The sequence below is a fragment of the Micromonospora sp. NPDC050187 genome (assembly GCF_044459745.1).
GTDB lineage: Bacteria > Actinomycetota > Actinomycetes > Mycobacteriales > Micromonosporaceae > Micromonospora.
In genome coordinates this window covers 335946-392266 of record NZ_JBITJH010000005.1, presented here as the reverse complement: position 1 = coordinate 392266, position 56321 = coordinate 335946, and the positions used below count along the sequence as shown (strand labels likewise).

The 56321-nt window shown below is 73.2% G+C and carries 56 protein-coding genes (2 of these 56 cut by a window edge); 22 read left to right on the top strand and 34 right to left on the bottom strand.

All coding sequences use genetic code 11. From position 1 onward, the window contains the following. Nucleotides 1-210 carry the 5' end (the start) of a carbonic anhydrase gene (locus ACIBJE_RS11570; RefSeq protein ID WP_396746590.1) on the bottom strand. 471 nt of this gene lie to the left of the window's left edge, so the window shows 210 of its 681 coding nt (coding positions 1-210); it begins with the start codon at nt 208-210; its stop codon lies beyond the left edge, outside the window. A gap of 166 nt (nt 211-376) precedes the next feature. Here ACIBJE_RS11570 and ACIBJE_RS11565 point away from each other — a divergent pair, with 166 nt between their 5' ends. The 6 genes from ACIBJE_RS11565 to ACIBJE_RS11540 all read left to right on the top strand — a co-directional run bounded on the left by ACIBJE_RS11565 (nt 377) and on the right by ACIBJE_RS11540 (nt 4458). After that, nucleotides 377-730 carry a helix-turn-helix transcriptional regulator gene (locus tag ACIBJE_RS11565; protein ID WP_396746587.1) on the top strand — a complete coding sequence of 118 codons (354 nt, stop codon included), beginning with the start codon at nt 377-379 and terminating at the stop codon, nt 728-730. Nucleotides 731-938: 208 nt separating this feature from the next. Beyond that, a complete protein-coding gene (locus ACIBJE_RS11560) occupies nt 939-1316 on the top strand; it encodes a hypothetical protein (RefSeq protein WP_396746584.1) in 378 nt (125 codons plus the stop codon). Nucleotides 1317-1472: 156 nt separating this feature from the next. Next, nucleotides 1473-2261 (top strand): hypothetical protein, encoded by a 789-nt coding sequence (locus ACIBJE_RS11555; protein WP_396746732.1) that lies wholly within the window; start codon nt 1473-1475, stop codon nt 2259-2261. 73 nt (nt 2262-2334) lie between these two features. Then, nucleotides 2335-2754 (top strand): pyridoxamine 5'-phosphate oxidase family protein, encoded by a 420-nt coding sequence (locus ACIBJE_RS11550; RefSeq protein WP_396746581.1) that lies wholly within the window; start codon nt 2335-2337, stop codon nt 2752-2754. 179 nt (nt 2755-2933) lie between these two features. Beyond that, nucleotides 2934-3677 carry a C39 family peptidase gene (locus ACIBJE_RS11545; RefSeq protein ID WP_396746578.1) on the top strand — a complete coding sequence of 248 codons (744 nt, stop codon included), beginning with the start codon at nt 2934-2936 and terminating at the stop codon, nt 3675-3677. Between the two features lie 175 nt (nt 3678-3852). Beyond that, nucleotides 3853-4458, top strand: a complete 606-nt coding sequence (locus ACIBJE_RS11540) for a hemerythrin domain-containing protein (RefSeq protein ID WP_396746575.1) — start codon at nt 3853-3855, stop codon at nt 4456-4458. A gap of 117 nt (nt 4459-4575) precedes the next feature. On the opposite strand, the gene ACIBJE_RS11535 is transcribed toward ACIBJE_RS11540, so the two are convergent. The 3 genes from ACIBJE_RS11535 to ACIBJE_RS11525 form a co-directional block, all read right to left on the bottom strand. Further along, complete coding sequence (locus ACIBJE_RS11535) at nt 4576-4803, bottom strand: ferredoxin (RefSeq protein ID WP_396746572.1); 228 nt, start codon at nt 4801-4803, stop codon at nt 4576-4578. A 16-nt stretch (nt 4804-4819) separates the two neighbouring features. Next, nucleotides 4820-6016: a cytochrome P450 gene (locus tag ACIBJE_RS11530; RefSeq protein WP_396746569.1), complete on the bottom strand. Its 1197-nt coding sequence runs from the start codon at nt 6014-6016 to the stop codon at nt 4820-4822. A gap of 144 nt (nt 6017-6160) precedes the next feature. Then, a complete protein-coding gene (locus tag ACIBJE_RS11525) occupies nt 6161-6343 on the bottom strand; it encodes an antitoxin (protein WP_396746566.1) in 183 nt (60 codons plus the stop codon). Nucleotides 6344-6498: 155 nt separating this feature from the next. On the opposite strand from ACIBJE_RS11525, the gene ACIBJE_RS11520 reads away from it, so the two are divergent. Next, a complete protein-coding gene (locus tag ACIBJE_RS11520) occupies nt 6499-7653 on the top strand; it encodes an AI-2E family transporter (RefSeq protein WP_396746563.1) in 1155 nt (384 codons plus the stop codon). Nucleotides 7654-7728: 75 nt separating this feature from the next. On the opposite strand, the gene ACIBJE_RS11515 is transcribed toward ACIBJE_RS11520, so the two are convergent. After that, entirely contained in the window at nt 7729-8412 is a 684-nt protein-coding gene (locus ACIBJE_RS11515) for a dienelactone hydrolase family protein (RefSeq protein ID WP_396746560.1), read from the bottom strand. 256 nt (nt 8413-8668) lie between these two features. Here ACIBJE_RS11515 and ACIBJE_RS11510 point away from each other — a divergent pair, with 256 nt between their 5' ends. Beyond that, nucleotides 8669-8845, top strand: coding sequence for a hypothetical protein (locus tag ACIBJE_RS11510; RefSeq protein WP_396746557.1), 177 nt, complete (start codon nt 8669-8671; stop codon nt 8843-8845). A 156-nt stretch (nt 8846-9001) separates the two neighbouring features. Here the strand turns inward: ACIBJE_RS11510 and ACIBJE_RS11505 are convergent, their stop codons facing one another. The 9 genes from ACIBJE_RS11505 to ACIBJE_RS11465 form a co-directional block, all read right to left on the bottom strand. Beyond that, entirely contained in the window at nt 9002-11374 is a 2373-nt protein-coding gene (locus ACIBJE_RS11505; protein WP_396746554.1) for a glycoside hydrolase family 65 protein, read from the bottom strand. After that, a complete protein-coding gene (locus ACIBJE_RS11500) occupies nt 11371-12123 on the bottom strand; it encodes an HAD family hydrolase (protein ID WP_396746551.1) in 753 nt (250 codons plus the stop codon). Before ACIBJE_RS11500 ends, ACIBJE_RS11505 begins: the two co-directional genes overlap by 4 nt. 64 nt (nt 12124-12187) lie before the next feature. After that, nucleotides 12188-12652, bottom strand: a complete 465-nt coding sequence (locus ACIBJE_RS11495) for a DUF4442 domain-containing protein (protein ID WP_396746548.1) — start codon at nt 12650-12652, stop codon at nt 12188-12190. A 69-nt stretch (nt 12653-12721) separates the two neighbouring features. Further along, nucleotides 12722-14035 (bottom strand): ABC transporter ATP-binding protein, encoded by a 1314-nt coding sequence (locus tag ACIBJE_RS11490; RefSeq protein ID WP_396746546.1) that lies wholly within the window; start codon nt 14033-14035, stop codon nt 12722-12724. A 142-nt stretch (nt 14036-14177) separates the two neighbouring features. Continuing rightward, a complete protein-coding gene (locus ACIBJE_RS11485) occupies nt 14178-16406 on the bottom strand; it encodes a CDP-glycerol glycerophosphotransferase family protein (RefSeq protein ID WP_396746543.1) in 2229 nt (742 codons plus the stop codon). A gap of 37 nt (nt 16407-16443) precedes the next feature. Continuing rightward, a complete protein-coding gene (locus ACIBJE_RS11480; protein ID WP_396746541.1) occupies nt 16444-18408 on the bottom strand; it encodes a DUF5941 domain-containing protein in 1965 nt (654 codons plus the stop codon). Then, nucleotides 18405-19139 (bottom strand): ABC transporter ATP-binding protein, encoded by a 735-nt coding sequence (locus tag ACIBJE_RS11475; RefSeq protein WP_396746729.1) that lies wholly within the window; start codon nt 19137-19139, stop codon nt 18405-18407. Before ACIBJE_RS11475 ends, ACIBJE_RS11480 begins: the two co-directional genes overlap by 4 nt. Nucleotides 19140-19174: 35 nt before the next feature. Next, nucleotides 19175-20002 carry an ABC transporter permease gene (locus ACIBJE_RS11470; protein WP_396746538.1) on the bottom strand — a complete coding sequence of 276 codons (828 nt, stop codon included), beginning with the start codon at nt 20000-20002 and terminating at the stop codon, nt 19175-19177. Nucleotides 20003-20080: 78 nt separating this feature from the next. Then, the gene (locus ACIBJE_RS11465; protein ID WP_396746535.1) at nt 20081-21451 is read right to left on the bottom strand and encodes an L-serine ammonia-lyase; all 1371 of its coding nucleotides are present in this window, start codon (nt 21449-21451) and stop codon (nt 20081-20083) included. A gap of 265 nt (nt 21452-21716) precedes the next feature. On the opposite strand from ACIBJE_RS11465, the gene ACIBJE_RS11460 reads away from it, so the two are divergent. Then, nucleotides 21717-21920: a PspC domain-containing protein gene (locus ACIBJE_RS11460; protein WP_396746532.1), complete on the top strand. Its 204-nt coding sequence runs from the start codon at nt 21717-21719 to the stop codon at nt 21918-21920. A gap of 95 nt (nt 21921-22015) precedes the next feature. Here ACIBJE_RS11460 and ACIBJE_RS11455 read toward each other — a convergent pair whose 3' ends face one another. Beyond that, nucleotides 22016-22789, bottom strand: a complete 774-nt coding sequence (locus ACIBJE_RS11455) for a DUF4230 domain-containing protein (protein ID WP_396746529.1) — start codon at nt 22787-22789, stop codon at nt 22016-22018. Nucleotides 22790-22936: 147 nt separating this feature from the next. On the opposite strand from ACIBJE_RS11455, the gene ACIBJE_RS11450 reads away from it, so the two are divergent. Then, the gene (locus tag ACIBJE_RS11450; RefSeq protein ID WP_396746526.1) at nt 22937-23269 is read left to right on the top strand and encodes an ArsR/SmtB family transcription factor; all 333 of its coding nucleotides are present in this window, start codon (nt 22937-22939) and stop codon (nt 23267-23269) included. Between the two features lie 16 nt (nt 23270-23285). Then, the gene (locus ACIBJE_RS11445) at nt 23286-23789 is read left to right on the top strand and encodes an SRPBCC domain-containing protein (RefSeq protein WP_396746523.1); all 504 of its coding nucleotides are present in this window, start codon (nt 23286-23288) and stop codon (nt 23787-23789) included. A gap of 35 nt (nt 23790-23824) precedes the next feature. On the opposite strand, the gene ACIBJE_RS11440 is transcribed toward ACIBJE_RS11445, so the two are convergent. The 6 genes from ACIBJE_RS11440 to pdxH all read right to left on the bottom strand — a co-directional run bounded on the left by ACIBJE_RS11440 (nt 23825) and on the right by pdxH (nt 29247). Beyond that, entirely contained in the window at nt 23825-24991 is a 1167-nt protein-coding gene (locus ACIBJE_RS11440) for an acyl-CoA dehydrogenase family protein (RefSeq protein WP_396746520.1), read from the bottom strand. 46 nt (nt 24992-25037) lie between these two features. Further along, entirely contained in the window at nt 25038-25343 is a 306-nt protein-coding gene (locus ACIBJE_RS11435; protein ID WP_088980977.1) for a type II toxin-antitoxin system VapB family antitoxin, read from the bottom strand. A gap of 148 nt (nt 25344-25491) precedes the next feature. Further along, complete coding sequence (locus ACIBJE_RS11430; RefSeq protein ID WP_396746517.1) at nt 25492-26133, bottom strand: nitroreductase family protein; 642 nt, start codon at nt 26131-26133, stop codon at nt 25492-25494. A gap of 82 nt (nt 26134-26215) precedes the next feature. Further along, a complete protein-coding gene (locus tag ACIBJE_RS11425) occupies nt 26216-27145 on the bottom strand; it encodes an aldose 1-epimerase family protein (protein ID WP_396746514.1) in 930 nt (309 codons plus the stop codon). Between the two features lie 96 nt (nt 27146-27241). Beyond that, the gene (locus tag ACIBJE_RS11420) at nt 27242-28564 is read right to left on the bottom strand and encodes an MFS transporter (protein WP_396746726.1); all 1323 of its coding nucleotides are present in this window, start codon (nt 28562-28564) and stop codon (nt 27242-27244) included. A gap of 23 nt (nt 28565-28587) precedes the next feature. Next, the gene (gene pdxH, locus ACIBJE_RS11415; protein WP_396746511.1) at nt 28588-29247 is read right to left on the bottom strand and encodes a pyridoxamine 5'-phosphate oxidase; all 660 of its coding nucleotides are present in this window, start codon (nt 29245-29247) and stop codon (nt 28588-28590) included. A 248-nt stretch (nt 29248-29495) separates the two neighbouring features. Between pdxH and ACIBJE_RS11410 the strand changes: the two genes are divergently transcribed. The 4 genes from ACIBJE_RS11410 (at nt 29496) to ACIBJE_RS11395 (ending at nt 34367) form a co-directional block, all read left to right on the top strand. After that, on the top strand, nt 29496-30602 hold the full coding sequence (locus ACIBJE_RS11410; RefSeq protein WP_396746508.1) for a citrate synthase 2: 1107 nt from the start codon (nt 29496-29498) through the stop codon (nt 30600-30602). Between the two features lie 287 nt (nt 30603-30889). Then, entirely contained in the window at nt 30890-32017 is a 1128-nt protein-coding gene (gene serC, locus ACIBJE_RS11405) for a phosphoserine transaminase (protein WP_396746505.1), read from the top strand. 184 nt (nt 32018-32201) lie between these two features. Further along, a complete protein-coding gene (gene sepH, locus ACIBJE_RS11400) occupies nt 32202-33275 on the top strand; it encodes a septation protein SepH (protein ID WP_396746502.1) in 1074 nt (357 codons plus the stop codon). A 105-nt stretch (nt 33276-33380) separates the two neighbouring features. Then, entirely contained in the window at nt 33381-34367 is a 987-nt protein-coding gene (locus ACIBJE_RS11395) for an aldo/keto reductase (RefSeq protein WP_396746499.1), read from the top strand. A gap of 123 nt (nt 34368-34490) precedes the next feature. Here the strand turns inward: ACIBJE_RS11395 and thpR are convergent, their stop codons facing one another. The 5 genes from thpR to ACIBJE_RS11370 all read right to left on the bottom strand — a co-directional run bounded on the left by thpR (nt 34491) and on the right by ACIBJE_RS11370 (nt 39131). Beyond that, the gene (gene thpR / locus ACIBJE_RS11390) at nt 34491-35054 is read right to left on the bottom strand and encodes an RNA 2',3'-cyclic phosphodiesterase (protein WP_396746496.1); all 564 of its coding nucleotides are present in this window, start codon (nt 35052-35054) and stop codon (nt 34491-34493) included. 16 nt (nt 35055-35070) lie between these two features. Then, complete coding sequence (locus ACIBJE_RS11385) at nt 35071-35580, bottom strand: hypothetical protein (protein ID WP_396746493.1); 510 nt, start codon at nt 35578-35580, stop codon at nt 35071-35073. Nucleotides 35581-35645: 65 nt separating this feature from the next. Continuing rightward, nucleotides 35646-36989, bottom strand: a complete 1344-nt coding sequence (locus ACIBJE_RS11380) for an MFS transporter (RefSeq protein WP_396746490.1) — start codon at nt 36987-36989, stop codon at nt 35646-35648. A gap of 60 nt (nt 36990-37049) precedes the next feature. Then, a complete protein-coding gene (locus ACIBJE_RS11375) occupies nt 37050-37499 on the bottom strand; it encodes a MarR family winged helix-turn-helix transcriptional regulator (RefSeq protein WP_396746488.1) in 450 nt (149 codons plus the stop codon). 114 nt (nt 37500-37613) lie between these two features. Continuing rightward, on the bottom strand, nt 37614-39131 hold the full coding sequence (locus ACIBJE_RS11370; RefSeq protein ID WP_396746485.1) for an NCS2 family permease: 1518 nt from the start codon (nt 39129-39131) through the stop codon (nt 37614-37616). Nucleotides 39132-39182: 51 nt separating this feature from the next. On the opposite strand from ACIBJE_RS11370, the gene ACIBJE_RS11365 reads away from it, so the two are divergent. Then, nucleotides 39183-39431, top strand: a complete 249-nt coding sequence (locus tag ACIBJE_RS11365) for a DUF2530 domain-containing protein (protein ID WP_396746482.1) — start codon at nt 39183-39185, stop codon at nt 39429-39431. A 52-nt stretch (nt 39432-39483) separates the two neighbouring features. Here the strand turns inward: ACIBJE_RS11365 and ACIBJE_RS11360 are convergent, their stop codons facing one another. Beyond that, nucleotides 39484-40410: a DUF3027 domain-containing protein gene (locus tag ACIBJE_RS11360; RefSeq protein WP_396746479.1), complete on the bottom strand. Its 927-nt coding sequence runs from the start codon at nt 40408-40410 to the stop codon at nt 39484-39486. On the opposite strand from ACIBJE_RS11360, the gene ACIBJE_RS11355 reads away from it, so the two are divergent. Both ACIBJE_RS11355 and ACIBJE_RS11350 read left to right on the top strand, forming a co-directional pair. Then, on the top strand, nt 40409-42223 hold the full coding sequence (locus ACIBJE_RS11355) for an MFS transporter (protein ID WP_396746476.1): 1815 nt from the start codon (nt 40409-40411) through the stop codon (nt 42221-42223). The genes ACIBJE_RS11360 and ACIBJE_RS11355 overlap by 2 nt on opposite strands. Further along, entirely contained in the window at nt 42220-42891 is a 672-nt protein-coding gene (locus tag ACIBJE_RS11350; protein ID WP_396746473.1) for a futalosine hydrolase, read from the top strand. Before ACIBJE_RS11355 ends, ACIBJE_RS11350 begins: the two co-directional genes overlap by 4 nt. Here ACIBJE_RS11350 and ACIBJE_RS11345 read toward each other — a convergent pair. Beyond that, nucleotides 42833-43807, bottom strand: coding sequence for a helix-turn-helix domain-containing protein (locus ACIBJE_RS11345; RefSeq protein WP_396746471.1), 975 nt, complete (start codon nt 43805-43807; stop codon nt 42833-42835). The two genes, ACIBJE_RS11350 and ACIBJE_RS11345, sit on opposite strands and share 59 nt — an antisense overlap. A 547-nt stretch (nt 43808-44354) precedes the next feature. On the opposite strand from ACIBJE_RS11345, the gene ACIBJE_RS11340 reads away from it, so the two are divergent. Beyond that, nucleotides 44355-45224 carry a 1,4-dihydroxy-6-naphthoate synthase gene (locus ACIBJE_RS11340; protein WP_396746468.1) on the top strand — a complete coding sequence of 290 codons (870 nt, stop codon included), beginning with the start codon at nt 44355-44357 and terminating at the stop codon, nt 45222-45224. Here the strand turns inward: ACIBJE_RS11340 and ACIBJE_RS11335 are convergent. After that, nucleotides 45185-45571 (bottom strand): cold-shock protein, encoded by a 387-nt coding sequence (locus tag ACIBJE_RS11335; protein ID WP_088980993.1) that lies wholly within the window; start codon nt 45569-45571, stop codon nt 45185-45187. The two genes, ACIBJE_RS11340 and ACIBJE_RS11335, sit on opposite strands and share 40 nt — an antisense overlap. A 37-nt stretch (nt 45572-45608) precedes the next feature. Next, entirely contained in the window at nt 45609-46223 is a 615-nt protein-coding gene (locus ACIBJE_RS11330) for an HAD family hydrolase (protein WP_396746464.1), read from the bottom strand. An 83-nt stretch (nt 46224-46306) separates the two neighbouring features. Here ACIBJE_RS11330 and ACIBJE_RS11325 point away from each other — a divergent pair, with 83 nt between their 5' ends. Next, a complete protein-coding gene (locus tag ACIBJE_RS11325; RefSeq protein WP_396746461.1) occupies nt 46307-48784 on the top strand; it encodes a helicase-associated domain-containing protein in 2478 nt (825 codons plus the stop codon). Nucleotides 48785-48788: 4 nt separating this feature from the next. On the opposite strand, the gene ACIBJE_RS11320 is transcribed toward ACIBJE_RS11325, so the two are convergent. After that, nucleotides 48789-49091 (bottom strand): hypothetical protein, encoded by a 303-nt coding sequence (locus tag ACIBJE_RS11320; RefSeq protein WP_396746458.1) that lies wholly within the window; start codon nt 49089-49091, stop codon nt 48789-48791. 84 nt (nt 49092-49175) lie between these two features. Beyond that, nucleotides 49176-50027 carry a L,D-transpeptidase gene (locus ACIBJE_RS11315; protein ID WP_396746455.1) on the bottom strand — a complete coding sequence of 284 codons (852 nt, stop codon included), beginning with the start codon at nt 50025-50027 and terminating at the stop codon, nt 49176-49178. A gap of 168 nt (nt 50028-50195) precedes the next feature. On the opposite strand from ACIBJE_RS11315, the gene ACIBJE_RS11310 reads away from it, so the two are divergent. Both ACIBJE_RS11310 and ACIBJE_RS11305 read left to right on the top strand, forming a co-directional pair. Beyond that, entirely contained in the window at nt 50196-51875 is a 1680-nt protein-coding gene (locus ACIBJE_RS11310) for a DNA repair helicase XPB (protein WP_396746452.1), read from the top strand. Nucleotides 51876-52277: 402 nt separating this feature from the next. Beyond that, nucleotides 52278-53288: a 3-oxoacyl-ACP synthase III family protein gene (locus tag ACIBJE_RS11305; RefSeq protein ID WP_396746449.1), complete on the top strand. Its 1011-nt coding sequence runs from the start codon at nt 52278-52280 to the stop codon at nt 53286-53288. Between the two features lie 208 nt (nt 53289-53496). Here ACIBJE_RS11305 and ACIBJE_RS11300 read toward each other — a convergent pair whose 3' ends face one another. Then, entirely contained in the window at nt 53497-55479 is a 1983-nt protein-coding gene (locus ACIBJE_RS11300; RefSeq protein WP_396746446.1) for a family 43 glycosylhydrolase, read from the bottom strand. Between the two features lie 77 nt (nt 55480-55556). Further along, nucleotides 55557-56321 carry the 3' portion of a non-homologous end-joining DNA ligase gene (gene ligD, locus ACIBJE_RS11295; protein ID WP_396746443.1) on the bottom strand. It continues 150 nt past the right edge of the window, so 765 of the gene's 915 nt are visible here — the last part of the coding sequence; the start codon falls outside the window, past its right edge; it ends in the stop codon at nt 55557-55559.

Sequence of the window (56321 nt, the reverse complement as noted above, 5' to 3'; positions counted from 1 at the left end):
GTCGAAGATGATCTCGGCGGCCAGCCGGGAGTCGGAGCAGCCGAGCACGACCGCGAAGGGGTGCTGCCCGTCGGCCACCGCGGCCCGGTGCCCGGCGTCCTGGTTGGGGTGCAGCGGGTTGCCGGTGACGAAGCGCCGGTTGCCCGACTGCAGCTCGACCAGCGCCTGCGCGGGACTTGTCGGAGACTGCTGTGCACCAGGAACGGCCATGGCTCCTCCACCCCTCCTACGGACCGGGGCCGCCCGCCCGACGGGGGGAGACACGGCCAGCCATCACGGTCACACGGAGCGCAAACTACGTCAAGGGATACGTGATATGCATTTCAGGTGTTGACAGCGGAGGGCGCAATGCCGAATGCGAAGGGAGGGCCATAACATGACGGTCATGGCGACGACGCAGCGTGTGAACGGGAGCCAACGGAACTGGACCTTCCTCACGAACCACGCACACGTACTGCTCGCCATCGCCCGTAACCCCACCGCCCGGCTGCGGGACGTCGCCGACGAGGTGGGCGTCACCGAGCGGGCCGCGCAGGCGATCGTGGCCGACCTGGAGGCCGGTGGCTACCTCCAACGCACCCGGGTCGGTCGACGCAACGAGTACACGGTGAACCCGGCCGGGCGCTTCCGGCACCCCGCCGAGGCGTACCAGCACGTGGGTGCCCTGCTCGCGCTCTTCACCGAACAGGGCGACGCCGACCCGGTCGCCGCCCCCTCGCCCGCCTCCTGACGTCGGCCCGCCCACCCTCGACGCTCCACAGTGCATGTGCCGCGACGCGGGACCGGCTTCGGTGTTACGGCGGTCGACGGGCGGCCCGTCCGGCGATGACGTTGGTGGCGGTCGTGACCAGCGGCGATGCGACCGGGACGAACGGTGGATCCGGTCACACCACGGTCGCCGACGGGCAACCGGGCGGATCGGCCGTTAGGTTGGAACCGTGCAGCCACCCGCCTTCGTCCGCCCGATCGGGCCGACGATGCTGCGCGCGCTGCGCGTGCTCACCCGCCTGGCGCTGACCGCCCTGGTCCTGACGGTGACCTTCGGCGGGGCCGCCGCCGCCCCGGCCGAGGCGTCGTCACCGGCCTTGCCCCAGCTCCGGCCGGCCCCGGTCGCCAGCGTCCCGCACCCGGCCGCCCGGCCGGTCGTGGCACCGGTGCCGCCCCGCCCCGTCGACGAGCACGTCGACGCCGGAGGGCCGCCGGTCCGCCCCGCCGACGACCCGGACACCCCCACCACGGTCACCGCGCCGCTTCCGCCGCCGGCCGCCGACCCCGGACAGGGGTGCGTCGGCCGACGCGGCCCGCCCCGGGCCTGACCGACCGTCCACGGCCGACCGGCCGGACGATCCCGTGACCGACCGGTCGACGTCCGCCGTGGGCGGGGAGTCCCGCCGCGCTCGCGCGCCCCGTGCCCGCCCGGACCGGGCACCCCGTTGAGTCCTGTCCCGTCCTCCCCTCACGAGGTGCTGGTGATGCAGACCGTCCTCTCCTCCGTCCTGCTCGACGTACCCCGGGCCGCCGTCATCTGGCTGGCCCTCCTCGGCGTCATCGTGGCCGCCGTCGCCACCCTGCTCGCCCGCCCGGACCGGTTCCGCGCGGGCCACCGCATCCGCCAGGCCGTACTCCCCACCGAGTTGGAGGTGGCCCGGGAACGACAGGACCTCGACCGGTACGCCGACGAGGTGGCGGTCGCCGCCGAGCGCGCCGCAGTGACCGCCGAGCGCCGGCGGGCCGAGTGGCTCGCCGCCCAGGAGGCGGTCGAAGCCGCCTGGCAGGCGTACGAGGACGCCGAGGCGGCCCTGCGCCGCCTGGACGCCGCCGCGGCCCTGCCCCTGCCGCACACTCCACAGACCCCGGCCGAATACGCCGACCGGGAGCGTTACCTGCACCGGGCCGCGCTGGCCGCGTACTGGCGTCGGGAGCTGTCGGAGGAACAGCTCAGTGACGTCTTCGCGCACCGTAACGGGTGGGACCCCCGGCTGCACCCGGTCGAGCAGGAACTGGTGCTGCGGCGGGCCGTCCGGGACCACCTGCTCGCCCGACACGGGGCCGCCGCCGAACGGGAGCGCACAGCGTGGCACGACGCGGAGTTGGCCGCCGCGTCCGCCCGCAGCCTGCGCGACGAGGCGTTCGCGGCCGTCGGGCGGGAGCCCGAGACCTCGGACGACGTGCTCCCCCTGCCCGGCACCGAGCAGCCGACGGTCGCCGAAAACCGCCCGGGTCGACCGGAGTTCCGGCAGGGACGCGCCGCCGTCGCCTGACACCGGACCGGACATCCGCCCCGCGCCGGGACGACCGTGCCATGATCGCGGTGACCGGAAGACGGGGGACGACATGCGCCAGCGGACCGGGGGCGGACACCAGCTCGACCCGCACGACGAACGGGTCGCCGCGTTCTGCCGGGAACGGCACGTCGCGACGCTGACCACGCTGCGCCCGGACGGCACTCCGCACGTCGTACCGGTGGGGGTGACCTTCGATCCAGCGGCCGGTCTGGCCCGGGTGATCACCTCGGGGACGTCCCACAAGGCCCATCACGTCGCCGCCGCCGGTCCGGAGGGGGCACCGGTGGCGGTGTGCCAGGTCGACGGCCGGCGCTGGCTCACCATCGAAGGCCGGGCCGTGGTCCGTGCCGACGCCCCGGCGGTGGCTGAGGCCGAACGTCGCTACGCCGAGCGGTACCGCCCGCCCCGGGCCAATCCCGCCCGGGTGGTCATCGAGATCACCGTCACCCGTCTCCTCGGGACCCTCTGACCCCGGTGCCGCGAACTCCCGGTCGGGCGGGGGCGGAATGGCTGGCGGGGACGGGTCGTTGACACCCCCGGTACGCCCCGGCAGGGGCGATCTCCTGGACAGCCGAAACCCTGACTCGGTGCAGGTGTCCGCGCGCCGACCCCGTGGCGCGGACGTCGACCCCCCGAAGGAGCTTCGACATGAACTGGATGCTGCGCAAGAGCATGCTGTCGGTCGCCGGGCTGCTGCTCACCGGTGGCGCGGTCGCCGGACCGGCCGTGGCCGCCCACGCCACGCCCCCGAAGGCCGACAGGTTCCCGTCCTCGTCACCCCGCGCCGACCAGGGTGACCGGGACCACCGGGGCCGGAGTGACGGCCGGGACGACCGGGACCGCCGGGACGACCGCGACCGCCGGGACGACCGCGACCGCCGCGACGACCGTCGCCGTGAGCGTGCGGTCGGCATCGAATACCAGGCCCAGCCCAACTTCTACTACTGCGGGCCGGCCGCGACCCGGATCGCCCTGAGCGCCGCCGGCAAGCACCTCAGCCAGGACGACCTCGCCAGGAAGCTCGGCACCACCGAGGCCGGCACCAACTCGGCCGAGGACGTCACCCGGGTGCTCAACGAGCTGACCGGCGGCTACCGGACCACCGAGATCCGGGAGTCGGCGGCCAGCCGCGAGCAGGTCGAGCGGCTGCGCGCGGACGTGGTCGACGCGCTGGAGGCCGGGGACCCGGTCGTGGCGAACATCAAGGGCAGCGCGGTCGACGTCGACGGTCGCACGCACTCGTACCCCGGTGGGCACTACCTGACCGTGGTGGCCTACCGCGACGGCGGCGACGTCGTCCGGATCGCCGACCCGGCCGACCCGGTGGGCGAGTACTGGATGACCACCGAGCGCCTCGCCCACTGGATCGCCGAGCGCGGTTACAGCTCCTGACCGGCCACCGCTCCTGACCGCCGGAACGCCGGGGCCGGTCTCCCTGCCGGGGAGGCCGGCCCCGCGTCGTGTCCGGCGCGGCACCGGATTAACGGAACGTCGCGGATTGGTCGACGGAACGCGGGGTACGGAAGGGAGCATCCGCAACGATCCACTCCCGGTAGGGGGCAGCGACATGACCAACCCACAGGCCACTGCGGGCCGGGACGTCATCGACGTCCTGACCACTGACCACCGCGAGGTCGAGGCGATCTTCGTCGAGCTGGAGAGCCGGCAGGGCACCCCGGAGCACCGTCGACAGCTCGTCGACGTGGTGATCGCCGAACTGGTCCGGCACAGCGTCGCCGAGGAGGCGTACGTCTATCCGGCCGCCCGGAAGGCGCTCCCGGACGGTGACCAGGTCGCCGATCACGAGATCTCCGAGCACGCCGACGCCGAACGGACGATGAAGGACCTGGAGTCGGTGGACCCGTCCGACCCGCGCTTCGACCAGCTCCTCGCCCACCTGACCAGCACGATCCGGCACCACGTGCAGGAGGAGGAGACCGACCTGTTCCCCCGGCTGCGGGCCGCGTGCGCGCACGAGGAGCTGGTGGAACTCGCCGAGAAGGTCACGGCGACGAAGCGGATCGCGCCGACCCGGCCGCACCCGGCCGCGCCGGACCACCCGCCCGCGAACAAGCTGCTCGCCCCCGGCACAGGTCTGGTCGACCGGATGCGGGACGCGCTCAGCGGCCGTCCCACGACGATGGCGGAGCTGCGGGAGAAGCAGCACCGCTGACCGGACACCGGCCGGAGGGCGGCAGCTGACCGACGCCGCCGGTCCTGCGTCGCGGCACCTCCACGGGCGGCACGGCCCACGGAGGTGCCGCACCACGTCGACCGGGTGCGGCCGGGTTCACAGCTCCGGGGCGATCCGGCGGTCGCTGGCCGCGTCGGAGACGCGGATGGCCTCCATCGGGCAGGACTCGGCCGCGTCGATCACCGGGTCCGCCGGCTCGATCAGCTCCTTCCGGGGGCAGGACAGGCCGTCGACGAGGACGAAGTGGTCCGGCGCCGCGCCCGTGCAGATGCCGGATCCGATGCACCGGGTGGGGTCGACGCTCACCCGCCACGACGAGGTCACCAGGCTCTCCTTTCGCTCACCAGCTCACCGGCAGACTGGTCAGGCCGCGTACCAGCAGGCCGGTCTTCCAGGTCAGTTCCGGTTCGGGCACGGCGAGCCGCAGACCGGGCGTCCGTTCGACCAGGGTCTCCAGGACGACCTGGAGTTCCATCCGGGCCAACTGCGCGCCGACGCAGTGGTGCACCCCGTGTCCGAAGGCGACGTGCGGGTTGACCGGGCGGGCCAGGTCGATCCGGTCCGCGTCGGTGAAGACCCGCTCGTCCCGGTTGGCCGAGTGGATCGAGACGACCACCGGCTCGCCGGCCCGGACCAGCACCCCGCCGACCTCGACGTCCTCGGTGGCGTAGCGGGGGAAGGCGGCGGTCGCCCCCAGCGGGACGAACCGCATCAGCTCCTCGACGGCGCTCGGCACCAGGCCGGGCTCGGCGCACAGTCGCGCCCACTGCTCCGGGTTGGTCAGCAGCACGTAGACCAGGTTGGGGATCTGGTTCACCGTGGTCTCGTGCCCGGCCGCGAGCAGGCCGGCGGCGAGGCGGACCAACTCGTCCTCGCTGAGCCGGTCACCGTCGGAGTCGCGGGTGCGCACCATCGCGCCGATCAGGTCGTCGGTGGGGGTAGTCCGGCGCTGCTCGACCAGCCCCGCCATGTACTCGAGCAGGTTGTCGACGTACTCGCGGGCCCGTTCCGGGCTGAGCGCGGTGGTCGAGACGATCGCCTCGGACCAGGTGTGGAACCGGTCCTGGTCGGTGACCGGCACGCCGAGCAGGTCGCAGATGACCCGGATCGGCAGCGGCGTCGCCAGGTGGGCGACCAGGTCGGCGGGGGCACCGGCGGCGACCATGCCGTCGACCAGTTCCTCGGCGGCCCGGCGGGTGCCCGGCCGGAGCTGCTCGACGCGGCGGGCGGTGAACGCTTTCGCCACCACCCGCCGCAGTCGCGTGTGCTCCGGCGGATCCATCCCCAGGATGCCGGACTCCCGCTGCTCCGGCACGTTGCGCGGCTCGTCCCGCCCGGCCGAGGCGGCCCGGCTGAACCGGGGGTCGCCGAGGACCATGCGGACGTCGGCGTGCCGGGTCGCCAGCCAGGCCGGCTCGCCGTACGGCAACTGGACGCGGACGAGTGGCTCGTCGCGGCGGAGTTCGGCGTACCGGGGATCGAGGTTGAGCCGGTCAGGTGGGTTGAACGGGTACGGGTGCGCGATCGTGTCGGTCACCGGATGACGTCCTCTCGTCGGCGTCCGCGCGAGCGCGGCTGCACGTCCGCGACACACGACTCGACGTCGAGTCATGGCCTGACTGCGGATAGTAGCGAGAGTGGTCGATCCTGACCAGAGCCCCCCGGCGCGGCCCGGGAGCCGTCAGCGTGCCTGGTCGCCCTCGCCGGTACGCGACTGCGCCTGGTCCACGCCCCGGTCGATCTGCTCGTCGTACCGGCCGCCGGTGCGCTGGTCGACCATGTCGCCGCCCTTCTCCAGCCCCTGGTCGACCTGCTTGTCGTGCTTGTCGGCGAAGTCCTTGGCCTTGTCCATGAAGTCACTCACGGTTCTCCCCTTTCGCTGTCGGTCCTTCTCAGCCTTCCCCCGGCCCTGAGGGGCAAACGGAGCACACCGGTCCGGCCGCCGGCCACGTCCCACCGCGCCGGGGTGTCGCAGGTGGGATGGACGGGTACCTCCGGTCGGGATCGAGGAGGGCCGACGTGGTCGACGACGAGGGGCACACCCCGGACCGGCCGGGGCCGGGCGGCCTGCGGGGGACCTGGGACCGGTTGCCCTGGCTGGTGCGGTCGGTGGTCGTGTGGAGCGCCTGCCTGGTGGTGATGGTCGCCGCCCTCTACCTGCTCGGCCGGATCGCGGTGCTGCTCGCCCCGCTGGCCATCGCGCTCGCCGTGACCCTCTTCCTCACCGCACTGCTCGACCCGGTGACCCGGCTGCTGCGCCGGCTGCGGCTGCCCGGGACCCTCGCCGCACTGCTCACCGTGCTGCTGCTGCTCGGCGTGCTGTTCGGCACCGTCGCGCTGGTCTGGAGCCTGACCGCCGGCCAGTTCAAGGACCTGGCCGGCGAACTCGACCAGGGCGTGCAACGGACCCGGGACTTCGTCACCTCGACGCTGCCGGTCAGCGAGACCCAGCTCGAGCGGCTGACCGAGCAGGCCCGCAGCGGCATGGACCGCAGCTCACCGGATCCGGTGTCCGGGGCCCGCACCGCCGCCGAGGTGGCCGGGTCGGTGCTGCTCTCCCTCGTCCTGCTCTTCTTCCTGCTCAAGGACGGCCGGGCGATGTGGCACTGGGTGGTGCGGCGGGTCTCCGAGCGGAACCGGGCGGTGGCCGCCGCCGCCGGACGGGCCGGCTGGCGCACCCTCGGGGCGTACAGCCGGGGGACGATGATGATCGCCCTGATCGACGCGCTCGGCATCGGGCTGGCCCTGGTGCTGTTGGGCGTGCCGATGGCCTTCCCGCTGGCGCTGATCACCTTCATCGGCGCGTTCGTCCCGATCATCGGGGCGACCGTGGCCGGCGCGGTCGCCGTCCTGGTGGCGCTCGCCGCGAACGGTCCCGGCACGGCGCTGCTGGTGCTCGCCGCCGTGATCGCCGTCCAGCAGGCCGAGGGCAATCTGCTGGAACCCCTGATCATGAAACGCCAGGTACGGCTGCACCCGGCGGTGATCCTGGTGGCGGTGACCGCCGGCACACTGGTCGCCGGTATCGCCGGGGCCTTCGTGTCGGTGCCGATCACCGCCGTCACCTACCGCGTGGTCGACACCATCCAGCGGCACCGCCAGCAAGCCGCCCGCCAACAGGCTCTCCACCTGCCCGACACCGCCGAACCCGGACCCGAACCCGGGCCCGCCTGACCGGACCCCGATCCCGGTCACCGCCTGCACCCTCGGGCCGGGTCGGCCGGGTCACCGGATCGGCCGGTGGGAGGCTCAGCGCAGGTGGGTGGTGAACCAGGCGCCGGCGTGGTCGGCGACCTCCTCCAGGGTGCCCGGCTCCTCGAACAGGTGCGTCGCACCGGGCACCACCCGCAGCTCGCCCACCCCGTCGAGCGTGGACAGGGCCGACTCGTTCAGCGCCAGCACCTGTTCGTCCCGGCCACCGACCAGGAGCAGGCTCGGCGCGCGTACCCGGGACAGGGCGGCACCGGCCAGGTCGGGGCGACCGCCCCGGGAGACCACCGCTCGGACGAGGTCCGGCCGGTCCGCCGCCGCGACCAGCGCCCCGGCCGCCCCCGTGCTCGCCCCGAACAGGCCGATCGGCAGCCGCCCCAGCGCGGGCTCGGCGGCCAGCCAGTCGACGATCCCCGCCAGCCGGCCGGCGAGCAGTTCGATGTCGAAGCGGAGTTCGGCGGTCCGCTCGTCCACCCGCGCCTCCTCCGGGGTCAGCAGGTCCACCAGGACGGTGGCGAGCGCCCGGTCGTTGAGCGTGTGCGCCACCGCCACGTTGCGCGGACTGCGCCGGGAGGAACCGCTGCCGTGCGCGAACAGCACCACCCCGACCGGTTCGGCGGGCACGAGCAGGTCCGCGGTGAGCGCGGCCCCCGAGGGTACGCCGGTGCCCCGGGCGGGTGCGTTCGCGACGGGAATCGTCGTCTCGGTGGCGCGTACGTCCATGGTCCGACCTCCGCAACCGCCGGCCACTGCGCCGGCTCCGCGTGCGTTACCCGGCTCGGCCGCCGGCACTCCCACCGTCGCCGGCACTCCCACCGTCGCCGGGACCCGCAACGAGACGGAGGGCCCGCGGTGGGCGGCGGCCGGGTCGGTGGCGCGGGTTTGCCGGTGCCGGGCCCGGGTAGCCGTGGGCGACCGGCGGGCGACGTCCGCCACGAGACGGCCGGCACACGGCCGCCATCAGACGGGGAGGACCGGCATGGGCCAGCGGCAGGAGTCCCGCAAGCAGCAGGCCGACGAGCAGCGGCGGCGTACCGACGAGGAGCGCGGCCGGGACTGGGCGGACGAGGCGGCCCAGGCGCGTACCGCCGACGACCCGAGGGCGATGGCCCCGCACGACGCGGCGGGCCGCCCCACCACCGGCGGACACCTCTGACCGACCCTCCACCCGGACTCGCTCCGTCGATCATGGAGTTGTGGCGTGGCGCCTGACTAGTGGTGTTTGTGCGGCTTGTCCGGTGCCCGAACTCCATGATCGACGGGGCGGTGGGGGCCGGCGGGTGGGGGCCGTGTGGGGTGGGATGCGCGGGGGTTACTCGCGGAGTTTGTCGGCCTGGCGGAGCGGCGCTCGGCCGGGGGGCTGGATCGGGGGTGGGCCGGACGGGCGGGGTGGGGGCACCGGCATGGTGACCGGCTGGTCGCAGGTGACCCGGATCGGCTCGCCGTGGTGCCGCAGCTCCAGCACCGAGTCCGGTCCGCCGTGCCGCAACGAGTACGTCGTCTGGTGCGCCCGGATGTCCACCCGCAGCCGGAGCTGCCGCCACTGGAGTGAGAACTCCAGGCGGCTGAGCCGGCTGGAGAGCCGGGGGCAGAACGACAGCTCCTCGTCGTGGTCGCGGAGCCCCCCGAACCCGGCGACCAGGGCGATCCACGCCCCGGCCAGGGATGCCATGTGCACGCCGTCGCGGGTGTTCTCGTTGAGGTCGTGCAGGTCCATCAGCGCGGCCTCGCGCAGGTAGCTGTGCGCCAGCTCGGGATGGCCCACCTCGGCGGCCAGCACGGCTTGCGTGCAGGCCGACAGGGAGGAGTCCCGGACGGTGCGCCGCTCGTAGTAGAGGAAGTTGCGCAGCTTCTCCTCCGGGCTGAACGCGTCCCCGCGCCAGTGCATCGCCAGCACCAGGTCCGCCTGCTTGACCACCTGCTTGCGGTACAGGTCGAAGTACGGGTAGTGCAGCAGCAGGGGGTACTTGTCCGACGGCGTGTGCTCGAACTCCCACTCCTCCAGCCGGGTGAAGCCCTCGACCTGCTCGTGCACCCCGATCTCGTCGTCGTACGGGATGTGCATCGCGTTGGCCGCGTCCCGCCAGGCCGCCGCCTCCTCCTCGGTGACCCCGTGCCGGAACGCCTGGTCGCGGTAGCGCATCGCCACGTCGGCGGCGGCGAGCAGGTTCCGTTGGGCCATCAGGTTGGTGTAGACGTTGTCGTTCTTGACCGCGGTGTACTCGTCCGGGCCGGTGACGCCGTCGATGTGGAACTGGCCGTCCCGGTCGTGGTGCCCGAGCGAGCGCCACAACCGGGCCGTCTCGACCAGCAGTTCCAGCCCGACCGACTGTTCCACCTCGGTGTCCCCGGTGACCAGGACGTAGCGGCGCAGCGCGTCGGCGACACCGGCGGCGATGTGGAAGGCGGCCGTCCCCGCCGGCCAGTACGCCGACGACTCTGGCCCCTCGATGGTGCGCCAGGGGAAGGCCGCCCCGTCCAGGTTCAGGGTCCGGGCCCGTTCCCGGGCCTGTCGGAGGGTGGAGTGCCGCCAGTGCAGGGCGTCCCGGACGGCCGTCGGCTGGGTGTAGGTGAGCACCGGGAGCACGAACATCTCGGTGTCCCAGAACGCGTGCCCGTCGTACCCGGGGCCGGTCAGCCCCTTGGCCGAGATCGGTCGCCGTTCGGCGCGGGCCCCGGACTGCAACACGTGGAACAGCCCGAACCGGACCGCCTGCTGCACCTCGGGGTCGCCCTCGACCCGCACGTCGGCGGCGTCCCAGAACTCGTCCAGGTACTCCCGCTGCTCCCGGCGCAGCCCGTCCCAGCCGTCCAGCCTGGCCGCCGCGAGCGCCGCACCGACCTGGTCACGCAGCGCCGGCAGGGACCGCTGGCTGGACCAGCTGTACGTGAGCAGCTTCTCCACGTTCAGCTTCTCCCCCGGCTCCAGCACACAGCCGACGGTGGTGCGCACCCAGTCGTCGTACCCCTCGGTGTCGATCGTCACGTCGGCCGGGGCGCGTACCTCGTGGTCCATCGCGGCGGCCACCCGCAGGCCGCTCACCTTGGTCCGGTGGATCAGCAGTCCGCCGTTGTGGCGGGTGAGCTGCTCCTCGGCAAGCAGCGGCGACTCCAGCACCGCCGCCACCCGGGGGTCCCTGCTCTGCGCGGGCAGCGCCTCGTTGGCCACCAGTTCGGACTGGACGATCAACCGCAGCGGCCCGTCGACCGCCTCGACCTCGTAGTTGATCGCGGCGGCCGAACGCTGGCGGAACGAGACCAGCCGGGTGCTGCGCACCTTGACCTCCCGCCCGGCCGGGGAGCGCCAGTGCACGTACCGGTGCAGGGTGCCGGCGCGCAGGTCGAGGATCCGCTCGTGGTCGAGGAGTTCGCCGTACCGGACGTCGAACGGCTCGTCGTCGACGAGCAGCCGGATCAGCTTGCCGTTGGTGACGTTGACGATGGTCTGCCCGGATTCCGGGAAGCCGAACCCGGCCTCGGCGTACGGCAGCGGGCGCAGCTCGTAGAAGGAGTTCAGGTAGGTGCCGGGGAGGCCGTGCGGTTCGCCCTCGTCAAGGTTGCCGCGCAGCCCGATGTGCCCGTTGGAGAGGGCGAAGATCGACTCGGACTGGGCCAGCACGTCCAGGTCGAGCAGCACCTCCCGTACGTGCCACGGCTCGACCGGATAGGCCCGTTCCCGGATCACCCGCGGATCCCCGCGTCGAGCAGGTCACCGAGGTCGCGTACGACGATGTCGGCGCCCTGGGCCCGCAGCTCGTCGGCCTGCCCGACCCGGTCGACGCCGATCACGTAGCCGAACCCGCCCGCGCGGCCGGCGGACACCCCCGCCAGCGCGTCCTCGAAGACCACCGCCTGGGCCGGTACGACGCCGAGCTGCCGCGCCGCAGCCAGGAAGGTGTCCGGGTGCGGCTTGCCACGCAGCCCCTCGGCGCGGGCGACCAGCCCGTCCACCCGGGCCTCCAGCAGGTGTTCCAGGCCGGCGGCGGCGACCACCTCACGGCAGTTGGCACTGGCCGAGACGACCGCCCGGCGCAGCCCGGTGGCGGCCACCGCCTCCAGGTACGCCACCGAGCCGGGATAGACGTCGACGCCGCCGGTGCGCAGCCGCTCCAGCAGGACGACGTTCTTGCGGTTGCCGAGCCCGTGCACGGTCTCCGCCCCGGGCGGGTCGTCCGGGGCCCCCTCGGGCAGGGCGATCCCCCGGGAGGAGAGGAAGGTGCGGACCCCGTCGGCCCGGGGTCGGCCGTCGACGTAGCGGTTGTAGTCGTCCCCCGGGTCGAAGGGGCGGTACGGCTCGCCGGTGGCGGTGGCCCGCGCGCGCAGGAACGCGTCGAAGGCCTCGGTCCATGCGGCGTTGTGCACCCGGGCGGTCTGGGTCAGCACGCCGTCCAGATCGAAGAGACAGGCGGTCACGTGATCGGGTAGGCCCAGCACCCTCTGAATCTAACCAGTGGAAAGTGCCCACAAACCTCATTCCGCTCCCACCCGCCGACAGCGCTCAGTTGGGACGCAGGGTCCAGATCACGGTCATCGTGGTGGTGGGGGTGCCGTCGGCGGTGGTGATCTCGATCGGCACCGGGAACTCCGGCCGGCGGCCGGCCTCCAGTTCGGCGACCACCTCGGCGGCCGGTCGGCCGAGGCGGGCGGTCGCGGTGACCGGCCCCATCGCCAGTCGGCGGTAGCCGATCTCGGCCCGGACGGCCAGCGGCGTCGCCCGGTCGAGCAGGTGGCCGAAGGCAGCCAGCACCACCGCGCCGGAGGCGCTCTCGCCGAGGGTGAACATCGCCCCGGCGTGCGGACCGCCGACGTGGTTGTGGGTCGCCGTGGTGTCGGGCAGTCGCAGCACGGCCCGGACACCGCCGTCGGCCTCGGACGCGACCTCGACGACCTCCAGGTCGAGGGTACGGACGAACGGCACCGCTGCCAGCAGACCGGCAGCCACCTGACGCGAGTCAATCGACATACCCAGAGAGGCTACTGACCGGTAACTTGCTGGGCAAGGGGCAGCCGCCCGGCCGTCACCGGCGTCCGCTCACCGCCAGCCCACGTCGATCCGGTCGCCCCGGTCGTCGAAAAAGTGCACGGCGTCCATCCGGACCGAGACCGCCAGCTGCTGACCGGCGGTCACCGCCGGGTACGGGGCCAGCCGGACGGACAGCTCCGCCGGGCGACGGTGGTGCCGGCCCGGTTCGCCGAGCACGCTCGCTCGGTTGTCGGGGACGACCGGCCGCTCCGGCACCGGCTCCGCCGACCGGCCGGTGAGCCGCTGCACCATCTGCCCGAGCCCCCGGCGCAGGCCGCGCGAGCCGGAGCCGGTGTCGTCCACGTCGACCCGACGGCCCATCTCGTCCACCACCACCGCCGTCGCACCGACGTCGAGGAAGGCCAGCGACTCGTGCCCGTGGTGCTCCAGGAAGCGGATCCGCCCCTGGAGGACGTCGCCCGGGGCGTCCGGCGCGACCGGGGTCAACGCCTCGGCGCGCATCCCGACCACGATCCGCTCACCGTGGTAGTGCGCCACCGCCCGGCTGCGGATGTCGTCCCAGGGCAGGTAGAGCGACTGCTCGCCGAGGTTCAGCGCCACGTACCGGTCGAGGTGGACGTAGACCGACGCCTCCAGCAGGTTCATCCGGGGGCTGCCGAGGAAGGCGGCGACGTAGAGGGTGGCCGGGCGGCCGTACACCTGGGTGGGGGTGCCGACGTCCTGAAGCACGCCCCGGCGCATGATGGCGACCCGGTCGGCCATGGTCAGCGCCTCGGCCTGGTCGTGGGTGACGTAGATGGTGGTGACGCCGAGCTCCCGGGTCAGCCCGGAGATCTCCGCCCGCAGTTCGGCACGCAGGCCGCTGTCGAGGTTGGACAGCGGCTCGTCCATCAGGAAGAGGCGGGGCCGACGGACGATCGCGCGGCCCATCGCGACCCGCTGCCGCTGCCCGCCGGAGAGCTGGCTCGGCCGGCGACCCAGCACGTCCCCGATACCCAGCGCGCTGGCCACGCTCGCAACGCGCTCCTCCCGGGGGGTCAACTCCATCCCGGTCAGCTTGAGCGGGAAGGCGATGTTGTCCTCCACGGTCATGTGCGGGTAGAGCGCGAAGTCCTGGAAGACCATGGCGACCCCCCGGTCACGCGGGGTCAGGTCGTTGGCGTACTCGCCGTCGATCATCACCGCGCCGCTGGTCGGGTCCTCCAGACCGGCGATCATGCGCAACACCGTCGACTTCCCGCAGCCCGACGGCCCGAGCAGCACCATGAACTCGCCGTCGTTCACATCGAGACTGACGTTGTCCACCGCGCGCGTCCCGTTCGGGAACACCTTGGCGACATCCTTCAACGCGACGGTGGCCACCCGTCACCTCCCGCTGGTCGTCGCGGACACCGCATTGACTGTGACCAGCATCAAGGAATCGGGACATCGGGTAAACGTGTGATGTTCGCCTCGTGACAGGCCTATTAAGCCGACCGTCCCTCCCTCCGCCCCGATTTCCGCGTCATCCCACGTCACCCGGCTCGTCGCCGCCGGGCTCGCCGAGGAAGACCCGGCGGACCACCCGTTCGGCGGCCCGCCCGTCGTCCCAGACACAGAACCGGGCCCGGAACCGCTGCCGTTCCCCGGTGGCGGCGGCCGAGTCGACCGCCCCGGAGCGGAACACGTCGACCAGGTCGGCGAAGGTGGTCGCCACCGCGCCCGGCGGTTCCTCGGTCACGTCGAAGTAGACCCCCCGCGCCAGCCGGTACGCCGCCAGGTCCGGCGCGTACACCACGATCGGCCGGTCCAGCACCGCGAAGTCGAACATCGCCGAGGAGTAGTCGGTGACCAGCACGTCGGCGGCCAGGTAGAGGTCCTCCACCGGGTCGTACCCGCTGACATCGGTCACCCGGGGGTCGCCGGACGGCCAGGCGGGCGCGCCGTCCGGCTCGCGGTCGTGGAAGTAGTGGCTGCGCACCAGCAGTCGCCCGGCGGGGCCGAGCGCGTCGAGCAGCCGGTGGGGGTCGAACGGGGGACGGTAGCCGGGCAGGTGCTCCCGGTGGGTGGGCGCGTAGAGCACCACCCGCTCCCCGGGCCCGACACCGAGCCCCACCCGGACGTCGGCGATCTCGTCGGCGGTGGCGTTCACCAGCCGGTCGTTGCGCGGATAGCCCACCTCCAGCGTGGTGTACGACGCCGGGTACGCCCGCTCCCACATCTGGGTGGAGAAGCTGTTCGAGGAGATGCTGTGGTCCCACCGGTCGATCCGGCGCAGCAGCGCGGCGAAGTCCATCCCGGGCGCGCCGAGCGGGTACCGCCGCTGGTCCAGCCCCATCACCTTGACCGGGGTGCCGTGGTGCGTCTGCACGTGCACCGTGCCGGGGCGCTTGCGCACGTGGTCGGGGAAGTTGACGTTGTTGACCAGCCACCGGGACCGGGCCAGCGCCCGGAAGTAGGCGGCGGTGCCGGCCACCACGTACTCCAGGCCGGGGGGCAACGAGTCGACCCGGTCCCGCCGGACGATCCACACACTGCGGACGTGCGGGGCCAGCCGGTGGGCGGCGGCGTCGATCGCGGCCGGGTTGCAGGCGTACCCCCGGTACCAGTACGCGGCGTAGACGGCGAGCGTCGGGTCGACCGGCCGGCGCAGTTCCGCCCGGTAGCCGGCGAGCAGCGCGGCGTCCCGGGTCAGTCGCGCCGCGCCGCGCAGCACCGGGGCAGCCCGCCGTCGGGCCGCCCGCGCGGTCCGCCGGGCCGTCACCCCCGCCTGGTGGACGCCGCGCAGCCCGCTGAAGGTACGCCACCGTCCGGCCGCCACCAGCCGGTGCTTGAGCCCCTCGACCCCGTCCGGCATGCGGTAGCCGTTCGGGGGCCGCCACCGGGCGTGGTCGGCGACGATCCGCTCGAAGAACGCCGCCCGCAGCTCCGGGGCGATCCGTTCCCCGTTGCCGAGCACCGTCAGGTAGTGCCAGACCATCCGCTCGAACAGCACCGGGTGCAGCTCCTGCGCCCCGGCGGCAGCCGGGTGGTCGGCCAGGAACCGGAACACCCGCTCCCACTGGGCGAAGACGTCGAAGTGCCGGTCCCCCGGGGTACGGGTGATCGCCCCGGCCCGCCGCTGCCGGTAGTTGACGCAGACCCGGTCGAGCAGGCCGATCCGCCCGGCGGCCAGCAGCACGGGGTAGCTGAACGAGACGTCCTCGTACCAGCCGGGCGCGAACCGCAGCCCGAGGGAGACCAGGAACTCCCGCCGGACCAGCTTGTTCCAGGCGGTGTGCAGCAGCCCGACCACCTCGGGGCGGTCCCGCAGCCGGAACGTCTCCGGCCCGACCGGCTCCGGGTGGACGTCCCGCAACGCGCTACGGGTGACGCTGTCGTTCCAGTGCACCCGGACGTGGTCGACCAGGAGCACGTCCGGCCGGTTGGCGCGGAGCCGTTCGGCGACCACCGGCAGGCACCCGGGGGCGAGCCAGTCATCGCCGTCGACGAACCAGACGTACTCGCCGGTGGCCCGGTCCAGCCCCACGTTGCGGGCCGGACCGAGCCCGACGTTGCCGGCCAGCCGGACCAGCCGGACCCGGGGGTCCCGGCCGGCGTAGCCGGTGAGGATCTCCGGGCTGGCGTCCGGCGAGCAGTCGTCGACGGCGATCACCTCGACGTCGTCGAACGCCTGCCCGAGCAGGGAGTCCAGGCACTCGCGCAGGTAGCCCTGGACCCGGTGGACCGGTACGACGAAGCTGATCAGCGCCATCCCGGGCCCCCCGGTCAGCCCACCGCGCGGCGTCCCCTCACCGCGCCGGGGCGGTACGCGCCGCGCGGGCCGGGACGGTCACCCAGGCGGCGACCACACTCATCACGAAAACCACGAAAAGGTACGTACCGAGTGTAGCCATCCCCACCCACGCGAATCCGGCGATCAGCGCGAGGACCAGCAGGACCGAGCGCCCCTCCCAGCCCAGCGTGAGGTCGTGCAGCGGCGGGGCGGGCTGCCGCTTCTCCAACCGGGCCACCAGGTCGTAGTGGAGCAGGGTGAGCACAAAGACGTACCCGAAGACCAGCGGCAGCGGCACGTCGCCGGCCACCCCGACGGCGATCGCGAAGACGTACTCGGCGGCCCGCAGCGCGGCCGGCACCAGCCAGTCCAGCGCACCCTCGGCCCGGCCCCGGGCAGCCAGTCCGGCGGCGAGCAGCACCAGCAACCCCACCGGGGCGACCCAGCGGGCGGTGTCGCCGTCGGCCAGCGCCACCCCGAGCAGGCCCGCCGCGGCGAGCACGGCGAGCACGGCGAGCGGGAGCTGCGCCGGGATCCGGCCGCCGAACCGGCGCAGCAGCGGACCGTCGTCGCGGTGCAGACCGGCGTCGACCGTGCCGAGCGCCGGCACCCGCATGAACCGGGCCCGCAGGGTACGCAGCGCACCGGTGTACGCGAACGCCAGGACACCCCAGACCAGCACGGCGATCAGGGCGACCCGGGTGTCGAAGAGCGCGGCGGTGAGCGCGATCAGCGCCCAGCGTTCCCCGATCGGGAAGACCACGGTCCGTTTCAGCCAGTACGACACCGAGCCGGTGTCGGCCTGCACCCGGTTCGACGCGGCGTTCAGCTTGTCGCCGATGCCGCCGCCCGTGCTGACGGCCTTCGGCCGGCGGGCCGCCGCGTCGTGCAGCACCCCGTACCAGGCGTCCGTGTGGTGCCGGACGGTCTGGAGGGTCATCGCGGCGAGCGCCAGGACCCAACCGTCGCCCAGCCCGGCGTGCGTCATCCCGAAGCCGAGACCGGCGTAGACGATGTACTCCTTGGCCCGGTCGGCCATGGTGTCCAGCCAGCCACCCCACGGGCTGAAGTCGCGGGTGTACCGGGCGAGCTGCCCGTCCACGCAGTCGAGCATGAACCCGAGGTAGAGCAGCACGCCGCCGGCCACCAACGCGGGCCGCCCGCCGACGCCGAACAGCACCGCCGCGATCACGGCGAAGAGCACCGAGATCATGGTGACCCCGGTCGGCGTCAGCCCGAGCCGGGCGCAGACCTTCGTCACGTACGGCGACCAGCTGCTGACGAAGTACGTGGTGAAGAAGTCGTCCCGCTCCTTCACCGACAGCCGCAGCTCGGCCGCGTCCTCGTCTACCCCGGCCAGCTCGGCACGGGCGGCGGCCAGCCCGGCCGGGTCCACGACCCGGTGCGCGACGAGCAGACGTACCCGGTGGGCGAAGGTCAGCGCCCCGGTGGCGGTGAACGCGGCGAAGAGCCGGTCCACATCGGTGCCGACCGGCGTGGCGTCGGACGGGAAACCGGTCGGGTCGGCGGGCATGCCGGCGGGGGCGGGCGTGGCGGCGGCCGTACGGGCGGCGGCGACCAGCGCGGGCAGGTCGGCCGGGACGACGCGCAACGCCCCGCCGAAGCTGCCGGTGGCGTCAGGCAGCCTCCCGGCCGGGGCGGCGGCGATGACCTGGCCGCGTTCCTCGCGGACCGTCGCGCGGCCGGCGGCCGGCGGGTCGGCGAGCACCAGCGCGGCCGTACCGGCGACCGGGCTGGTGGCCAGGTGCTTCAGCACGGTGGTGTGGGCCACCAGGTCCGCTCCGGAGACCAGCACCGGCCCGGTCGCGCGCTCGGCCAGCGCGGCCAGCTCGCGCAGGTCGGCGGCGACGCGCACGTCGTCCGCCCCGGCGGTCCGCCACTGCGCGGCGAGGTGGGGAACGGTGTCGTCGGGAAGCGTCGCCGCCGGTCCCCCGGCGGCGAGCACGATCGCCAGCGTCACCGCGTGACCGACCGGCGGTACGCGGCGAGCGCCTCGTCCAGCGACCCGTCGACGGTCAACCGGCCACCGTCGAGGTAGAGACCCCGACGGCAGAACCGGGTCAGGTCCTTCTCGTTGTGTGACACCAGCACCAAGGTGCGCCCCTCCGCGAGCAGTCGGTCGATCGTGGCGTAGCACTTCGCGCGGAACTCCGCGTCCCCGACGGCCGTCACCTCGTCCATCAGCAGCACGGGGTGCGGCAGCCGACTGACGATCGCGAAGCCGAGCCGGATCTTCATCCCGGATGAGTAGTGCCGTACCGGGGTGTCGACGGCCCGCTCGACCTGTTCGCCAGCGAAGGAGATGATGTCATCGAAGTGCCGCCGGAGGTAATCCGGAGAGAGACCGTGCAGGCCACCGACCAGGTGCAGGTTCTCCCGCCCGGTCAGGTCGCCCGCGAAGCCGGCGGAGAGTTCCAGCAGCGGGGCGACCGCACCGTGCACCCGGATGCGTCCCTCGTCGGGGATCAGCACCCCGGCGATCAGCCGCAGCAGGGTGCTCTTGCCACTGCCGTTACGCCCCAGCACCCCGACCCGCTCCCCGGCGGCGACGGTGAACGACACCTCCCGCAGCGGCCAGAACCGACCGCCGTCCGGTGTCCGGCCGCCCCGGTGGACGACCAGCTCGCGCAGGCGCAACCGCCGTCGTCGGTTACGGACGAACCGGATGCCCAGCCCGTCCGCCTCGATCATGGCGGTCACGACCGCCGCTTCCCGGTCCGCACGCCCTACAACTCCTTCAGCACGGCCGGTTCGAGGCGGCGGAACGCCAGCCGGCCGGCGACGAGCACGAGCAGACTGCCGGCGACCGAGGTGACCAGCAGCCGGGTGTCCGGGAACTCGTCCGGATACCAGACCGCGTGGTGCAGTTGCACGATGCCGACCAGCGGGTTCAGCTCGTAGACCGCTTTGCACCACCCGGGGGCCGCAGAGTCCCGGACCAGGCTCAGCGGATAGATGATCGGCGTGGCGTAGAAGAGCAGCCGGAGCACCAGACGCATCACCCGTTCCACGTCGCGCACCAGCACGTTGAGAGCGGAGAGCAGCAGCGCCACCCCGACCAGCAGGACCGCCTGCACCAGCAGGGCCAACGGGAGGGCGAGCAGCGAGACACCCGGGTCGATCCGGCCGCGCAGGGCGTAGACCGCGGCGACGCCGACCAGGATCGGCAGGCCGGCGACGTACTCGGCGAACCGGCCGGCGACCCGGCCGACCGGGAAGACCTCCCGGGGCACGTTCAGCACGGTGATCAGCCGGGCCTGGCCGGTCAGCGCGTTGGCCGCCTCGCTGATCGCCGAAGCGGTCCACTGCCAGGCGAAGATCCCGGCGACCAGGAAGAGCGGGTACGACCCGGCCGCCTCGCCCAGGTGCCGGCCGGTGTCCCGGGCGTACAGGACCCCGAAGACGAAGTAGTAGACCGCGCCCAGGCCGAGCGGCTCGATCAGCGACCAGAGGTAGCCGAGCACGGACCGCTGGTACTTCACCGCCAGGTCGCGGCGGACCAGGATACGCAGCGCGTTGCGGTACGACCACAGGGTCGCGGCACCGGTCGCCACCGTCGCCTCCCGCCCCGGCCCGCACTCCGGCGACCGGTTCGCCGGGATGCCGCTACACGGGTCGCCCGGCCCCCGGGCTCAGCACTCGATCACGTTGACCGCGAGACCCCCGCGTGCCGTCTCCTTGTACTTGACCTTCATGTCGGCGCCGGTCTCCCGCATCGTCTTGATCACCTTGTCCAGGGAGACCGCGTGCACCCCGTCGCCCCGCAGCGCGAGCCGGGCTGCCGTGATCGCCTTGATGCTAGCCACCGCGTTCCGCTCGATGCAGGGGATCTGCACCAGACCCCCGACCGGGTCACAGGTGAGGCCGAGATTGTGCTCCATGCCGATCTCGGCGGCGTTCTCCACCTGTGCCGGGGTGCCGCCCAGCGCCTCGGCCAACCCGGCCGCCGCCATCGAGCAGGCCGAACCGACCTCGCCCTGGCAGCCGACCTCGGCACCGGAGATCGAGGCGTTCTCCTTGAAGAGCACCCCGATCGCCCCGGCCGCCAGGAGGAAGCGGACCACGCCCTCGTCGTCGGCACCCGGCACGAAGCGGGTGTAGTAGTGCAGCACCGCCGGGATGATCCCGGCCGCCCCGTTGGTGGGGGCGGTGACCACCCGGCCGCCGGCCGCGTTCTCCTCGTTCACGGCGAGAGCGAACAGCGTCACCCAGTCCATCACCCGCAGCGGGTCCGCGCTGCCGGCGTCCGCCTCCAGGCCCCGGCGCAGCTCGGCCGCGCGCCGCCGGACCTTCAACCCGCCCGGGAGCACACCGTCGCGCGCACAGCCCTGGTCGACGCACTCCCGCATCACCCGCCAGATCTCCAGCAGGCCGGCGCGGACCTCCGCCTCGCTCCGCCAGGACCGCTCGTTGGCGAGCATCACGTCGCTGATCGACAGCCCGGTGGCGGTGGTGACCGCCAGCAGCTCGGCACCGGTGGCGAACGGATACCGGACCGGGGTGGTGTCCGGCCGGATCCGGTCCGCGCCGGCCGCCGCCTCGTCCACCACGAACCCCCCACCGACCGAGTAGTACGTGCGGGTGCGCAGCTCGGCCCCGTCGGCGTCGTACCCGGTGAAGGTCATCCCGTTCGGGTGGTACGGCAGCGACCGCCGCCGGTGCAGCATCAGGTCCCGGTCCGGGTCGAAGTCGATCTCGTGCACGTCGAGCAGGCGCAGCCGCCGGTCGGCCCGGACCCGGTCCACCAGGGGGCCGACGCCGTCGGTGTCGACCGTCTCCGGTGCCTCGCCGGCCAGGCCGAGCAGCACCGCCCGGTCGCTGCCGTGCCCGTGCCCGGTCGCGCCGAGCGACCCGAACAGCTCGGCCCGCACCCGGGCGGTGCCGGCGAGCAACCCATCGGCCTTGAGCCCCTCGACGAAGGTGCGCGCGGCGCGCATCGGCCCCACGGTGTGCGAACTGGACGGCCCGATGCCGACACTGAAGAGATCGAAGACGCTGATCATGATTCGCACCCCTCCCCTCGGCCCCGGCGACGTCGGCGGGGCCGCCGGCGAGCGTACCCGCCCTGGTCACGGTTTCCCCGATCGGTCGCCACCACACCCGCGCCGATCGCCGCCGTCCGGGAGGGGTCACCCGCCTCCGGCGCGGGTAAGCACCTACGGGTACGCCGGTTGCCGATCCACCTGCGGGCCGAGGGCGCGGTGGCGCGCCCCGCCTACCGTGGATTGCAGAGGCGGCCAAAGCGCCGCAGAGTGGGAGTAGACGACGATGAGTCGCAAACTGGTCCGGCCCCGTGAGGGGCGCATGCTCGCCGGTGTCTGTGCCGGCCTGGCCCAGCGGTTCGGCAGGTCTCCCGGGTTCATCCGACTGCTGTTCCTGCTGTCCCTGCTGCTGCCCGGCACCCAGGTCATCGTCTACCTGGTGCTCTGGGTCCTGATGCCCAACGAGGACCGGTACGCCGTCCGCTACTGATCCCTGCCGCCACGCTCGACGTGGCGCGACCCGACGACCACGACGCCCGCCCCGGCTTCCCGGGGCGGGCGTCGCCACGTTGCGGCGTCGAGGGGTCAGGGGGCGGCGTAGGTGACGGTGACCGCCTGGTAGCCGAGTGAGCGGAGCAGCCCCTCCAGCATCTTGCGGGTGTTCGCCTCGGCGCGGGCCGCGAGTTCGCTGTCCCGGGCGGCGGCGGTGATCCGCTCCTCGGCCAGCCGGTAGACCTCCCGCTGTCGGTTCGGATCGTCGGCGAAGACGTCCCCGAGCCGGTTGAGCAGGCCGCGCTTCTCGGCGAAGACGTAGCTCTTCTCGATGTCGAGGTTGGTGTCGCTCAACTGCGGCGCGGGGAGGGTGATCTCGACGGACTTCCCGTCGGCGGACTCCACCACCGCCCCCTCGGCGATCTTCGAGAAGTCGACGTACGCCTCGACCCGGCCCGCCCCGACGAAGAGGGTGCGCTCGTTGAGCAGGAAGTCCGGGACGTACTTCCGGTCGGTCTCCAGGTCGACGACGACCTGGAAGTTGCCCTCCGCGGCCACGTACCGGCTGAGGTCCCGGATCGACTTCAGCAGCGGCGGCTGGCTGCGGTCGGTGGTCTCCTCGGCGAACGGGTTACGCCAACTCGGCCAGAGGCCGGCCACCTGGGTGCCGAGCAGGACCACCACGACCAGCGCGGCGGCCCCGAGCACCAGGAGCAGCCCACGGGCCGGTCCACGGCGACCGGCGTCGGCGGGCTCGTCGGTCCCGGCGACCGGCCGGTCAGCCGGTGCCGGGTCGGTCGACGCGCTGTCGGTCGGGTATTCCGGGAACTCGCGCGTGGGCTGGTTGACATCGCCGTTGCGGGACATCGCCCTCACCGTCCTCGGTCGTGACATTGCTGCCTGGGAATGACGGTACGTCCCCGGTACGACGCGCGCGCGTCGAGCGGTGCTCGGATTCGCCCCGGGCGGGCCCGTGCTTGCGCCCGGCGCCCGGGGCCACTAACGTACAACCACATGGTTGTAGGTGAGTTGAGTCAGACGGAGGCCGACCGCGTCTTCCACGCCCTGGCCGACGCCACCCGCCGCGACATCCTCGCCCGGGTGATCCGCGGCGGGCAGTCCGTGACCGCGCTCGCGCAGCACTACACCATGAGCTTCGCGGCGGTGCAGAAACACGTGGCCGTCCTCGAACGGGCGTCTCTCGTCACGAAGCAACGCAGCGGCAGGGAGCAGATCGTGCACGGTGATCTGACGATGGTGCGCCGGGTGGGCCAACTCCTCGACGCGTACGAGGAGCTGTGGCGGCACCGCGTGCAACGCATGGACCAGATCCTGACCCAGGAGTGAAGAGGTAGGTCGACAGATGCCTGTCATCAGTTCGCACAAGGACCCCGAGGCGATGACCCTCACGATCGTCGCCGAGTTCGACGCCCGCGTGGAGCGGGTGTGGCAGCTCTGGGCCGACCCGCGCCAACTGGAGCGCTGGTGGGGCCCGCCCGAGTGGCCGGCCACCTTCGACCGGTACGAGTTCGTGCCGGGCGGCGCCGCCCGCTACCACATGACCGGGCCGGAGGGGGAGAAGTCGCGCGGCTGGTGGACCATCACCGCCATCGACGAGCCGCACCGGCTGGAGTTCGACGACGGCTTCGCCGGCGAGGACGGCGAGCCGGTCGACCCTGCGGACCGCTCGCACGGGGTGATGACCCTGGAGCAGGTCGGCGACCGCACCCGCATGACGACGGTCTCCACGTTCCGCAGCGCCGAACAGTTGGAGGAACTGGCCGCCATGGGCATGGAGGAGGGCTCCCGCAGAGCCATGGGGCAGATCGACGCCCTGCTCGCCGGGGAGGACCGGACGGCCGGGTAGGTCGGCCCGGCACGGGGGATCAGCTGGTCGTCGGCCTAGGTGAAGGCGGAGACGCCGGTCAGCTTCTGGCCGATGACCAGCTGGTGGATCTCCGAGGTGCCCTCGTAGGTGAGCACGCTCTCCAGGTTGTCGCCGTGCCGCATCACCGGATACTCCCCGGAGACGCCGTTCGCGCCGAGGATCGTCCGGCACTGGCGGGCGATGGCCAGCGCCTCCCGGACGTTGTTGAGCTTGCCGACGCTGACCTGCTCCGGACGGAGGTTGCCCGCGTCGGCCAGCCGACCGAGGTGCAGGGCGAGCAGGTAGCCCTTCTGCCACTCCACCGCCATGTCGGCCAGCTTGGCCTGGGTCAGCTGGAACCCGGCGATCGGCCGGCCGAACTGGGTGCGCGTGGTCGCGTACCGCAGGGTCGTCTCCAGGCACTCCCGCGCCGCGCCGAGCGCGCCCCAGACGATGCCGTGCCGGGCCTCGGTGAGGCAGCCCAGCGGGGCCTTCAGCCCGACCGCCTCCGGCAGCAGCGCGTCCGCCGGCAGCCGGACGTCGTCGAGCGAGATCTCCCCGGTCACCGACGCGCGCAGCGACATCTTGCGGCGGATCTCGCGGGTGGTCACCCCGGGCGTGTCCAGCGGTACGGCGAACCCGCGCACCCCCTCCTCGGCCCGCGCCCAGATCACCGCGACGTCGGCGACCGGCGCGTTGGTGATCCACATTTTGCCGCCGGTGAGCAGCCAGTCGTCGCCGTCCCGGCGGGCCCGGGTCGCCATCGACGCCGGGTCGGAGCCGTGGTCCGGCTCGGTCAGTCCGAAGCAGCCGATCAGCTCACCGGCCGCCATGCCGGGCAGCCAGCGCTGCTTCTGCTCCTCGCTGCCGTACCGCCAGATCGCGTACATGGCCAGCGAGCCCTGCACCGAGACCAGCGACCGCACGCCCGAGTCGCCGGCCTCCAGTTCCAGGCAGGCCAGGCCGTACGCGACGGCCGAGGAGCCGGCGCAGCCGTATCCGGTCAGGTGCATGCCGAGCAGGCCGAGCCGGCCGAACTCCCGGGCCAGCTCGCGGGCCGGCACCTCGCCCCGCTCGTACCAGTCGGCGACGTACGGGCGCACCCGGTCGTCGACGAGCCGGCGCACCACGGCGCGGATCTGCCGTTCCTCTTCGCCGAGCGACGAGTCCAGGTCGAGCAGGTCGAGGGTGGGTGCACTCATGCCGCCACCCTAACGATCCCTCAGGCGTCGACGCGACACCGCCGGGTCACTCGGTGTGGCCGCTCAGCACGAGCACCCGGGCATGGATCTGGTTGCGCTGCTGGAGGGCGGCGCGCAGCGCCCGGTGCAGCCCGTCCTCCAGGTAGAGCCCGCCGTTCCACTGGACCACGTGCGGGAAGAGGTCACCGTAGAAGGTGGAGTCCTCGGCGAGGAGCTTGTCCAGCGCCAGCTCCCGCTTGGTGGTGATCAGCTGGTCGAGGCGGAGCGGGCGCGGTGGGATCTCGGCCCACTGCTTGAGGGTGAGGTGGTGCTCCGGGTAGGGACGCCCGTCCCGAACCGCTCTGAAGATCACGACGGCACGCTCCCCTCCCCTTTGCCGAGCCGACCGGCACCCGCCAGCCGAGGGCCGCGGCGTGACACCGCGACCCAGCGGTATTCGATGACCTTGTCAGCCTAGCGGCCCCCGTCACTTCACATTTTGCTCCCTCTTGTCAGCTTCGCTACTCGGCCGCGCTCCCCGTGTCCCGGGTGGGGGCCGATCGCCCCCAACGTCCCCGGTGCACCACCTCGTCGACCGGTCGACGCCCCCGACGCAACGACGGTGACCGGTGGTCGGGTGCCCGGTAACCGATGGTGATCGCACCGACCGGCGTGAACTCCGCCGGGACGTCGAACGCCGTCCGGTACGCAGCGGTGCGCTCCGGCGGGATGCCGAAGAAGCACGCCCCCAGTCCCTCGTCCACGGCGGTGAGCAGCATCAGCAACGAGGCGAACCCGGTGTCGACGTACCAGTACGGCACCGGCCAGCGCTCCTCGGCGCGGTCCGTCCAGCCCTTGTCCGACTCGGCGTACCGGTCGAGGTAGGCGGAGCGGTTGGCGTGCGGCACCACGACCAGCGGAGCCCGCCGCATCCCGGTCAGCCAGCGGTCCCGGCCGCCCCGCTCCGGGGTGGCCGCGGCCCAGAACCGCTCCCGGTCGGCCGGGTCCTCCAGCACCAGGAACCCCCAGCCCTGGGCGAAACCGGCCGACGGCGCACGGACCGCGTGGCCGAGCAACCGGTCGACCACCTCCGGCGGGACGGGGCGGTCCGGGTCGTAGTTGCGCACCATCCGTCGCCGCCGGACGACCTCCGCGAACTCCATGCCGCGCCTCCCTCTCCGTCTGTCGCCAAGGCTCCGGGCCTCTCCGACTGTCACTCGGGCTCCGGGCCGCGCTGGCTGGGGCTCAGGCTCCCGGCCGGACGCCCCAGGTGCCCCGCCAGGTCTGGCCGGGGGCCAGCGTGACCAGGTCCCGGCCGGAGCGGAACGCGTCCGGCGGGCAGGTCATCGGCTCCACCGCCACCGACCGGCGGTGCCGCTCGCCGGTGAGGGCGTCGCCGGTGAAGACCTGCCACCAGCCGAACTCCGCGCCCGCCCAGAGGCGCACCGCGTCCGAGCCGTCCGGAGCGGCGAGGGTGACCGTCGAGCCGCCGTCGGCGTCCCGGACCACCGCGCCGAAGGTGGTGTCCAGCACCGCGTCGCCGATCGGGCGGGACACCGTCCAGTCGTACTTGGTGCCGGCCACCGGGGCCGCCCCGACCGGCAGCAGCCGGTCGTCCACCACCAGCCGGTTGCGTCCGGGCACCCGCATCAGCAGGTCGTCGACGGGCACGCCGGGCAGTCGCAGGTACGGGTGCACGGCAAAGCCGAACGGGGCCGGCTCGGAGGCGAGGTTGGTGGCCTCGTGTTCCGCGCGCAGCCCGTCCGTCCCCACGCTCCACCGGGTGCGCAGTCGCAGCGCCCACGGGTAGCCCGGTTGCGGCGGCAGGTCGTAGCCGACGGTGACCGCGTCCTCGGCCTGCTCGACCAGCCGCCACGGTACCCAGTTCACCAGGCCGTGAATGGCGACGTGCCGGCTCGGTTCGGTCAGCGGCAGCGCGTACGACCGCCCGTCGAAGGTGTACGCACCGTCCCGGATCCGGTTCGGCCACGGGGCGAGCACCTGCCCGGCGCACCCGGGGCAGATCTCGTCGGCGCCGTAGCCGTCGACGTAGTCGACGCCGTCGCGACGGTACGCCCGCAGTCCACCCCCCACCTCCACGATGACGGCCTCGTGGCCGGCGGCGGCGATGGTCCACTGTGCTCCGGAGGGCGGAGTGGGCTCGGTGGTCTGCATGCCGGCGACCCTAGTGCCTGGACCACCGCCACGCCCGCCGGCCTCACGGCCGCTGCCGTGCCCGAGGCCCGTACGGTCGCTGCCGCGCCGGTCGGCTCAGGGCTGTCGGGTCGCGGTGGCCGGGGTGGTCCGGTAGCGGGCCAGGGCGGGGAAGGCGACCGCGAGCAGCACGGCCAGCGCCGCCGCGGCCAGACCGCCGCCGACCCAGGCCACCCCGCTGCCGAGGCCGGCGGCCATCGACCCGGCCCGCAGGTCGCCCAGCCGGGGCCCACCGGCGACGACCACGGTGTTCACCCCCTGGAGTCGACCGCGCATCCGGTCCGGCGCGTGCACCAGCAGCATCGACTGTCGCAGCACCGCGCTGACCAGGTCGGCGGCACCGGCCACGGCGAGCAGCCCGACGGCCAGCCAGAGATGTCCGGCGAGTCCGGCCAGGGCGACCGCCACGCCCCAGCCGACCACCGCCGCGATCAGCGCCAACCCCTGCCGGCGGAGCCGGCCGATCCAGCCGGAGGTCAACCCGCCGAGCAGCGCGCCGAACGCGATCGCGCTGAACAGCCAGCCGACCGCCGCGCCGCCGCCGAAGCGCTCCTCGGCGACCTCCGGGAAGAGCGCCCGGGGCATGGCGAGGATCATCGCGATCAGGTCGATGGCGAACGACAGCAGCAGCACCCGGGTGGTGACCAGGTAGCGGAAGCCGTCTACGACGCTGGCCAGCCCCCGTCGACGCGGAGCGCCGTCCGGGTCCGGTTCGGGCGGCAGCGCCGGCAGCCCCCGGGCGGCCCAGATCAGCGCGGTGAGCAGCAGGGCGTCCGCCGCGTACGCGATCGGCAGGCCGGTGTCGGTGCCCCAGATGCCGAAGATCAGCCCGGCGACCATCGGCCCGGCCACCGTGGCCGCGGTGTTGGTGGTGTAGTTCAGCGTGCTGGCCGCCGGCACCAGGTCCAGCGGCACCAGCCGGGGCAGCATCGCGCTGCGCGCCGGCGAGCTGATGGCGAACGCGATCGACTGCACCGCCACCAGGACCAGCAGCAGCACCGGGCTGCGTGCCCCGAGCAGCGCCTGCACCAACAGCCCGAGCGTGGACAACCAGAGCAGCACGGAACCCACCAGCAGCACCTGACGGCGGTCCCGGCGGTCCGCGATCACCCCGCCCCAGAGCCCGAAGACCAGCAACGGCAGGAAGGCGGCCACCCCGATCAGCCCGACCCAGAACGAGTCGCGGGTCAGCGCGTACATCTCGACCGGGACCGCGACGGCGGTGAACTGGAAGCCGAACATCGCCACGCTGTTGCCGGTCCAGAGCCGCCGGTACGTGGGCACCCGCAGCGGGCGCAGGTCGATCGCCCAGCGACGGGCGGTGCCCGACCGCTCCCCCGCCACCCCGGCCGCGTCCTTCACCCCGGCCGCGTCCTTCATCCCGGTCGCGTCCTTCACCCCGGTCACGGCGCGAGCCGTTCGACGATCCAGTCACCCTGCCCGGTACGGCGGTAACGGAACCGGTCGTGCAGCCGGTTGACCCGTCCCTGCCAGAACTCCACCACGTCCGGGGCGACCCGCAGCCCGCCCCAATGCGGCGGGGGCGGGATCGGGTCGGTGCCGGCGAACCGATCGGCCACCTCCCGCTGGCGCTCCACCAGGTAGTGCCGGTCGGGGATCACCTGGGACTGCGGGCTGGCCCAGGCGCCGAGCTGGGAGCCGCGCGGTCGGCTGGCGAAGTACGCCTCCGTCTCGGCCCGGTCCACCGGCCCCACGCGTCCGGTGACGGTCACCTGCCGACCCACGGCGAACCACGGGAAGACCAGGCTGGCGTACGGGTTGGCGAGCGCCTCGGCACCCTTGCGGGAGGTGTGGTTGGTGAAGAAGACGAAGCCCTCGGGGTCGTACCGCTTGAGCAGGACGGTCCGCCCGCTCGGGCGGCCGGCCGCGTCGGCGGTGCCGACGACCATCGCGGTCGGCTCGGGCAGCGCGGCGGCGACCACGTCGCGGAACCAGCGGTCGAACTGGGTGCACCAGTCGGCGGCCAGATCCGCTCGGGAAAGCCCTTTCTGCTCGGCATTCCCGGCCGGCCCGACGCCCGGGACCACTGTGTCTCCCGTCACGTTCCCCTCCTCTTCACCTGCCGATACCGTGCCACACGCCGCTGACCAGCAGGTTGTGCCCCGGGTCACCACGATGTTGCGGTTGGCCGCCCCGCCGGATGTCGCCTGTAGCACAGTGGTTGCGGGTCGCAAACCCGGTTGTCCACCAGGCAAGATGTTCCGAACGCATCCCTGAGGGTCGCCTACGGCGCCCGGCCGACCGGCCGATGAGCCCAGGCGGGCGCACCGAGCAGATCCAAGGAGACGACATGGCCGACTTCAAACCGGGCCTGGAGGGCGTCGTAGCCTTCGAGACCGAGATCGCCGAGCCGGACCGCGAGGGTGGGTCGCTGCGCTACCGCGGGGTCGACATCGAGGACCTCATCGGCCAGGTCTCCTTCGGCAACGTCTGGGCGCTGCTGGTCGACGGGCGGTTCGGCCCTGGCCTGCCGCCGGCCGAGCCGTTCCCGGTGCCGGTGCACTCCGGCGACATCCGGGTCGACGTGCAGTCCGCCGTGGCGATGCTCGCCCCGTACTGGGGGCTAGACCAGCTCCTCGACATCTCCGACGAGCAGGCCCGCGAGGACCTGGCCCGGGTCTCCGTCACCGCGCTCTCCTTCGTCGCCCAGTCGGCCCGGGGTCTCGGTCTGCCGGCGGTGCCGCAGAAGGAGATCGACAAGGCCTCCACCATCGTCGAGCGGTTCATGAAGCGCTGGCGGGGCGAGCCCGACCCGCGGCACGTCAAGGCCGTCGACGCGTACTTCATCTCGGCCGCCGAGCACGGCATGAACGCCTCCACCTTCACCACCCGGATCGTCGCCTCCACCGGAGCGGACGCCGCCGCCTGCATCTCCTCCGGCATCGGCGCGCTCTCCGGCCCGCTGCACGGCGGTGCCCCCTCCCGGGTGCTGACCATGCTGGAGGCGGTGGAGCGCAGCGGCGACGCCGAGGGGTACGTCAAGGGCGTGCTCGACCGGGGCGAGCGGCTGATGGGCTTCGGCCACCGGGTCTACCGGGCCGAGGACCCGCGCGCCCGGGTGCTCCGCCGCACCGCCCGCGAACTGGGCGCCCCCCGCTTCGAGGTGGCCGAGGCGCTGGAGAAGGCCGCCCTGGCCGAACTCCGGGCCCGTCGCCCGGACCGGGTCCTCGCCACCAACGTCGAGTTCTGGTCGGCCGTGGTGCTCGATTTCGCCGAGGTGCCGGCGCACATGTTCACCTCGATGTTCACCTGCGCCCGGATGGGTGGCTGGAGCGCGCACATCCTCGAGCAGAAGAAGCTCAGCCGGCTGGTCCGCCCGTCCGCCCGCTACGTCGGCCACGGCCCCCGCAAGCCGCAGGACGTCGACGGCTGGCAGGCCATCCCGCACGGCGTCTGAGTTCCGCACCCCCGTTCGGCGGCAGACCCCCGGCTGACTCCGTCGATCATGGAGCTGTGGCGCCCAATTAGCCAGTTTTGCGGCATTTGGCAGGTGCCCGAAGTTCGGGATCGACGGGGGCGGTGGACGGCGGCAAGCCACCCCGGGATGTGGGCAGCGCCTCATCACCGGGCGGACGTCGGCGGCGTCCGGCCGGGGGCGCGGATGGGAGGATAGGTGCCTCGGCAGCGTCGCCGGATCACCGCTCGCACCCGGTCAAGTGGCCCACAGAAGGAAGCCTGATCACCGTGGCTGATGTTTCGACCATCCGGATTCCCGACGAGATCAAGCCCGCCGACGGCCGGTTCGGCTGCGGGCCGTCCAAGGTCCGTCCGGCGGCCGTCTCCGCGCTCGCCGACGTCGCGACCAGCTACCTCGGCACCTCGCACCGGCAGAAGACCGTCCGGGACCAGGTCGCCCGGCTGCGCCGTGGTCTCGCCGAGTTCTTCTCCCTCCCCGAGGGGTACGAGGTCGTGATCGGCAACGGCGGCACCACCGCGTTCTGGGAGGTCGCCGCCTTCGGCCTGGTCCGCGACCGGGCGCAGTTCGCCAGCTTCGGTGAGTTCGGGGCGAAGTTCGCCAAGTCGGTCAAGGACGCGCCGTTCCTCGGTGAGCCGACCGTCCGCAAGTCCGAGCCGGGCAGCGCGCCCTCGCTGGTCGCCGAGGCCGGGGTCGACGTCTACGCCACCCCGCAGAACGAGACCTCGACCGGTGTGGCGGTGCCGATCGCCCGGGTGGACGGCGCCGACCCGGGCTCGCTGCTGCTGGTCGACGCCACCTCCGGGGCCGGCGGTCTGGACGTCAACGTCGGTGAGACCGACGTCTACTACTTCGCCCCGCAGAAGTGCTTCGGCTCCGACGGCGGCCTCTGGATCGCGCTGATGTCGCCGGCCGCGCTGGAGCGGGCCACCGAGATCAAGGGCTCGGGCCGGTACGTCCCGGCCTTCCTCGACCTGGTCACCGCGATCGACAACTCGCGGCTGGAGCAGACCTACAACACCCCGGCGCTGGCCACCATCTTCCTGGCCGCCGAGCAGACCGACTGGATGAACGCGCAGGGCGGGCTCTCCTGGGCCGCCAAGCGCACCGCCGAGAGCGCCGGGACGGTGTACGGCTGGGCGGAGCGCTCCGCCGCCGCGACCCCGTTCGTCACCGACCCGGCGCTGCGCTCCAACGTGGTCGCCACCATCGACTTCGCCGACGGGGTGGACGCCTCGGCGATCGCCAAGGCGCTGCGGGCGAACGGCATCGTGGACACCGAGCCGTACCGCAAGCTCGGCCGTAACCAGCTCCGGGTGGCGCTCTTCCCGGCGGTGGAGCCGGCCGACGTGGAGGCGCTGACCGCCTCGATCGACTACGTCGTGGAGCGGCTCTAGCCGCTATGGTGAGGGGGCGTCGCCGACCGGCGGCGTCCCCTGCGACCGTGATCCCTGACCTGCTCAGCCGCGACATGCGGGCGTGGCATCCCCCACCCCGCACCGGATGGGCGTACCGTGTTGACCAGACGCCCGGGTGGCTGACCCTGGCGTGCGGCCAGCGAAGCGGGACGGAGGCAACGTCATGCGCCCAGTACGCTTCGTCGCCCTCTCCGAGGACGGCCAGGCCCTGGTGCTCGCCGACGAGGTGGGGCGACTGCTCGCCCTGCCCATCGACGAGCGCGTCACCAACGTGCTGCACGCCGAGCCCGGTGCGCCGCCGCTGGCCGTCGCGACCGAACGGGCCCCCGACCCGATCCCCTCGCTCTCCCCACGGGACATCCAGGCCCGGATCCGCTCCGGTGAGTCCGCCGAGGACGTCGCCCGGGTCGCCGGTGTCCCAGTCGACCGGGTCCTCCGGTACGCCGGCCCGGTGCTCCAGGAGCGGGCCATGCTCGCCCAGCACGCCCGGCGCACCCGACTCAAGGGCGCCGAGAAGCCCACCCCGCTCGCCGAGGTGGTCAACGGCCGGCTGGCCCAGCACGGCATCGACACCGAGAAGATCTCCTGGGACGCGTACCGCCGCGACGACGGCACCTGGCGGATCATCGCCACCTGGCCCTCCGGCAAGGCCACCGCCCAGGCGGTCTGGGATCTCGACAAGACCCGGCAGAACGTCACGCCGCACGACGACATGGCGCAGTACCTGTGCGCCGAGCGGCCCACCCCGATCCTCGGCCAGGAGCCGGCACCGGAGCGGGGCCACGCGCTGCCCGGCCCGTCGCGTGGCGAGCCGAGCCGGGGCGGCCACGGCCTGCCGGCCCCCGTCGAGCGCACCCGGAGCGGTCGCGACCCGATCCGCGCCGGCCGGGACGCCCTGCTCGCCTCGCTGGACCGGCCACTCGGCTCGACCTCCGGCCGGGGTCTCGAACCGCGCACCCCGGCCGCCCTCGGCGACCAGGAGACGCCCCGCCAGCGGGCGATCAGCGGGGGTGCGGCGGCACTGCTCGGCGGTGGTCAGGGTTCGGCGTTCGACGACGACTCGGACGCGCCGAAGGAGGTGCCGGCCGTGCCGTCGCTGGCGGTGCTCCGACCCCGCCGCACCGGCGCGCCCGCCGCCGAGGCACCCGCCGAGGCTGCCGGCAAGCCGCGCAAGCGGCTGCCGAGCTGGGACGACGTCCTGTTCGGATCCGGTCCGGCGGCCCGCGAGTCCTCCTGACCCGACCGGTCACAGCGGTCCGGTCACGTCCGCACAGATCCACCGCGCGGTCCGACCGCAGCCGGCCAGCCGGTGCGGTCGGCCGGGCCGTGGCAGGGTGAGCCCATGGAGTACACGAACCTCGGCCGGACCGGCCTCTCGGTCAGCCGGCTCTGCCTCGGCACCATGAACTTCGGACCGCAGACCAGCGAACCCGACAGCTTCGCGATCATGGACCGCGCCCTGGAGCACGGCCTGAACTTCTTCGACACCGCCAACGTCTACGGCTGGCAGACCGGTGAGGGTGTCACCGAGCAGATCATCGGGCGCTGGTTCGCCCAGGGCGGCGGTCGCCGGGAGAAGGTCGTGCTGGCCACCAAGGTCTACGGCAAGATGGGCGACTGGCCGAACGACCAGGGGCTCTCCGCCCGACACATCGTCCGGGCCTGCGAGGACTCGCTGCGCCGGCTCCAGACCGACACCATCGACCTGTACCAGATGCACCACATCTCCCGGAGCACGCCGTGGGAGGAGATCTGGCAGGCGATGGAGACCCTGGTCGCCCAGGGCAAGGTGATCTACGTCGGCTCGTCGAACTTCGCGGGTTGGCACCTGGCCGTCGCGCAGGCCGCCGCCGGACGGCGCAATTTCCTCGGGCTCGTCTCCGAGCAGTGCATCTACAACCTGATGACCCGGCACGCCGAGTTGGAGGTGATCCCGGCCGCCCAGCACCTCGGCCTGGGCATCATCCCCTGGTCGCCGCTGCACGGCGGGCTGCTCGCCGGGGTGCTGGCCAAGATGGCCGCCGGCGGGGCGGCGCGCGGCGCCACCGGCCGTTCCGGCGACGCGCTGGCCGCCCACCGCGAGACCATCGAGGCGTACGAGCAGCTCTGCGCGGACCTCGGCCACGACCCGGCCGACGTGGCGCTGGGCTGGCTGCTCTCCCGGCCGGGGGTGACCGCGCCGATCATCGGTCCGCGTACCGTCGAGCAGCTCGACCGGTCCCTCGGTGCCCTGGCGGTCCGCCTGGACGAGGCGACCGGGGAACGGCTCGACGAACTCTTTCCGCCGATCGGCAGCGGCGGTCCCGCCCCGGAGGCGTGGGCCTGGTAGCCACGGCCCCGGGCCGGCCGGCGACGTGGGCATCCAGCGGGACGGTGCTTCCAGCGGCGCGGGCATCCAGCGGCGCGGGCATTCAGCGGCGCGGGGGCGGCGGTGTCCACGTCGCCGGCCGGGTCACAGCGGCCAGGCGGCAAGGTGCTCGTACCGGCGGACCGGGCCGAGGTGACTGCGGACCAGGACCGCCTCGGTCGCCGGCCAGCTCGGGCCGAGGTACCCGTCCAGCGTGGTTCGGTCCTCCTCGACGTCGATCCGGTCGCCGGGGCGGGCGATGGTGAGGTGGGGCCGGAACGGCCGGTCGTCGTACGGCAGCCCGGCAACCCGCAGCTCGTCCCGGATCCGCCCGGCGAGCACCCCCAGCCGCTCCACCTCGCCGAGCACGTCCACCCAGAGCACGGTGCGCCGGCCGTACCCGAACCGACCGCCGCCGCCGAGCCGGAGCCGGGGCGGTTCCGGTCCCCGGCACGGGCCGGCGGCCCGGCCCAGCGCGTCCCGGACGGTGGGCAGACGATCGTCGGCGACCTCGCCGAGGAAGGCGACGGTCACGTGCGCGTCCACCGGGTCGGCCAGCCGTACGTTGGTGCCGGCTGCGGCGGCCTGGCCGATCCGCAGCCGGGCGACCTGCGCGGCGAGATCCGTCATGGCCTCCGGCGGCGGGTGGACCGCGACGAAGAGCCTCATCGACGCCGGTGTCGGGTCACCGGTGTCGTTGGCGGTGGTGGGCGGTGACCGCCGGCAGTGGCAGCCCGGCGGCGTGCAGCGCTCCCTCGACGCGGACCCGCTCGATCTCCCGGTCGACCCCCTCCAGCTCGGCCAGGTGCTCGGGGAGGCCGAGACACCGGCAGGCCAGTCGGAGCCGGTCGTCGTACGCCTTGATCAGCAGCAGCGGCCAGACGATCGGACGTCCCCCGTGCCCCAGCCGGTACGCGCGGAGCCGCCACAGGTCGGCGGCGATCTGTTCCAGCGGCTGGCGGTCCGGCCGGTCGAACTCGGTGAGGTCGATGTCACGGGTCAGGGCGTCAGCCTCGACGGCCCGGTCGAGGCGGGCGATCGTCCGCCGGTCGCGTCGACCGGCCCGCCGACGCGACCAGGCACCGGCGATCCGGTCGAGGCGATCGTCGCCGCAGCACACCAGGGCAACCGCGGCCGGCACACACGCCACGAGCAGGATCGCCAGGACCAGCAGCATCGCCCGACCGGCTTCCACGCATCGACGCTAATCCTCCACATCCCTGGGTGCCAGCAGAATGCCGGTATCCGGTGGGGGACGTTTCAGCGGACACCGGCCTCGGCGGGCACGCGCGTCCCACACGCCGCCCGACCGGACAGGTCGACGGTCGGGGGCGAAACGACGTAGAGCCGGGGCATCGGGCGGATCCGCAGCCGGATCCGGGCCTTGGAGCGGCGCAGCTGCCAGGTCAGGGCAATCAGGGCGGCGGTGAGCGAGATCAGGCCGCCCGCCCAGATGCTCACGCCCGCGCCGTACGTCTCGGCGACCCAGCCGATGAGCGGCGCGCCGACCGGGTTGGTGCCGAGGAACACCAGCACCCAGAGCGCCATCACCCGGCCCCGGAAGGCGGCGTCGGTGCCGAGCTGCACCCGCTGGTTGGCGGCCTGGGCGAAGTAGAGCACGAAGAACCCGGTCGGCAGGAGCAGGGCGACGACCAGCCAGTACCCGGGGGCGAGCCCGACCAGGACGCCGAACACCGAGCAGGCGACCGCCGCGCCGAGGACCACCCACACCGACGGGCGGCTGCGCCGTCCGCTGCCGGCCAGCGCACCGGCGAGCGAACCCACCGCGAGCGTGGTGGTGAAGAGGCCGAACGAGGCCGCACCGGTGTTGAAGACGGTCTTGGCCAGGGCGGCGAGGGTGAGCTGGAAGTTGAACAGGCACATCCCGATGACCGACATCAGTGCCATGGGCAGCAGCAGGTCGGGGCGCTTGGCGACGTAGCGCAGCCCGTCGACCACCTTGGCCGAGTCGCGCTCCTTCACCGGGCGCAGTTCCTCCCGGTGCAGCTCGGCGGGGTTCATCCGGACCACGTTGGCCAGCGGAGCGAGCGAACTGAGCGCGCTGACCAGGAAGACCGGACCGACGTCGATGACGGCGATGGCCACACCGGCGACGGCGGGGCCGATGATCCGGGCGCTGTTGAAGGTGGCCGCCGAGAGGGCGAGCGCGTTCGGCAGCAGCGGCGTGCCGACCAGTTCGGAGACGAACGCCTGCCGGACCGGGACCTCCACCGCGTTGGCGACGCCGAGCAGGGCGGCGAAGACGTAGACGTGCCAGAGCTGCACCAGGCCGGTGAGGACCAGCATGCTCATTCCGAGCGCGAGCACGCTCCAGAACGCGTTGGCGACGAAGAGGAGCAGGCGCTTGTCGTAGCGGTCGGCGAGGCGGCCGGAGAGGAGGGTGAGGAGCAGGACCGGGGCGAACTGGAGCGCGGTGACGATGCCGAGCGCGGTGGCGGAGTCGCCGGAGAGGTCGAGGACGAGCCAGTCCTGGGCGATGAACATCATCCAGACGCCGATCAACTTGATCAACTGTCCGGACGCGAAAAGCCGGTAGTTACGGATCTGCAGGGACTGGAACATCGTGCTCAGCTTCGTCCGCACGCTCGGTGCGCCTCCTCGGGTACGCGTCATCCAGGGCGGACGGTGCGGACCCGGTGGCGTTCAGCCGCGGGCGAGCCGCTGCAGGATCTCGGCGGCGTGCCGCAGGGTGTCGCGTTCCTCTTCGGTGAGATCGGCCAGCCGGCTGGCCAGCCACTCGTCGCGGGCCCGCTCGAACTGGTCGAGCACGGCCTGCCCCCCTTCGGTGGCCGCCAGGATGACCTGTCGGCCGTCGGTCGGGTGGGGGGTGCGGCGAATGAGGCCACGCTCCTCCAACTTCGCGACGATCCTGGTCATCGTCGGCGGTTGCACCCGTTCGACGTCGGCCAGTTCCCGAGGGGTCAGCGCGCCCGCCAGCCGGAGGCTGGTCAGGGCGGAGAGCTGAGTCACCGTGAGGTCACCCACCGGCCGGGCCTGGCGGACCCGCCGGTTGAGTCGGGTGAGCGCATCACGCAGTTGTTGCGCCAGTTGCGTCGGTGCCACGCGTCTCGTCGTCACCGTCCGCTCCGTCACGTTGGTTAGCCTAGCTAATAAGCCAAGCTAACGACATCCGATATGAGTAGGCTCACCAGGCGTTTTGTCCCATCCGGCCCGAAACACCCGGAGCTGTCCCGGGCCGGATTGGCGTCACAGGAGGGCGGCTTCGAGCGGCCCGCGTAGGAAGTACACCACGAAGAGGGCGGCCACCCCGTACAGCAGCGGGTGGACCTCGCGGGCCTTCCCCTTCGCCAGCTTCACCACCACGTAGGTGATCAGGCCCGCGCCGATCCCGTTCGAGATCGAGTAGGTGAAGGGCATCAGCACGATGGTGAGGAACGCCGGAATGGCGATCTCGTAGTCGGTCCAGTCGATGGTCCGCACCGCGGTCATCATCAGGAAGCCGACCACCACCAGCGCCGTCGAGGCCGCCTCGAACGGCACGATCACCACCAGCGGCGCGAGGAACATCGCCAGCAGGAACAGGCCGCCGGTGACCAGGTTGGCCGCGCCGGTCCGGGCACCCTCCGCGACCCCCGCGGCGCTCTCGATGTACGAGGTGTTGCTGGAGGTGCTCGCCGCACCGCCGGCCGCCGCCGCGATCGAGTCGACCAGCAGGATCTCCTTGGCCCGGGGCGGGGTGCCCCGCTCGTCGAGCATGTCGCCCTCCTGGCCGACCGCGACCATCGTCCCCATCGTGTCGAAGAAGTCCGTGATCAGCAGGGTGAAGACGAACATCAGCACGACCAGCCAACCGGCCCGGCTCCACGAATCCAGCACGTTGAAGTTGCCGAGCAGGGAGAGGTCCGGCACGTCCACCACGGTCTTCGGCAGCTCCGGCACGTTGAGCGCCCAGCCCTTCGGGTTGGGTTCGCCGTTCACCACGGACGGGCCGACGTTCGCCACCGCCTCGACGATGATCGCCAGCACCGTCGAGGCGAGGATGCCGATCAGGATCGCGCCCCGGACCTTGCGTACCACCAGCACCAGGGTGACCAGCAGGCCGAGCACGAAGACCAGCATCGGCCAGCTCACCAGCTTGCCGCCGATGCCCAGCCCGACCGGGACGGTGGTGTTCGCCTCGTCCGGCACCCGGCGGACGAACCCGGCGTCCACCAGTCCGATGATGGTCAGGAAGAGGCCGATGCCGACCCCGATCGCGGTCTTCATCTGGGTCGGTACGGAGCGGAACACCGCAGTCCGCAGCCCGGTGAGCACCAGCACGGCGATGATCACACCCTCGATCACCACCAGGCCCATCGCGTCCGCCCAGGTCATCTGCGGCGCGATCTCGTACGCGACCAGCGCGTTCACACCGAGCCCGGCGGCGAGCGCCAACGGGAAGCGGCCCACCACACCCATCAGGAGGGTCATCACCCCGGCGACCAGCGCGGTCGCCGCCGCCAGGGCGGGAATCGCCAGCCGCTCGCCCTCGCCGTCGACCGCACCGCCGATGATCAACGGGTTCAGCACCACGATGTAGGCCATCGTGAAGAAGGTGGCGAGACCGCCGCGCACCTCGCGACCCACCGTCGACCCACGGGCGGAGATCTCGAAGAACCGGTCGAAGCCACTACGGGGGCGGGCGGAGCCAGAGGGTGTTCCGGTCTCGGGCGGCGCGTTGTCCATCGGGTCCTCGCAACTGATCTTCCGTCTGTCGGGCCGCATCGTCGCAGATCAGGGGCCACAAGGAAAAGTTGATCGAGGTACGCTTCCCACGTGCCCAGACAACAGCCACCGCGGCCGGAGCCGCTCGACCCGCCGATGGTGCCCTTCGCCCTCGCCGGGTTGGCGATCTGGGCCGTCGTCGGGCTGGCGCTCCTGGTCTTCCTCCGCGACTGGCTCACCACGAACGGTCACGAGAACTGGCTCTGGACCTGCCTGGCCGGCTTCCTGTGGGGCTTTCCCGGTCTGGCCGTGATGATGCGGCACGACGCGAACCGGCGACGCCGCCGCGCCCGCCGCTGACCTGCGGGCCTACGGACAGCCGGCACCGACCGGCAGCGTCGCTCGGGCTGGCTCAGGGGTGCCCGTACGGCTCCGCCGGCTCGGTTGCCTCGACCGAGCCGGGTGCCCGGCTCACCGACATCTCCTCGACCGCGCTGTCGTCGTAGATCGTGGGCAGTTCGTCGACCGCCGCCTCGGCCGCCTCGACCAGGGCCTCCGAGTGCGCGCCGCACCCGTGGTCGGCGCTGACCACCCGACCGTCGTCGGGGGCGTAGAAGTTGCCGCAGGCGCCGAAGGACTGCCGCAGCGCCCCGGCCAACGGGAGGTAGAACCCGCACGAGCCGCAGCGCGCGGGGGCGGGAGCGGCCACCGAGATCGCCGCACCGGGACCGTGGTCACCGTCGTACCACCGCTGGGCGGTGTCCATCCGCCCCTCCCGGGAGAAGACCCGGGAACGGCCGAGCCCCAACTCCCAGGCGGTCTCCTCGACCGCCGGGTCGTCGGAGAGCAGATAGCCCGGCGCCAGGCGCTCGTCGTCCGGCGGGGTGGGCAGCAGGTCGCCGGGGCCGAGGTCGCCCGGCTGGAGCCGCTCCTGCCAGGGAAGCCAGCCCGGCGCGAGCAGCGCGTCCGGGCCGGGCAGCAGGACGGTCTCGCAGATCGTGACGTTACGGCTGCGCGGGACCCGAGTGACGGTCACCGCCCAACGCCAGCCCCGGTAGCCCGGGAGCCGGCACTCGAAGTAGTGGGTCACGATCCGGTCACCCTCGGCGACGACCTTCAGGTGGTCGCCGACATCCGAGGGCTCCACCTCGATGATGCCGTCGCGGGCCACCTCGACGGCGGCGGCGCAGACCTGGTCGAGACGGGCACGGGCGGAGGCGGGCCTGGTCACCTGTCCATTGTCCCCCATGCGTGGCGTGGACCGACAGGGACTCCCCGACACACGTCTTCCTCGGCAGATGCGGCGTCGGCCGGGACGATGGGCGAGGATGGTGCACATGCCGATGTTCTCCCGCTCCGGGCGCTCCGTCCTCGGGACGACCGTCGGCACGGGCGTCCGTACCACTCGCAGGTTTCTCCGGGGTTCGGTCAACGGCGGCCGGTGGATGGGGCGGCGGTTCGGCCGGGCCCGGGCCCGCAGCGCCGGGGGCGAGGTCGGCATGGTCCGCCTCTTCGACCTGCACGCCGTCTCGTGCGCCGGGGACACCTTGATCGCCATCGGCCTGGCCGGGACGATCTTCTTCAACGTCCCGCTCGGCGAGGCCCGCAGCAAGGTAGCGATCTACCTGCTGGTGACGATGGTGCCGTTCGCGATGCTGGCACCGGTGGTCGGTCCACTGCTCGACCACTTCCGGCACGGCCGGCGCTACGCCCTGGCCGCCACCATGCTGGGCCGGGCGTTCCTGGCCTGGATGATCTCCGACTACATCCACGGCTTCGGGCTCTACCCGGCGGCGTTCGGCGTGCTCGCCCTCTCCCGCGCGTACGGGGTCGCCCGGTCCGCGGCCGTGCCCCGGCTGCTCCCCGAAGGGCTCGGCCTCTCCCAGGTCGGCGCGCGAGCCAGCGTCTACGGCACGGTCGCCGGCGGCCTGGTCGCCCCGATCGGGCTGGCCGCGTTCTGGTTCGGTCCGCAGTGGCCGCTCCGGGTCGCCTCGATCATCTTCCTGGCCGGCATGGTGATCGCCCTGCGCCTGCCGCCCCGCGCCGACTCCGAGCCGCCGGAACGGGTTCCCCGCCCGTTGCGCCGGGCGTTCGGCCGCGACGGTGAACGGCCTCTGGGCCGGGGCCGCCCGGCGGGCCGGCTGGTGCTGGCCACGCTGATCGGCGCGGCCACCCTCCGCGCCGTGTACGGGTTCCTGCTGCTCTTCCTCGCCTTCGCGATCAAGGCCGGGGACCTGACCACCGTGCTCCTCGGCCGGGACCTCGGGGACGAGGCCGCCCTCGGCCTGGTCGGCGCGGCGCTGGCCCTGGGCACCTTCCTGGCCACCGCCGTCGGCACCCGACTCCGCATCCACCACCCCGCGCTGATCCAGTCCAGCGGCATGGTCATCGTGGCCGGGGTGGCGGTGTTCGCCACCATCCGGTTCTCCCTGGGGATGGTCGCCGCGCTCTGTCTGGTGGCCGCCCTGACCAGCGGTGTCGCCAAGCTCGCCGTGGACGCGTCGATCCAGGAACGCATCCCGGAACGGCTGCGGGCCAGCTCCTTCGCCCACTCCGAGACAGTGCTGATGCTCGCCTTCGTGGCCGGCGGCGGCCTCGGGCTGGTCCCCTTCGACGGGCGGATCGGCATCGGCGTGGCCGCCGCCGCCGGCACGCTCGCCGCCGTCCGGGGCATGCTGGTCACCAACCGGCTGCGCGGGGAACGTCTGCTCGGCCGACCGCTCGGCGACGAGGAACTCGCCGACCCCGCACCCACCGACCCGTCGGACCCCGGCCCGGCACCGTCGGGCGCCGCCGATCCGCCCGGACCGACGGCACCGACCCCCGAGCCGGTTCCGGCCGGCTCGGCACCCCCGCCGACCGGCCCGGCCTCCACCGCCTCCGCGCCGCCCGGCCCGGCCCCCACCACCTCCGCGTCGGGTGGCACGGTGGCACCGTCCCCGCCCACCCTGGCACCGGCACGACCGCCCGCGTCCGCTCCGGCATCAGCACGACCGCCCGCGTCCACCCCACCCCCGGCCCGTCCGCCGGCACCCACCGCGCCCGAGGACGAGCGGTTGGCACCGCCGGGCTACCACATCTACCGCCCCTCACCGGCGGTCGACCGCGCGGAGGGCGAGGACCGCCAGGACTCCCAGGGGCCCGTCGCGTGACGGGTCTGCTCGTGGTGACCGCGGTCCCCGCGGAGGCGGAGGCGGTCCGAGCCGGCCTGACCGACCCGACGGCGACGGTCGTCCCGGTCGGGGTCGGGCCGGCGGTGGCGGGCGCGGCCACCGCACGCCTGCTGGCGCTGGCCGAGGCCGCCGGACGCCCGTACGACGCCGTAGTCAGCGCCGGCGTGGCCGGTGGCTTCGCCCACCGGGTGGCGGTGGGCCAGACGGTGCTCGCCGATCGCAGCCTCGCGGCGGACCTGGGTGCGGAGTCACCGGAGGGGTTCATCCCGATCGACGAGCTGGGCATGTCCGCCGAGCAGCTCGGCGGCGCGGTCGCCGTCGGGGCGGATCCGGACCTGCTCGCCGCCCTGCGGTCGGCCCTGCCGGACGCGGTGGTCGGGACGGTGCTGACCGTCGGCACCGTGACCGGCACCGCTGCCAGCACCCAGGCCCTCGCCGACCGGCATCCGGACGCGGTGGCCGAGGCGATGGAGGGGCACGGCGTGGCGGTCGCCGCCGCCCAGGCCGGGCTTCCCTTCGTGGAGATAAGGACGATCTCCAACCCGATCGGCCCCCGGGACCGGGGCGCCTGGCGGCTCCGGGAGGCACTCACCGCCCTGAGTGCGGCGGCGACGGCCCTCGACGCCCTGCGGGCCGACGGAGGATGAGCGGCCACGGCCGGGTCCACCCCAGCTCGAAGTCGCAGGCGTGCAGGAATTCCACCGCACCGCCCTCGGCGATCGCGTGGACCATGCCGATGCCGGCCTGGTCCATCCCCTCGGCGAGGAGGGAGACCAGCCGTCGGCCGATGCCCACCCGGCGCAGGCCGGGCGCGACCAGCACCCCGTCGAGCACCAGCTCCCGCGCACCGTCGCCGGGACGAGCCGACAGCAGGTCGACGCTGCGCTCATGGGCTCGCAACTCCCCCACCAGCGCACCGCCAGGCAGCTCGGCGACGAGCCGCCACGAGGTGGCGGGTAGGCCGGCACCGTCACGCCGGTAACGAAGCCGCTGGAGAATCCGGTCGATCTCACGCCGTCGGTCACGACCACGCCGGTCGAGGTCGTAGGTCGCCGGGGGCACCGGCAACGGCCACCGTCCCGGCGGCAGGTTGTACCAGTCCGCCCACCAGGCACCCGGCCAGTCCCTCAGCGTGCGGACCTCCCGCACGTCGAGGTGGGCGGGGTAGCGACGATCCGCGCCGTCCCGCCACCCGTCGTGCGGAACCGCCGGCACCGCCTCCGGCCGTTCCCCACCCGCGACGCCGACCGCCACCTCACCTCCGGCCGCGTGGACCAGCCGCTCGACCGTACGGAACCGAGGTTCCGCCGTTCCGCCCGACTCGATCCGGGCCACGGTGCTCTTCGGCACCCCGGCCCGCACGGCCAGCTCGCGCTGGCTCAGATCGGCCCGGCGACGCAGGGCGCGCAGCACCGCCCCGAGCTCGACACCCGCCCCGTTCCGTTCGCCCTCGACTTCCGCCCCGCTCCTGGCTTGAGCCCCGCCCCCGGCTCCGTCCCCGCTCCCGGCTCCGTCCTCGCTCCCGGCCGTCGGCGGCTCCTCGTGCAGTCCGTCCGGGCTCACCGCGTGCTCCGTCACACCCCGATCGTCCGAGAGGTCGCCGTCGTTCTCAACAGCCTCGCCAATGCCTGTGGACAAACCTGTGGACAACTCCCTCCGGGCGGTGGACGGAGTACCCCGGCGAGTCCTTTGGAGCTGCCCCGTCTGTGCGTCCACCCCGCGCATGAGCGACACGCGACGGCACCATCCGGCGTCCTCGAACGCGGCGGCCAGGTCCAACCCGCACGAGCGACGCACGACGTCAGCAGGTCGGGTACGTCGTCCGCCGGCAGGTGGGGTGGGTGCCCCGTCGGTGCGGGCAGCTCCAAAGGGCAAGAAGAAGGATGTCGCCGGGACCGGCAGCCTGCTGTCCGGACCGAGGACGGCACCGCCGTACCGGGACGGGTGACGCCGCCCAGACCGAAGGGCCGTCCGGAACGGAACGTGCCGCGTGGACCGCAGGGAAGCTGGCCCGCAGGGAAGCTGGCCCGCAGGGAAGCCGGTCCGGAGGGTCGGACGTCCGGCCAAGGGGCACGGTCGGAGCGGCAGGTCAACGGGCTACCGTGAGGACGTGGCCCTCTCGCTGGCGATCTCGCCCTGCCCCAACGACACCTTCGTGTTCCACGCGCTGGTGCACGGCCTGGTCCCCGGCGCACCGCCGGTCGAGGTGACCTACGCGGACGTGGACGTGACCAACAACGCCGCCGAGCGGGGCGCCTTCGACCTGGTCAAGGTGAGCTACGGGGCGCTGCCGTGGCTGCTGGACGACTACCACCTGCTGCCCTGCGGCGGGGCGCTCGGCCGGGGCTGCGGCCCCCTCCTGCTCGCCCGCCCCGGGAACCCCGGCACGGACAGCGCCGGGAGCAGTGGCACGGGCGGGGGTGACCTCACCGGCGCGACGGTCGCCGTACCGGGTGACCGGACCACGGCGTACCTGCTGTTCCGGCTCTGGTCGGCCGACCGGCCGCCGGCGCGGATCGAGGTGGTGCCGTTCCACGAGATCATGCCGGGGGTGGCCGCCGGCCGGTACGACGCCGGCCTGGTGATCCACGAGGCCCGGTTCACGTACCCCCGGCACGGGCTGACCGCCCTGGTCGACCTCGGCGAGTGGTGGGAGGCCGACACCGGCCTGCCGATCCCGCTCGGGGCGATCCTGGCCCGGCGGGGCGTGGTGGACCCACAGGCCGCCACCGGGTGGATCCGCGCCTCCGTGCAGCGGGCGTGGGCCGACCCGGCGGCGACCCGGGACTACGTGCTGGCCCACGCCCAGGAGATGGAGCCCGACGTGGTGGACCGGCACATCGGCCTCTACGTCAACGAGTTCACCGCCGACCTGGGCGCGGACGGTCTCGCCGCCGTGGAGGCCCTGCTGAGCCGGGCCGCCGACGCCGGGCTCGTGCCTCAGACCTCCAGCTCGCGCGCGACCGCGTGGACGAGCTGAGCGATCTTCTGCGCGGTCTTCCGGTCGGGGAATCGGCCCCGCCGCAGGTCCGGCTGGACCTTGGCCTCCAGCACCTTGATCATGTCCTCGACCAGGCCGTGCAGCTCCTCCGCCGGCCGGCGGCGCAGCTCGGCCACGGACGGCGGGGCGTCGAGCAGCTTGACCCCCATCGCCTGCGCGCCCCGGCGGCTGTCCACGACGCTGAAGTCGACGCGCTGACCGCCCTTCAGATCGGTGACCCCTGTCGGCAGCGCGCCCTTGGGCAGGAACACGTCGCCACCCTCGTCACTGGTGACGAACCCGTATCCCTTGGCCGCGTCATACCACTTCACTCGACCCGTCGGCACCTGAGAACCTCTGCTTCGTTTGAGACGTCTACTCCCCTCAGGCTAGCCGGATCCACCGCCTCATCGCCGCCGGGAATCCGGTGAGATCATCGAGCACCGTGTGCGCTCCGGCCGCGCGTAGCTCCTCGGCCGTGCAGGGGCCGGTCGTCACCCCGATCCCGGGAATCCCGGCGGTCCGGGCGGCGACCATGTCCGCTACGTGGTCGCCGACGTAGTGGGTCGCGCCGTGGGCGACCAGCGCGGTCGCCTTCTCCTCGGCGAACAGGTCGCCGGCCAGCTCGTCGACCACGAGTCCGAGGTGGTCCAGGTGCAGCCGGGCCAGGCGGCCGTGTTTCGAGGTGACCACCAGGACCCGTCCACCGTGGGCGCGGATCGCGTCGAGGGCGGCGAGCGCGCCGGGCAGCGGCACCGTCGGGGTGATCGCGTACGCCGGGTAGAGCTCGCGGTAGAGGGTCACCGCCTTCTCGACCTCGTCCGGCGGGAACCAGTGGGCGATCTCGGTGCGCAGCGGCGGCCCGAGCCGGCCGACCACGGTGTCCACGTCCACGTGCACGCCGGTCCGGGCAGTAAGCGCCCGGAACGCGGCGGCGATGCCGGGACGCGAGTCGACCAGGGTCATGTCGAGGTCGAAACCGACCGTCAGTGAGGGCATACCGCGAACCTACCGTCGCCCGGGGTACCGGCCGGACGTCCGAGGGGCGCGACGGCCCCTCGGGCGGCTAGCGTGGAACGACGATGACCACCTCACTCGCGGACCACCTGCGCACCCTCGGCGACGAGGCGCTCGCCGCGCTGCTCGCCCGGCGGCCGGACCTCGTCGTGCCGGTGCCCGCCGACCTCTCGGCCCTCGCCGTCCGGGCACAGTCGCGGGTCTCGGTGGCCCGCGCGCTCGACGGGCTGGACCAGTTCACCCTCCAGATTCTCGACGCAGCCCGGCTGACCCGGGGGCCCGACGGGGGAGGCACCTCCGTCGAGGCGGTGCTCGCGATGGCCACCGCCGGGCCGCGTCCACCCGCGCCGACCGCCGTCCGGACCGCCCTGTCGCGGCTGCGCGAGCTCTTCCTGCTGTACGGCCCGGAGCACGACCTGCACGTGGTGGCGAGTGTGGACGAGGTGTCCGCGCACCCGGCGGGGCTGGGCCGGCCGGCGGCGGAGCTGGATCCGGCGACGGCCACGCTCTGCGCGGATCCGGCGAAGCTGCGGCGGACGCTGCTGGCCGCTCCCCCTTCCGCGCGGGCGATCCTGGACCGGCTCGCCGCCGGCCCGCCGGTCGGCACGGTGCCCCCGGGCGCGCTGCGCGCACTCGCCTCCGGGGCGCAGGACGTCGTTCCGGCCGACCCGACGAACGGTGGCCCGCCGACCGGTTCCCCGGTGCGCTGGCTGGTCGACCACAAACTGCTGGTGCCGGTCTCCGGGGCGGAGTCCGGCGGTGCCGGCGCGGTGGAACTGCCCCGCGAGGTCGGCCTGCTGCTGCGGCGGGAGACCGGTCCGCTCGGCCCGCTGCGGACCGAGCCGCCGACGGTGGCCGCCGCGCCCCGTGAGCCGAAGGTCGTGGACAACGCCGGGGTCGGGCAGACCATGGAGGTGGTCCGCCACACCGAGGCGCTGCTGGACGCGCTGGCCGCCGACCCGGCGCCGGTGCTGCGGACCGGCGGGCTCGGGGTGCGGGACCTGCGCCGGCTGGCCAAGGGCACGGGGCTGGACGAGGCGACCACCGCGCTGCTGCTGGAGACGGCTTACGCGGCCGGGCTGCTCGGTGAGCTGGACCTTTCCGGGGCCAGCACCACCCGGTACGGTGCCGACCAGCAGGTCCTGCCCACCGGCGGGTACGAGGTGTGGCGGGCGGTCTCCCTGGCCCGGCGCTGGGAGCAGTTGGCCCGCGCGTGGCTGGCGATGACCCGGCAGGTGGGGCTGGTCGGGCAGCGCGACGACCGGGACCGGCCGATCAGTGCGCTCTCCGCCGAGGCGGAACGGGCCGGCGCGCCGGCCGCCCGCCGGGCCGTGCTCGGGATCCTCGCCGATCTGCCCCCGGCGACCGCCCCCACCCCCGACGAGGTGCTGGGGCTGCTCGACTGGCGGGCGCCCCGGCGGAGCCGGGGACGGGAGACGGCGCATCGGGAGGTGCTGGCGGAGGCCGCCACGCTGGGCGTGACCGGGCTGGGGGCGCTCACCTCGTACGGACGACTGCTGCTGGCCGACACGCAGTCCCAGGGGACGGGGGCCGACGACCCGCTGGGGGTGCGGACCGATCCCGACGAGCAGTCCACCGCCGTCCGGGCCCTGGACGCGCTGCTTCCCGAGCCGGTCGACCACTTTCTCGTCCAGGCCGACCTGACCGTGGTGGTGCCGGGTCCGCCGGAACCGGCGCTCGCCGCCGAACTGGACGTGGTCGCCGAGCACGAGTCGGCCGGCGGGGCGAGCGTGCACCGGATCACCACGGCGAGCGTGCGCCGGGCGCTGGACGCCGGCTGGTCCGCCGAGGACCTGCACGGACTGTTCCGCCGCCGGTCCCGCACGCCGGTGCCGCAGGGGCTGACGTACCTGGTGGACGACGTGGCCCGCCGGCACGGTGGGTTGCGGGTCGGTTCGGCCGGGGCGTACCTGCGCAGCGACGACGAGGCGCTGCTGGTCGAGGTGCTCGCCGACCGGCGGTTGGAGGGGCTCTCGATGCGCCGGCTCGCGCCGACCGTGCTGGTCACCCCGTACCAGATCGGCCGGTTGCTGGGGGCGCTGCGGGACGCGGGCTACGCGCCGGTGCCGGAGGACGCGGCCGGGGCGGCGGTGCTGGCCCGGCCGAAGGCCCGTCGGGCCCCGGCCCGGGTGCCGGTGACCACCCGCTCGGTCGACCTGCTGCTGGCCGGGCCCCGGCTCACTCCGCCCCGGCTGCTCGGCATCGTGGAGCAGATCCGGCGGGGCGAGGCGGCGGCACGGGTGGCCCGACGGGCTCCGTCCGTGCTGCGCGGCGTGGCGCCGGAGGGTGGTGGTCCGGTCGCGGTGCCGGGTCACCGGGACGCGCTGGCGGTGCTGCAACAGGCGGTCCGGGACAAGGCCCTGGTCTGGGTGGGGTACGTGGACGCGCACGGCGCGACCGCGTCCCGGTTGGTGCGCCCGGTGTCGATCGGGGCGGGCTACCTGCGCGCGGAGGACGAGCGGACGGAGATGCTGCACACCTTCGCCCTGCACCGGATCACCGCGGCGGTGCGGGACGAGTAGGTCGTCAGCGGCGTCGGCCGCGTCGGACGGTGCCGACGATCGAGACGACCAGCAGCAGGGCGAAGGCCGCCCCGGCGGACTCGCCCAGGGAGTCGACGAACCCCTGCTGGAGCACGAGCCAACCGAAGAGGAACCAGCCGAGGACCGCCGCGCCGGCCACCGCGTACGCCACCACGGTCACGGTGGACACGGTGGACGTCGCGGCGGCTTCGTCCGTGCGTCGGGTGTCGTCGGCTGAGGGCACCCCCGCCGCCACGGGCGCGGCGTCCCGCTCGCTCTCGGCGGTGGTGTCCCGGTCGACCGTCATCTGCTGACCTCCCCGTCGCCGCCCCCTGCGTCCACCCTGTCACCTGAGGGGACGAAGTGACAGGGTGGACGCGGTCGGATCGGATCAGGTGCCGGGCCGCTTGCCGAACACGACCACCCGGTAGCCGATCTTGCCCCAGTCCCAGAACCGCTTGGCGTCGGCCGGGAGCAGGTTGATGCAGCCGTGCGAGCCGATGGACTTGTCGTGCAGGTAGGTGGTGGTCTGGTGGTACCCGATGCCACCCACGAAGCGTTGCCAGTACGGCAGCCACACCTCGTACGGGTCGGACCACTCCTTGATGTTCCGCTTATTGATCTTGTAGGTGCCGGTCGGAGTGGCGTAGCCGCGCATCCCGGTCCGGGTCACCGTCGGCGGGATGACCACCTTGCCGTCGCGGACAGCCCAGGTGGTCTGCCGGGTCAGGTCGATGCAGAACGTGACCCCGGAACCGGCCTTGCAGCTCTTCACGTTCGTGGTGGCCAGCCGCTTCGACACGTCGTGCGTGGTGGGTCCGGCACGACCCTCGACCGGGCGGATGTCGTACCGCTGCTGGAACTTCTTGATCGCGGCGCAGTCGGTGGCGGACTGCTTGCCGTCCACGATCACCTTGCCGAACGTGCGCAGCTTGGCGAGGTACGTCTCGACGGCCTTCTGGTACTCGCCCTGCGGGCAGGTGCTGCTGGCCGTGGTCGTGTTCGAGGTGGTCCGGACGGTGGTGTGGGTGGTCTCGAGTGTCGCCTTCCTGGCGGTCGTCAGGGCGGCCAGCTGGTCGGATCCGGGCGAGGCGCGCTCCCCCGATAACCGTCCCGACACGCTGACCGCGGCGAGGTCGTCGCCGGCCGGATCAGCCTGCGGGTCGAGCGCGCACGCGCCCGCACCGACCAGCGTGACCATTGCCAGGGCGGCGACCCGGATGGTGGACCGAACTCTGTTCATGTGTCCTCCTCAGGGCGCGGCCGTCCCTTCGCTAGACGTATGTGAGTGCCGCGAAGGTTGCACCCTGTGGTGGATTTTTCAGCCTGATCCGGTCGCGTGCAAGACTGGAGGGTCGCCCCGGAGGCCCTCCGGAGGACGAAAGACCTGGTGAGAGCGGGAGGACCCGGCGTGAGCGGTGGACCACTGATCGTGCAGTCGGACAAGACCCTGCTGCTGGAGATCGACCACCCGGACGCCCAGTCGTGCCGGATGGCCATCGCGCCCTTCGCCGAGCTGGAGCGCTCCCCCGAGCACGTGCACACCTACCGGCTCACTCCGCTGGGGCTGTGGAACGCCCGCGCCGCCGGGCACGACGCCGAGGGCGTGGTCGACTCCCTGCTCAAGTACAGCCGTTACCCGGTGCCGCACGCGCTGCTGGTCGACGTGGCCGAGACAATGGACCGGTACGGCCGGCTCCAACTCACCAACGACCCGGTGCACGGCCTGGTGCTACGGGCGCTGGACCGGGTGGTGCTGATCGAGGTCGCCAAGAGCAAGAAGCTCGCCGGCATGCTCGGCCCGAAGCTGGACGACGACACGATCGCGGTGCACCCGTCCGAGCGCGGCCGGCTCAAGCAGGCGCTGCTCAAGCTCGGCTGGCCCGCCGAGGACCTGGCCGGGTACGTCGACGGCGAGGCGCACCCGATCGAGCTGGCCGAGGCCGGCAAGGACGGGGGCCGCCCGTGGACGCTGCGCTCGTACCAGCGGGAGGCGGTGGAGACCTTCTGGGCCGGCGGGTCGGGCGTGGTGGTGTTGCCGTGCGGCGCGGGCAAGACCCTGGTCGGGGCGGCGGCCATGGCCGAGGCGAAGGCCACCACGCTGATCCTGGTCACCAACACGGTCGCCGGCCGGCAGTGGAAGCGTGAACTGGTCGCCCGCACCTCGCTGACCGAGGACGAGATCGGCGAGTACTCCGGCGAGCGCAAGGAGATCCGTCCGGTCACCATCGCCACGTACCAGGTACTCACCTCGCGGCGCGGCGGCGCGTTCACCCACCTCGACCTCTTCGGGGCCCGCGACTGGGGTTTGGTCATCTACGACGAGGTGCACCTGCTGCCCGCGCCGATCTTCCGGTTCACCGCCGACCTCCAGGCCCGCCGCCGGCTCGGCCTGACCGCGACGCTGGTGCGGGAGGACGGCCGGGAGGGCGACGTGTTCAGTCTGATCGGCCCGAAGCGGTACGACGCGCCGTGGAAGGACATCGAGGCGCAGGGCTGGATCGCCCCGGCCCAGTGCACCGAGGTACGGGTCACCCTCACCGACGCCGAGCGGCTGACGTACGCGACCGCCGAGTCCGAGGAGCGCTACCGGATGGCGGCGACCGCCCGGACGAAGCTGCCGGTGGTGCGTGCCCTCGTGCAGCGGCACCCGGACGACCAGGTGCTGGTGATCGGCGGGTACATCGACCAGCTCCACCAGCTCGGCGAGTACCTCGACGCCCCGATCGTGCAGGGCTCGACGACCAACAAGGAGCGGGAACGGCTCTTCGACGCCTTCCGGTCGGGCGAGATCCGGACCCTGGTCATCTCGAAGGTCGGCAACTTCTCCATCGACCTGCCCGAGGCGGCGGTGGCGATCCAGGTCTCCGGCACCTTCGGCTCCCGGCAGGAGGAGGCGCAGCGGCTCGGCCGGGTGCTCCGGCCCAAGGCCGACGGTCGTCAGGCACACTTCTACACGGTGGTCTCCCGGGACACCATCGACACCGAGTACGCCGCCCACCGGCAGCGCTTCCTTGCCGAGCAGGGGTACGCGTACACGATCGTCGACGCCGACGACGTCCTCGGCCCGAAGCTGCCCACCGTCGACTGATCCCGGAAGCAGGCCGGGCACTGCCCGGCTCTGCCCGGGTCATGGGTACCCCGTCCGGGTCCTTTGGAGCTGCCCGCACGGACGGGGCGACCGCCACCGACCGAGTCCCCCTTCCCGATCCGTCCCCCAGGGCCACGACCTGAACCGCGCCCGGGTCTTCGCCCCGTACGGCCACGCACGCCCTCGCCCTGCCCACCTCGCGGATCGACGCCGGGGAGGTGACCGTCTCGGCCGAGGACGCCCAGGGCGTACGTCCGACGGGACTTGTGCGGGATCGATTTCCCGGCGACGATGATCACGAAGGACGTCCGCACCCACCGCACGACAGGGGCGATCCTTGATGAGCCCAGCAGACCCGCGGTTCCGGCTGGTCGGCCATCCCCACCGAGACCGGGAGGTCGCGTGAACCCGGTCAGTCTGGTGGACGTCGGCAGTTACCTGCCGGAACAACGGGTGACGGTGGACTTCTACGGTGGCGACGACGACGCGCTCCAGGAGAGCGTGATGTTCAAGTCGCCCCGGTACCGGCGGCACGTGGCCCCGGGCGAGACCGCCGTCGACATGATCGAGAGGGCCGCCCGGCCGGTCCTGGACCGCGCCGCCGCCCGGGGCGACGGACCGCTGGACGTCCTGCTCACCAACGTCCAACTGCCCGACCTGCCGTGGACCGGCGCGGGAGCGGCGGTGGCGCACCGGCTCGGGCAGGACCCGGACTGGGTGCTGGACGTGCACAACGGCGGCTGCGCCTCCTTCGTCCACATGCTCCGCAGCGCCCGGCAGATCCTGCGCACCGGTGAGGCCCGCACCGCGCTGATCTGCTGCGTGCAGAACACCGCCGGCCAGATGTTCGCCCAGTCCGAGGTACGCCGCCGCTCGCACGCCTCGGTGCCCGGGGACGGCTGCGGGGTCGGCTACCTGCGGGTGGGGGACGAGTCACCGATCCTCGACGTCGAGCTGCGAAACCTCGGCGAGTTCGCCGGGGACATGGGCGTCCGGCTGGAGGACGGCCGCCGCTACTGGGAGCCCGGCAACAGCCAGCTCGACGTCTCGTTCACCCCGGACAAGGTGCGGAAGATCATCGAACGGGGCAACGCCCTCGTGCCGGAGGTGGTCGGCCGGCTCTGCGACCGCCTCGACGTTCCCACCTCGGCGATCGACCTGCTGGTCACCAACCAGCCGAACCGGCTCTTCCTGGCCAACTGGCGGGAGTCCCTGGGCGTCGACGCGGCCCGACACCCGGACACCTTCGACGACTACGGCAACCTCTTCGGCGCGGCCGTGCCGGTCACCCTGCACGAGACCCTCCGGCAGGGCCGGCCGAGCCCGGGTGACCTGGTGGTGCTGGCCGGTTTCGCGCACGCCGGCGACCTCGCCGCCGCCGCAGCCGTCCGGTGGCACCCCGAACCTGCCTGAGCCTTCCACCACTGCCGCACCCGACACCGCAACGCCCAATCTTGGACACTTACCGTCCGATGAGAACGGTAAGTGTCCAAGATTCGCGGGACGAGCGGCAGACCGCACTCACGCGGGACGAGCGGGACGATCGGCAGACCGCACTCACGCGGGCGGGCGGTGCGGGGGAGACGGGACGGTCGGGTGGCCCGGGGCGGGTCAGCGGGCGTCAGGGGGCTACCTGGCCGCCCCAGGAGGTCGGCACCGCGCCGCCCGAAGGTTGCCAGTGCCAGTCGACCAGGGATCCGTCCGCGCCCCGGCCCAGCACGTGGGTCTCGTCGCGCCAGGCGAGCGCCACCGGGTCGGTCGTGACTCCGCCGGTCGCCCGGTCGGCGGTCACCGCGCCACCCGGCCGCCACACCAGCCGCCACAGCGCACCGTCGGCGCCCCGGGCGAAGACCTGCTGCGTCTGGCCCTGCCGGAGGGCGAAGGGCGAACCGACGACCGCGCCACCCCAGTTGTCGGTCCGCACGACGAAGTCGCCGTGGTCGAAGAAGCGGTGTTCGAGGCTGCCGTCGGCGGTCCGGTAGAAGATGTGCTGCTGGTCGCCGAAGGCGAACCCGGTCGGGTCGGAGTGCACCCGGCCGACCGCTCCCCAGTCGTCCAGCCCCGGCAGGTTGTTCGCGATCCCCGGGAACCAGAACCAGTGGCGCAACGTGTTGTCGCTGCCCCGGGCGAAGACGTGCTGCTCGTTGCCGAAGGCGTACGCGACGGGCGTGCCGACCACGTCCCCGCCGGTCCAGGTGTCCCGGTGGACGCTGCCGTCGGGCTCGGCCCACCAGTGGGCCAGCCGGCCGTCCGGAGCCCGGCCGAACACGTGCTTCTGCCCGTTCGGGGTGACCATGCCGGTCGGGTCACCGGCCAGGCCCGGCCCCCAGTCCTCCTGGCGGACGCTTCCGCCCGGCGCCCACCACCAGTGCCGCAGGTGTCCGTCCGGGGTACGGGCGAAGACGTGCTGTTCGGCACCGACCGGGTAGCCGACCGGCCGGCCGGCGATCGGGCCGCCCCACACGTCCCGCCGCACCGTCCGGTCGACCGGGTCCCACCACCAGTGGGTGAGCATGCCGTCGGGGGCGCGGTCGAAGTGGTGCCGCTGGTCGGCGGAGACGTAGCTGCGGGTCGCGCCCGGTTCCTGACTGGCCCACGGGTCCCCGGAGGGCGGGGTCTGCGGGGCGGTCAGCGAGAGCGGACGGCCGAAGTTCGGAGTGCCGTCGGCGTTCCAGGCGACCGGCTGGGCGCGCGTGGTGCGGCCCTCGTACGTGTACGCCGAGGTGGTCTTGCCGTGGTAGACGATCCAGTCCTGGGTGCCGTCGGGCGAGCGGAAGAAGCCGTTGTGCCCGGGCCCGAAGACACCGGCCGCGTCGTTACGGGCGAGGACCGGCCCGGGGTGCTGCCGCCAGTTCGACGCCACCAGCGGGTCCGCGCCGTCCGCGATGGACTTCATCCAGAGCTGGTAGTCCGGCTTCCCCGTGTCGCAGGTGGAGTAGACGAGGAAGAGCCGTCCCGGGCCGCGCAGCCCGGTCGGCCCCTCGCGCACCTCGTGGCAGCCACCGTCGGCGGGCAGGGCGACCCGGTTGCCGGTCGTCGTCCACGGGCTGGTCATCCGGCGCAGGTAGAGCTGCTGCGGCCCGCCCATGCCCCGTCCCGGGCCGGTCCAGGCGAAGTACATGGTGCCGTTGTGCACGAACGGCTCACCGTCGATCGCGTACTCCCCGTCGTCGGCGATACGTGCCTTGAAGTGGTACGGGCCGCGCGGGTCGTCACCCTCGGACTCGATGACGTAGTTGCGGTGGTTGGCGTCGACGCCGTCGCTGGCGGTGTAGTAGATGTACCAGCGGGGTCCCTCGGGCCGGACGAACCGGTGAATCGAGGGGGCCCACACCTGCTTGTTACGGCTGGGGTCCGGGTCCCGCCACACCGTCCGTTCCGGGGCGCCGGCCAGGCCCGCCAGGGTCGGCGAGGACCAGATGCCGATCCGGTCCCCGAGCGTGGTGGCCAGGTGGTAGGCACCGTTGAAGTAGGTCATGGTGGGGTCCGCGCCCGGGTTGAGCGGGTTGCGGAACGGGGTCGAGGCGGCGGCGGGCTGGGCCGGCACGGCCAGCAAGGGCAGGAGGCACGCTGCCGCCAGCAGGCGGGACATGAGCCGTTTCATGGACGATCCCCCACTCGACGCGCCGACCGAGATCTCCGTCAGCCTTGCATCGATGACCGTCAAATAGCAACAGAGCGTCAGCGGGTGGGCAGCTCCGGACCACCGTCGAGCAACGGGGCGAGCAGGTCGCCGTACTCGTCGACCCGGGTCAGGACCTCGGCGGCGGTGAACGGACGCAGCCGACGCCGACCGTCGGCGGCCACCGCCTCCACCTCGTCCCAGGTCAGCGGCGTGGAGACCGACGGGACCGGTTGGGCCCGCAGCGAGTACGGCGCCACCGTCGTCTTCGCCGCGTTGTTCTGGCTCCAGTCGATGAAGACCTTCCCCGGACGCAGGTTCTTCGCCATCTTCGACACGACCAGCTTCGGGTGTGCGCCCTCCAACTCCCGGGCGATCCGGTGGGCGTGGTCGGAGACCACGTCGGCGGACTGGGTGCCGGCCACCGGGCAGCAGAGCTGCATCCCCTTCTTGCCCGAGGTCTTCGGGTAGGCGTCCACGCCGTCGTCGGCGAGCCGGTCGCGCAGCAGCACCGCCACCTGGCAGCACTCACGCAGTCCGGCCGGCGGCCCCGGGTCCAGGTCGACGACCATCATGTCCGGGTCCGCGCCGATCCGCCACTGCGGCGTGTGCAGTTCCAGCGCGGCGAGGTTGGCCAGCCAGACCAGGGTGGGCAGGTCGTCGGCGACCACGTAGTCGATGGTCTGCCGTCCCTTGGTCGAGCCGGGCGCGGGCAGGGTCTCCACCCGTACCCAGTCGGGGGTGGCGGCGGGCTTGTTCTTCTCGAAGAACGACTTGTCGGCCACGCCGTTCGGGTAGCGGATCCGGGTCAGCGCCCGGTCCCG

Excerpts from the sequence above, each read along its gene's own strand:
- ACIBJE_RS11565 (WP_396746587.1), top strand. The coding sequence starts at position 377 with ATGACGGTCATGGCGACGACGCAGCGTGTGAACGGGAGCCAACGGAAC.
- ACIBJE_RS11555 (WP_396746732.1), top strand. The coding sequence starts at position 1,473 with ATGCAGACCGTCCTCTCCTCCGTCCTGCTCGACGTACCCCGGGCCGCC.
- ACIBJE_RS11550 (WP_396746581.1), top strand. The coding sequence starts at position 2,335 with ATGCGCCAGCGGACCGGGGGCGGACACCAGCTCGACCCGCACGACGAA.
- ACIBJE_RS11545 (WP_396746578.1), top strand. The coding sequence starts at position 2,934 with ATGAACTGGATGCTGCGCAAGAGCATGCTGTCGGTCGCCGGGCTGCTG.
- ACIBJE_RS11540 (WP_396746575.1), top strand. The coding sequence starts at position 3,853 with ATGACCAACCCACAGGCCACTGCGGGCCGGGACGTCATCGACGTCCTG.
- ACIBJE_RS11515 (WP_396746560.1), bottom strand. The coding sequence starts at position 8,412 with ATGGACGTACGCGCCACCGAGACGACGATTCCCGTCGCGAACGCACCC.
- ACIBJE_RS11510 (WP_396746557.1), top strand. The coding sequence starts at position 8,669 with ATGGGCCAGCGGCAGGAGTCCCGCAAGCAGCAGGCCGACGAGCAGCGG.
- ACIBJE_RS11495 (WP_396746548.1), bottom strand. The coding sequence starts at position 12,652 with ATGTCGATTGACTCGCGTCAGGTGGCTGCCGGTCTGCTGGCAGCGGTG.
- ACIBJE_RS11485 (WP_396746543.1), bottom strand. The coding sequence starts at position 16,406 with ATGGCGCTGATCAGCTTCGTCGTACCGGTCCACCGGGTCCAGGGCTAC.
- ACIBJE_RS11475 (WP_396746729.1), bottom strand. The coding sequence starts at position 19,139 with ATGATCGAGGCGGACGGGCTGGGCATCCGGTTCGTCCGTAACCGACGA.
- ACIBJE_RS11465 (WP_396746535.1), bottom strand. The coding sequence starts at position 21,451 with ATGATCAGCGTCTTCGATCTCTTCAGTGTCGGCATCGGGCCGTCCAGT.
- ACIBJE_RS11460 (WP_396746532.1), top strand. The coding sequence starts at position 21,717 with ATGAGTCGCAAACTGGTCCGGCCCCGTGAGGGGCGCATGCTCGCCGGT.
- ACIBJE_RS11455 (WP_396746529.1), bottom strand. The coding sequence starts at position 22,789 with ATGTCCCGCAACGGCGATGTCAACCAGCCCACGCGCGAGTTCCCGGAA.
- ACIBJE_RS11450 (WP_396746526.1), top strand. The coding sequence starts at position 22,937 with ATGGTTGTAGGTGAGTTGAGTCAGACGGAGGCCGACCGCGTCTTCCAC.
- ACIBJE_RS11445 (WP_396746523.1), top strand. The coding sequence starts at position 23,286 with ATGCCTGTCATCAGTTCGCACAAGGACCCCGAGGCGATGACCCTCACG.
- ACIBJE_RS11440 (WP_396746520.1), bottom strand. The coding sequence starts at position 24,991 with ATGAGTGCACCCACCCTCGACCTGCTCGACCTGGACTCGTCGCTCGGC.
- ACIBJE_RS11430 (WP_396746517.1), bottom strand. The coding sequence starts at position 26,133 with ATGGAGTTCGCGGAGGTCGTCCGGCGGCGACGGATGGTGCGCAACTAC.
- ACIBJE_RS11425 (WP_396746514.1), bottom strand. The coding sequence starts at position 27,145 with ATGCAGACCACCGAGCCCACTCCGCCCTCCGGAGCACAGTGGACCATC.
- ACIBJE_RS11420 (WP_396746726.1), bottom strand. The coding sequence starts at position 28,564 with ATGAAGGACGCGGCCGGGGTGAAGGACGCGGCCGGGGTGGCGGGGGAG.
- ACIBJE_RS11410 (WP_396746508.1), top strand. The coding sequence starts at position 29,496 with ATGGCCGACTTCAAACCGGGCCTGGAGGGCGTCGTAGCCTTCGAGACC.
- sepH (WP_396746502.1), top strand. The coding sequence starts at position 32,202 with ATGCGCCCAGTACGCTTCGTCGCCCTCTCCGAGGACGGCCAGGCCCTG.
- ACIBJE_RS11395 (WP_396746499.1), top strand. The coding sequence starts at position 33,381 with ATGGAGTACACGAACCTCGGCCGGACCGGCCTCTCGGTCAGCCGGCTC.
- thpR (WP_396746496.1), bottom strand. The coding sequence starts at position 35,054 with ATGAGGCTCTTCGTCGCGGTCCACCCGCCGCCGGAGGCCATGACGGAT.
- ACIBJE_RS11370 (WP_396746485.1), bottom strand. The coding sequence starts at position 39,131 with ATGCGGCCCGACAGACGGAAGATCAGTTGCGAGGACCCGATGGACAAC.
- ACIBJE_RS11355 (WP_396746476.1), top strand. The coding sequence starts at position 40,409 with ATGCCGATGTTCTCCCGCTCCGGGCGCTCCGTCCTCGGGACGACCGTC.
- ACIBJE_RS11360 (WP_396746479.1), bottom strand. The coding sequence starts at position 40,410 with ATGTGCACCATCCTCGCCCATCGTCCCGGCCGACGCCGCATCTGCCGA.
- ACIBJE_RS11330 (WP_396746464.1), bottom strand. The coding sequence starts at position 46,223 with ATGCCCTCACTGACGGTCGGTTTCGACCTCGACATGACCCTGGTCGAC.
- ACIBJE_RS11325 (WP_396746461.1), top strand. The coding sequence starts at position 46,307 with ATGACCACCTCACTCGCGGACCACCTGCGCACCCTCGGCGACGAGGCG.
- ACIBJE_RS11320 (WP_396746458.1), bottom strand. The coding sequence starts at position 49,091 with ATGACGGTCGACCGGGACACCACCGCCGAGAGCGAGCGGGACGCCGCG.
- ACIBJE_RS11315 (WP_396746455.1), bottom strand. The coding sequence starts at position 50,027 with ATGAACAGAGTTCGGTCCACCATCCGGGTCGCCGCCCTGGCAATGGTC.
- ACIBJE_RS11300 (WP_396746446.1), bottom strand. The coding sequence starts at position 55,479 with ATGAAACGGCTCATGTCCCGCCTGCTGGCGGCAGCGTGCCTCCTGCCC.